The following is a 57671-nucleotide window of genomic DNA, read 5'->3' on the forward strand; positions in this document are numbered from 1 at the left end:
GGTATCCGTTTTTTTGTCGAATACTTCAAACGTATAGCGAACACGGCCCATTACCTTTTTTTGAGGTACGTCGAATGACAGGCTCGCATCCATGGTTTTGAAGTCGACTTTCTTCGTTTGTTGGGCAAAAGTGAAAGCAGATATAAATAGAAAAAAGAAATATCTCATATAATGAACAGGATTTCCACAAAACTAAACAATTAACGCCATTTTATTTTCAGAATATAACGTTAAATAGCATCCATTCCCCTTATGGATTTTTTAATTTTAATGCTGAAAAATCGTACATTATGGCTACCCATCGCTACAAAAATCTATACTTCATATTATTCCTGTTACTGGCAAATTTTACAGCCAGTGCACAACTTCTTAGCGGAACATCTCAAAAAGCGGCAGATGCGGTTACCGAAACACCTAATGACTCACTCGGGAGGCGCACTCCACGCGGGACTGTTGAAGGTTTTATCAGTGCCATTGGTAAAGCCGATTATGTAAAGGCCAGCCAGTATCTCGAACTCACAAAACGCACCTACCGTAAAGAGGCCGAGCGCATCCGTATTGTAAACATTTTCCAGAAGCTGCTTGACCAAAGTGGCGATATACAGCCTTATGGTTTTATCAGCAATAAAGAAACCGGGCGTACCGATGAAGAAAACATTGCCGAGGGCAGCGACCTCATCGGTACGATCACTGCTGCGGGTGAAACCATTAACCTTATGGTAAAAAACACTGCCGCACCCGACCAGCCGGCCCTGTGGCAATTTTCTGCAGAGACTGTTGACGATGTACTTAGTGTTAACGTAGACAATGACCTTATCATCGATAAAGTGTTACCCGATGTGCTGAAAGAACGACGTCTGGGAGGTGTTCCCGTTGGGCATTGGCTGGCTGTGGTGGTTCTTATTATGGTAGCCTATATGGCAGCATGGGCGATCATCGCATTTCTGAGCCTGATCATACACCTGCTTTGGAAAAAAGCAAAAGAAGAGAAAACAGCTCTTGTTATAAAAGCTTTTGAGCTGCCTTTCCGGTTGTATTTTACTATTTGGATATTTATTGTACTCTCTCAGGAGGTAGGCATTTCTATAATTGTGCGGCAGCGGTTCAGTGTAATAACCGTAACCATAGGCATTGTCTCAATACTTATGCTGTTGTGGCGCATTGCCGACCTGGTAAGCATTTACACTAAAAACAGGATGACCCTGAGCAAGCGTGTCTCTGCCATATCTGTAATAATGTTCCTGAGGCGTACATCAAAAGTTGCTATAGTGATTTTCGGTATTATAGCCGTATTGGGCGCATTAGGCGTAGACGTAACCGCCGGAATTGCCGCGCTGGGTATTGGCGGTATCGCACTGGCATTGGGTGCCCAAAAGACCATGGAAAATTTTGTGGGCAGTGTTACCCTCGTTACCGACCAGCCCATACGTGTAGGCGATTTCTGTAAGATCGGGGATATTTCGGGTACGGTAGAATCTATCGGGATGCGGAGTACACGGCTGCGCACTCCCTCACGTACTATTGTCACCATTCCAAATGGAGATTTTGCCTCCAGCAAAATAGAGAACTTTGCCCACCGCGACAGGTTCTTTTTTAATCCTTCGTTTTATTTCAGGATAGAAACAACACCCGACCAGATGCGGTTCTTATTGGTGGAACTGAGGGCAATATTGTATTCGCATCCTAAAGTACTCAACACACCTCCTATCGTGCGGTTTACAGGTATTCATTCAAGTTCACTAAAAGTAGATATCACTTCGTATGTGGAAGCGCCCAACTGGGATACCGCACAGGAAATACACGAAGACCTGTTGCTGCGCATGATGGATATTGTAATAAAAAGTGGTACGTTCTTCGCCATTCCTACGCAAATGGGCTACACCCCGAAAGATCTTTATGATTTTGATAAAGCTGCTGCTGCATCCGATACCGTGCAGGGATGGCAGGAAAATGGTGAAATGCAGCTGCCGAGGTTTGACCCTGCGCATGTCGAAAAAATAAAAGGCACTATTAAATACCCGCCGGAGGGAAGTGTGGTAAAGGAAAATCCGGACAGGTAAATTTCTAACCAAATTATTTTTATATTGGTCATACCAAAAAAACATCTGTTATGACCAATAGATTTAAACTGCTGCCATTGAGCGCAGCAATTTTCGCATTGTCGGTTTCCTGTGCTAAAAAGGAAGATCCGGTTAAGCATTCTTCCTCAAAAGAAAAAACATCGGATAAAAAAGAAAACGTCGTTTTCTTCGATGACTTTTCAGGTACCGCTATCGATACCGCCAACTGGACACCGCGCACCGATGTGTTTGTAAACAATGAGCAGCAGGCGTATGCAGATTCCTCTGCAACACTTTATCTGGACAAAAAAATTGAAGGCGCGGAGAATGGCGCACTTATGATAAAAGCGCTGTACAGCCCAGAGTATCTTGCGGAGAATGGGAAGAAGTTCGACTTTATATCGGGGCGGATGGATTCGCGCGGGAAAAAGCAATTTACTTACGGCACGATGGCCGCACGGATAAAAATGCCTCCCGGGAGCGGCTACTGGCCTGCCTTCTGGGCATTGGGCGCACAGGGTAACTGGCCCGATTGCGGCGAAATAGATATCATGGAATATGTTGGCGAGCCCGACTGGATAGGCTGCGCCATGCACGGGCCCGGTTATTTTGGTGACACCCACCTTGTGAATAAAGTTTACCTCGATGGTACTGACGTTTCCGACTGGCATATTTATTCGGTGGACTGGACAAAAGACCAGCTGCTTTTTAAAGTTGACGGCAAGCTGTTTTACCGTGTTACCAAACCGATTGTAAACAATTATGGCCCATGGGTTTTCGATAAGCCGCATTTCCTTATCCTGAATTTTGCACTTGGCGGTGCCTATCCTGCCAAGATCAACGGGGTGAAAACGCCATATAATGGTATCCCGCAGAGTACCGTGGATGATATTAAAAAGGGAAATGCAAAGGTATATGTGGATTGGGTGAAGGTGACTAAATAGACTTTAGATTTTAGATTGTTGGATTGTTAGACCGCACAAATTATTCGCAAAGAATCCTTACCGTCTCTTAATAAAAAAGCCTTCAACATTAGCTTTTAAGTCAAAAGGTACATTGACAAGCTGGCCTTTCGCATTGTGGACTGCGCCAAAAAGGTGAAACGTTTTTGAGACGAGATTATAATTTTTGGATAATGCCATTCGGTACAGGCGCATCTTAGCGGGATCACTGCTGCCAAAGAGGACATAGGACTTTGGATGGGCTTCTGTAAAGGCGTGCATTGAACGGAATACTGTAGCCAAAATCATCTGGAGGTCGGCATTGCCGTTTGTAGAAGTATCATCGATCTCAAGCTCGCCCGTTTCAGCGTTATTAGAAATGATAGTGCCAAAGCCAAGATTGTAGACATCCTTATTCAGGGTCGGCGTGTATTTGATGGCTTTAGGTATCCTGCCGTACGCACCGGTACTCACAAACCCAAAGACGGTAAAATCGGCATTGGAGGACAGTTCATATTTGGGACGCTTCATGGGCAATGATACGGCTTTATTACCAATGGGCAATGCCGTGGTGAATAGGGGGATTTTTATTACATCAGAGATACTTATCAATAATCTCAAAGTCCTCATATTTTACGGCAACCGCTTCCATCCGGATAACCTGGAAGTCGAAGCCTGCACTTTCAATAACGGGGAGGTAATTATCGGCCTGTACTTCAAAAGCAACACCCCAAGCATCGTCTTCATTGTATATCTGGTCGGTCTCTATTAATAAAACGGTTTTGTATTTTGCGATGGTATGCAGTTGTTTTTCGGGGATAAGCGGTTTATCGGCAAGCATCATGATCTTTGCAGTCCTTTCTGTGATCGACTCCACCATTGCACTCCTTAATTTTTCGGAATGCTCGGGCAATGCGAGTTCGCGTCCGCCGGGTATTAAAAAGAGTGTGGTTTTTGGGGTATTCTTTTGCATTATGCCTTTATTTAAAGCGAAATTAAGCGATGCGTGCCCAATTGCGAAGCAGATTAACATTCCGTAAGGAATGTTGGGAGTTCAGGGTTTTGAGCTCAGTGTTGCCGGTTGGCACTCACTATGGCTGTTTAGCTCTGATAGAGCCGATATCCTGCGAGGCACGAAGCAGATAAAGGCGATATCCCGCCAATACGGGACAGAACAGGAACGGCGCCTGCAAAAATGCACCTGCTCTTCCGCTCCTGCCAAAAAAATCCTTATTTTCGTGAAAACCAAACCACACTATGAAAAAAATACTCTTACTACTTATGTTGATGCCTTTTATGGCATTCGCCGAATTCTATCCCGGTACGATAACTTTCAACAACGGCGCTACTAAAACCGGCCTTATTGAAGAGCCAAGCGGGAAGCTGAGCAAATTAAAATTCAAAGCTGATGAAAAGGCGAAGGAAGAAAAATTCAAAACTGAGGAAATAAAAAGCTTTCAGATGGCCAATGCTGATGGCGTTACGGAAGACTATGTCACGATCATTCTGGGCAACAATAAGATCCTGAACCCAAAGTCGTTTAACCTTGATTCTAAAAAATCGGTGGCAAGGATCATAAAAAAAGGAAGGATCACGATTTATGGCGTGCGTTTCCTGAAAGGCTCCCTGAGCGGGAACAGCATGGCAGGGATGAACAATACACGCTATCAGTCGGAAGCTTATTATATGCAGCGCGGCGACGAGGATTTTGCCTTCGCGATAGGCATTTGGCAGTCGGACCTGAATTTTATGACCGGGTTTAACCTGTACCAGGTAGTGGATTTCAACTTTAAAGAAACCTGCCCGCAATTTGTGGAGGAGCTGAAAAAAGCCGACCTGAAAAATACGGAGTTTGCCAGGATAGTGGATATTTATGAAGCGACTTGTAAGTAGATTTTTGGATTGTTAGATTGGTAGATATTAGATTTTTAGACTGCAAGACCAAACCTTGTAACTTACAGAAGCTTTTGCTACTAATTACTAACAGACGAAAAGAATATTTTATGAAAAGCCTCTACATTATTGTAACATTATTGTTTATGACGATAACATCCGCTCAGGACACTTATACTACGATCTACCTGATTCGCCATGCGGAAAAGGCTGATACCACTGCCGATACCCACCTCTCGGAAGCCGGGAAGGAGCGCGCAACACGCTGGATTGAGTACCTTGTTGCCAACCGGATTGATGCCATATACGCAACACCCTACAACCGTACACGGGAAACGGCACAACCGCTGGCAGATGCCCTGAAGATGAAGGTTATCGAATATGGACCACGCGAAATGGACCTGGCTGCCATCATAAAAAAACATGAAAATGGCGCTGTAGTTATCGTTGGCCACAGTAACACCATTCCCGGTTACATAAACCGCCTGACAGGTAAAAACGAGTACAACGATATCCCCGAGGACGAATTTGGCCGGTTGTATATCGTGAATGTTGAGAACGGAAAGGTAGTTGATGTGAAAATTGAAGAATTGTAACTGCAAGTCCAATTATCATGTTGCGGCTTTAAACTATTATGTGTAATTTTGCACCCCTATGCAAAAAACGGTTAACATACTAAACAAAAGAGCCCGGTTCGATTATGAGATACTGGAACGCTATGACGCAGGCATTGTGCTGGCCGGCTCTGAGATAAAATCCATCCGTTTGGGCAAGGCCTCTATTGCCGAAAGCTTTTGCGAATTCCACGGCCATGAGCTGTTTGCCATCAATACCAACATCGAGGAATATGCCTTTAGCCGTAGCTTTAGCCATGCACCAAAAAGCGAGCGCAAATTGCTGCTCAACAAAAAGGAATTAAAAAGCCTTTTAAAAAGTGTGCAGAACCAGGGGCTTACTATAGTCCCACTAAGAATGTTCACCAACGAAAAAGGAATAGCCAAACTGGAGATAGGCCTTTGCCGCGGTAAGAAAAACTACGACAAGCGCGAAACAATGAAGGAGCGCGATAGTAAAAGGGATATTGACAGGATAAAAAAGATATATAAGTAATTACAACTAAAATTCTCCAAAACTCTTCAAAACGTTCCTACTCATATCCTCATTGTGCCAAAGCTCAATTTTATAATAGTCATTGTCTGTATCATTAGTAAAATCGTATTCTTCTACGCTGGAAAAATTAGAACCATACACACGCATCCTGTATTTACCTGGGGTCAACTTTATAAACAATTGCACCTGTCTATTAGGGCAATCTAAAATTTGTAATTCTCCTGATGCAATATTAATTCCTCCCTCTACGATATGATTTTAAAATATCAAAAGGGGCGTCCAAAATTTCTATTTCTCCTTTGACATTGCCATAGCAATACGTGCCAATGGCAATAATTCCATTATGCATAGCTAATCTGCTATTGAATGCTTCTCCAGACCATAAATCTTCTGAATCCAGAGACTTTATTTCTTTATCTTCAAGATAAAACTGATTATAAGAAGTGTTGAAATTAAAATAGTATTTACTCATCATATTTAATCTATATTACTCCTTATGCTCCTCCAGCCATTCCAGCCTCCTTTGATCCGGCAGGTGCTTTACAGAGAAATTCTCGAATTTTGCTTCAAAGCCATTGCCATCCGGGCATGCTGCCATCAGTCCTACCATAACCGGGGTATTATCCTGTAGCGGTGCATTGCGGGTCATGATATACGTCTTGTCGTCGTAGGAATAAAATACCTCAACCGCATCAAGCCTGCGTACTACTTTTATCCAGATGAACGGCGGGGCTTTATCAAGGGTCGTCACGCTCCAGTCGCTCTTATCGTGTGTCACCACCGTACTGATATTGAATTTGCCATCGACAAACTCAACGCCAGTTTTTATATAGTTCTTCTGGTCGATACGCAGCATCAGCCCCATTTGGTCGAAACGTGCTTTGTAGGCGCCGGTTATCTTTACTTTGGCCTCAAACTCGCCGCCGTAGGTTGTATAATAAAATGGCGCATCGTCAACGGTAAAGCCATAATGGGAGATCCTCCAGTAATCGCTCTTTGGGGTTACCTGCATGATGAGGCTTTTGTCTTTTATCTGCCATTGTGCCGGTTCATTGAACCACTGCATTTTTTCAAGGCTTTGTGCGGATGTGAATTGAGAAGCCAGCAAAATGGCAAATCCTGTAAATAGATGTTTCATTGGTAAAAGGTTGATATTTCAAAGATAGGAAGTATATGCAAATAATCTTACTAATTGGATATTTTAGATAATTATATCGTCAGACGTTGCAATGCAACGCCTCTACATCAGAAATGACAGTATTTTCAAGGAGAGAGAAATCAATAAAGATTTAAGTTACCATTTCTTTTTTAACCACATAGCCACATAGCCTTGCTAAAGTATGTAAAGTTCAATAGAGCAACTCATAGTTTGAAGCTTCGCTTCATCTATGTGCGTGTATGTTTTCTCCACTGGAATGAGGGCCTATAAAATCTATGTATCTATGTGGTAATAAATATCAATTCTTATTCTCCAACAGCGGCACAAACCGGAAGTTCCCTAACTCGTGCTTTTCAAATTGGGTTTCGGTTTTCCTCACCAGCAGCGTCATTATCTGTGCCTCATTTTCGCCTCCCACGGGTATCACAAGCCTGCCTCCAATTTTCAGCTGTGCCATAAGCGGTTTGGGGATCATTGGGGCTCCTGCTGTAACGATAATGCTGTCGAAGGGCGCGTAATTAGGCAGGCCCTTATAACCATCGCCAAAGGATAGGTGCTTAGGGCGAATGCCTAATTTCGGTAATAGCAGCGATGTGGATTTAAACAGCTCATTCTGCCTTTCGATGCTGTACACCTTCGCGCCCATGGTACACAATACGGCAGTCTGGTAACCCGACCCGGTGCCTATTTCCAATACTTTATGGTCTTTTTCCACCTCAAGTAATTGTGATTGAAAAGCCACAGTATAGGGCTGCGAAATGGTTTGCCCGGCGCCTATCGGGAAGGCCTTATCCTGATAGGCGTAATCCTCGAACGACGAATTGAGGAACAGGTGCCTCGGTATCTTGCTGATGGCAGCCAATACATTTTTATCGGTAATGCCTTTTTGTTCCAAAACGCTTACCAACTGATTGCGAAGTCCCTGATGTTTGCCTGTATCCTTCAATTCCTGCTTATATTAGTTGCCGTAAAAATAGAAAACATTTTTGGTATTTGCAGGGCAAAAAACACGATGCGGCACATTAATAATTCAATAAATTTAAAGCGGTTTTTTGGTGGCTGTTTTTGGATTATCAAACCAAATAATGCTATTTTTGTTAAAAATATATACTTATGCTTAAAGTTGGCGTATTAGGCGCGGGGCATCTCGGAAAGATCCACCTGCGTTTGCTCAACCAGTCTGAAAAATATGAGCTTGTGGGCTTTTTTGACCCTAACAGCGACAATGCCGATAAGGTTTCCAACGAATTCGGCTACAGGAAATTCGATACCATTGCCGAACTTATTGCCGCGGTAGATGTCGTAGACATTGTTACCCCCACCCTTTCGCACCACGATTGTGCTAAAGAAGCTATCATGGCGGGCAAGCACGTATTTGTTGAAAAACCCATTTCGAACACCGTTGAAGAGGCAGAAGAAATCATGCTGCTTGCCAAAACACATAACGTCAAAGGGCAGGTGGGCCATGTGGAGCGCTTCAATCCTGCTTTCATCGCGACAAAGCACATGATAGAGAACCCAATGTTCATAGAAACGCACCGCCTTGCGGAATTCAATCCAAGGGGAACTGATGTTCCTGTGGTTCTTGACCTAATGATACACGACATTGATGTGATATTGAGCGTGGTAAAATCGCCTGTGAAAAATATTAATGCCAGTGGGGTATCTGTTATCAGTGATACGCCGGATATTGCTAATGCCCGTATCGAGTTTGAGAACGGCTGTGTGGCAAACCTTACTTCTAGCCGTATTTCGATGAAGAACATGCGCAAATCGAGGTTCTTCCAGAAGGATGCGTATATCTCTGTTGACTTTCTTGATAAAATATGCGAAGTCGTGAAAATGAAAGATGCTCCTGAAGTACCCGGCGATTTCGATATGATACTACAGAATGCTGAAGGCGTTAAAAAACAAATCTATTTCGATAACCCTGATGTTCATGCCAATAACGCTATCCTCGATGAGTTGGAAACATTTGCCGATGCTATTAATAACGACACTACCCCTGTGGTAACGTTGGAAGATGGAACTGAGGCGTTACGGATTGCGTACAGAATCATTGAGGCTTCGAAGAATAATTTGAAATAAAAAACGTGCTTCAGGACAAAACCCTCATTGACGAAATAAAAAAACTAATCGCCTCAGCGAGGGAAACGACTATACGTTCTGTTGATTTCCAGCGTACTTTATTATATTGGCATATTGGTGAGCGTATGTTTAATGAGGAACAGAAAGGAAAAGAGCGCGCTGATTATGGGACATATCTTGTAAAACATCTTTCTGAAGCCTTACAGCCTGAATTTGGTAGTGGGTTTTCATATCGAAATTTAAATTGGTATCGACAGTTTTACAAAACTTTTCCAATTGTGTCTGCACTGCGGACACAATTGAGTTGGACTCATTATAAGACACTTATAGGCTTTGATGATAAAGATAAAATAGACTACTACATCGCTGAAACCGTTAAAAATAATTGGTCGGTAAGGCAGATGGAGCGCCAGGTAAACAGCCAGCTTTTTGAACGGTTGCTACTTAGTAATGATAAGGAAAGTGTTTTGGCTGTAGCCCGAAACGAGCAACTGCCCACAAGGCCTGAAGAGATTATTAAAGACCCAATGGTCTTGGAGTTTTTAGGGCTTCGCCGTGAAAGCGCCTATTATGAAAAAGACCTTGAACAGGCAATAATCACACATTTACAGGATTTTCTTTTAGAGTTGGGTAATGGATTTTCATTCGTAGCACGCCAAAAAAGGATACATCTCGAGGGCGATGATTTTTTTATAGACCTCGTCTTTTACAATAGGTTACTGCAATGCTTTGTACTTTTCGAAATCAAAACACATAAATTGACCCATGAGGACATCGGGCAGTTGCAGATGTATGTGAATTATTTTGATAGGGTTGAAAAAGTGGAACATGAAAAACCTACAATAGGCGTACTCCTCTGTGCCGATAAAAACAATGCTGTCGTGAGATTTTCATTGCCTGAAGACAATAAAACAATTTTGGCAAGCCAGTATAAGGTAATACTTCCAACAGAAGAGCAATTACTGAATGAAATAAAAAAAGAAATAGATCTTATAAACGAACAACAAACAAACTAAACTATATATCTAAAAATGAAAAACATAGCTGTAATAGGTGCGGGCACTATGGGCAACGGTATCGCCCATACTTTCGCGCAAAGCGGGTTCAACGTTAAGCTTATTGATGTATCTGAAAAATCACTGGATAAAGGGATGGCTACCATTGCGTCTAACCTTGACAGGATGGTTGCGAAAGGCTCGATTACCGAGGAAGACAAAGCGAAAACCATCGGCAATATCATTACCTATACCGACATTAAGGACGGTGTGGTAAACGTTGACCTTGTTGTCGAAGCCGCTACCGAAAACGTAGACCTTAAGCTAAAAATATTCAGGGACCTGAACGAGTTTTGCGAAGAGAAAACCATACTGGCTACAAATACCTCTTCTATCTCGATCACGCAGATCGCAGCAGTAACGACCAGGCAGGACAAGGTGATAGGGATGCACTTTATGAACCCGGTGCCTATCATGAAACTGGTAGAGATCATTCGTGGCTACAACACCTCGGACGAAGTGACCAAAACCATTATGGAGCTTTCTGAAAAATTAGGTAAAGTACCTGTGGAAGTGAATGACTACCCGGGATTTGTGGCCAACCGTATCCTGATGCCGATGATCAATGAGGCGATTGAGACATTGTATAATGGTGTTGCAGGTGTTTACGAGATCGATACGGTAATGAAGCTTGGTATGGCGCACCCTATGGGTCCGCTGCAGTTGGCCGACTTCATAGGCCTGGACGTATGCCTTTCAATCCTGAATGTAATGTACGACGGCTTTAAAAATCCGAAATATGCCCCATGCCCGTTATTGGTAAACATGGTACGCGCCGGTAAACTTGGCGTGAAGAGCGGCGAAGGGTTCTATGACTATTCGGAAAGCAAGAAGGCTGAGAAAGTAGCTTACAAGAAGTAGTTTTAAGTCACAGTTACAGTCACTATACCTATAACCTGCAAGGTTTCCAAAACCTTGTAGGTTTGATGCATTATCTCATCTCTAACTTAACAAGACCTACAAGGTTTTGGAAACCTTGCAGGTCGGCAGCATATGGCAAAAATAGTCCCTTTTAAAGCAGTACGCCCGGCACGCGATAAAGTGGGCCTGGTAACTTCGCGTTCATATGACGAATACAGCCCGGCCGAGCTCGCCTCGCAACTGGACTACAATCCGTTTTCATTCCTGCATGTGCTGAATCCGGCGTATGTAAACCAGCTGAAGATATCGAGTGCAACACGATTTAAGGCGGTGCGGACAAGGTATAAGGAATTTAAAGAAGAGCAGGTACTGCAAAAAGAAGCCCAGCCCGTTTTTTATCTTTACGAGATACATAGCAAAAACCGGGTTTACACTGGCATAATAGCGGGTACAGCCATAGATGATTATAAAAATAATGTCATCAAAAAGCACGAGGATACCCTGCCCTACCGGGTTGAATATTTTAAGGACTACCTGCACCAGACAGGATTTAATACTGAACCTGTGCTGGTTACTTATCCGGAAAATCCGGAAATTGAAACCTGGATTGCTACCAGAAAACACAAGCGCCCATTATACCTTTTCTCCTCCCTGAACCGCGATAAGCACACACTGTGGCGGATAAAGGATGAGGAAGAGATACAATGGCTTATTGAGAAATTCGGGGCGATGGAAAGCCTCTATATTGCTGACGGCCACCACCGGTCGGCTTCAGCGGAGATGCTGTATGAGGACGATAAGGCTTCAGGTAATGAGAACCTGAATTATTTTATGAGCTTCCTTATTTCGGAAACTGACCTTAAAATATACGAATACAACCGCATCATCCACGACCTGAACGGCTTATCGAAAAGCCAGTTCCTGAAAGCGCTTTCTACAGATTTTAACATTGAAAATAAAGGCCAGCAGCTGTGGAAGCCGGAATCAAAATTCCAGTTCGGAATGTATCTTGACGGGGATTTTTATGCACTTTACCTGAAAAACACTACCTTTAATTCGGTTGCCGAAGCACTGGACGCACAAATACTTTATGACAGGGTGCTACAGCCGCTTTTGGGCATCACCGATCTGCGCAACGATAGCCGCATTGAGTACATTCCCGGAAGCAAGCCCGTAACTGTAATAAAGCAAATGGTAGACGAAGGTGAATATGAGGTTGGGTTTACGCTCTTCCCCGCGAGTATTGAGGAGATTAAACACCTGGCCGACAATAACCTTATCATGCCGCCGAAGAGCACTTACATTGAACCAAAGTTCCGAAGCGGGCTAGTGGTTTATGAGATATAGAATTTTAGATTGTCAGATATTGGGTTGTTAGATTCCTAAACTTTATGAATTTCAATATGAAAACCTTATCCTTTTTAGTTATTTTATTTGCTTTAAAAAGTTTCGGTCAATCTAATCGCGACCAAACTCTTAAAGTTATTGACAGCTTATGTAATACCTATATTCCTAAAGCACCCTTATGCACTGCCTTTGCATACGGGAGATCATTAAGTGCAATAGAAACCAAATTGGCTTACATCCGAAAAGATAATACAGTAGATGTAAGTTGTACTGATGACAGAACGATTGATAGACAGGCTATTTTGAAGATCGCTTTTAATAGCGATGTTGTAGAAGGAAAGAAATTCCGGCATTCGAAATTGGAAATATATTATAATGATGGACAACCTTTTTATGTCAGAATAAAGACGAAATCGTCGAGCTGGTTCCGTAAAAACAGAGAATATGAATTTTCGTATGTGAATAATGAATTTCCTAAACATATTGATTCCTCTACAAGAAAATTACTTGCATCGCATTTTAAAGAATTACCCTAATTATGTCAGTACAAAATAATCTCAATACCATACAATCCTCCCTACCGCCCCACGTTACACTGGTAGCCGTAAGCAAAACCTGGCCAGTATCTGATCTCATGGAAGCCTACAATGCCGGGCAACGCATTTTTGGGGAGAATAAGATACAGGAAATGGCCGACAAGCATGACGAAATGCCGAAGGACATCCAGTGGCACATGATTGGCCACGTACAGACCAACAAAGTGAAGTACATGGCGCCATTCGTTTCCTTAATTCACGGGGTGGACAGCCTTAAATTACTGGTGGAAATCAACCGGCAGGCAAAACGTTACCGCAAGGTCATCGACTGCCTGCTGCAACTGCACATCGCCGAAGAAGATACTAAATTCGGGATGGATGAATCCGAACTCACAGTATTATTGGAGTCGGAAGAATTTAAGCAGATGCAGAACGTTCGTGTAAAAGGCCTTATGGGAATGGCAACATTTACGGATAATAAAGATCAGATAAGGAAGGAGTTCAATAAACTGAAAACTGTTTTTGATACCATAGCTAAAATTCCGGCAACTGACAACTATCAACCAACAACCCTTTCTATGGGCATGAGCGGCGATTACCAGATCGCTATTGAATGCGGCAGTACTATGGTACGCATAGGCAGCAGTATTTTTGGGAACAGATAATTGTTGATTTGGTTATGCGGTAATTCGTTTATTTGGATGAACGTGTGGTTTAATTCACGAACTTTGTATCTTTAAGCATTAAAATTTTATACCAGATTTTTTGTACGCAATACTTGACATAGAAACGACAGGGGGCCAGTTTAATGAAGAAGGGATTACCGAGATTGCCATTTATAAATATGACGGGCATGAGATCGTCGACCAGTTCATTAGCCTTTTAAACCCCGAAAAACCCATACAGCCCTTTGTGGTAAAGCTTACCGGCATCAACAACGCCATGCTGCGCAGCGCGCCTAAGTTTTTTGAGGTTGCCAAACGCATCATAGAAATAACGGAAGGCTGCATCCTCGTGGCGCATAACGCCCAGTTTGACTACCGCGTGCTCCAAACGGAGTTTAGGAACCTTGGCTACAACTTCGAAACGCAGACTCTTTGCACCGTTGAGCTTTCGCAGAAATTACTCCCCGAGCAGCCCTCGCACAGTCTTGGCAAACTCGTGCGCGCGCTCGGCATACCGATGACCGACAGGCACCGTGCTACCGGTGATGCTTTGGCAACCGTGCATCTCTTTAAGCTTTTACTTGAAAAAGACATAGAAAAAGAGATATTAAAAAGCCTTATAAAAACCGAAGTGAAGAAGGGTATCGCGCCAAAGTTAATGGACATGCTCGATAGTATACCCTCGGTAACAGGTGTTTATTATATCCATAAGGAAAATGGCGACATGATCTACCTTGGCAAAAGCAGGAACATCAAAAAACGTGTGAACCAGCATTTTACAGGGTCATCCTCAAAATCAAAAAAAATACAGAAGCAGGCCTTTACCGTAAACTACGAAGAGACCGGAAGCGAGCTGATAGCATTGTTAAAAGAATGCAGTGCTATAAAAATCAATAAGCCTGCCTACAACACCGCGCAGAAGAAAACCGTATTCCCGTGGGCTATTTATGCCGGGAAAGACAGCAATGGATATATGGCGCTCAAATTGCAAAAAACCGATTCCCGCAAAAAAGAGATCATTGCTTTTTCAGGGCCTGTGGAAGCAAGGAGCGCACTGTTTACCATTACCGAAAAATACAAACTGTGCCAAAAAGTGAACGGTATGGACCCGTCTGCCAAGGAACATTGCTTTCCGTATGAGCTGGGAGGCTGCAATGGTGCCTGCATGGGTGAAGAATCGCCCGAAGAGTACAACGTTCGTGTATCTGAATTCATAAGCAACAACAGTTTTAATAACCAGACGATGGCTATTATCGACAGGGGCCGTGCTTTGGATGAACGCAGCGTGGTTCTCATAGAAGACGGAACCTACAAAGGCTATGGTTTTTTTAACCTGAACTACCAGGTGCATAACCTGGATATCCTAAAGAATATCATTGTTCCCATGGAGGATAATAAGGATGTGAAAAAGATCATCCAAAATTATATCCACAAAAAGAAAGCCTTAAAAATAGTACGTTTCTAAGAGATTTATTATTTTTATATAAAACAACCTACATGGCCCTATCGGAAAATTTCAGGAAGAAGCTCCATACCATAATTTATGAGGCTGATACACCAGCAGGGAAATTTTTCGACCTGAGCCTTATCGTGATCATATTTATCAGCGTGGCAGCCGTAATGCTGGAAAGCGTGGCATCAATCAAGATAAAATATGGTTATGAACTGGGCATAGCAGAATGGATAATTACCGTATTCTTCACGCTCGAATATATTGCCCGCACTGTAGCTGTAAAACGGCCATGGCGGTATATTTTCAGCTTTTATGGCGTTGTGGACCTACTGGCCACATTGCCGAAATACATAGGGCTGCTTTTTCCGGGGACAGGCTTCTTCATTGCCATTCGCGCCATCCGACTACTGCGGATTTTCAGGATACTGAAGCCCACTCATTTCGTAGGAGCTTCTGACCAGTTGTTAGCCGCGTTGAAGAAAAGCAGGGTGAAGATAGCAGTATTCCTGTTCAGCGTTATTGTGCTTTGTGTTATACTCGGCACGCTGATGTACATGATCGAAGGGCCTGCAAGCGGTTTTACCAGCATACCTACCAGCATTTACTGGACCATTGTTACGCTTACTACCGTTGGATTTGGCGACATTACACCGGCAACGCCTTTCGGGCAGTTCGTTTCTATGCTGATAATGATACTGGGCTATGGTATCATCGCTGTACCTACAGGATTGGTTACGGCGCAATTCATCAACGAGAAAACGCCGGTCAATACACAGGTATGCCATAATTGCAACGCCCAAAACCACCGTGACGATGCGAAATTCTGTTACAATTGCGGCTACAAACTTAACTAATGGAGACCTCAAAAAAATACCTCATTACAGTTATCGGACCTACGGCTATCGGCAAAACATCTATGGCGATAAAGATCGCGCAGCATTTTAACTGTGATATCATATCGGCCGACAGCAGGCAGTTCTTTAAAGAGATGAGCATTGGCACTGCCGTACCCTCAAAAGAGGAACTGGAAGCCGCAAAGCATCATTTTATCCAAAACATAAGCATCTTTGACGATTACACTGTTGGTGACTTTGAACGACAAGCTATAGCGAAGCTCGACGAACTGTACCAAACCAATGATTTCGCCGTAATGGCAGGTGGTTCCGGACTATATATTGATGCCGTACTTAAAGGCTTTGACGACTTTCCTGATGTTGCCCCATCAGTACGTGAAGAGCTTATAAGTAATTATGAAATGCATGGCATTACGTATTTACAGCAGGAACTTGAACGGCTCGATCCTGTGCATTACGAAAATGTAGCAAAGGAAAACCCGCAACGGCTTATGAGGGCGCTCGAGGTGAGTATCGGTTCCGGAAAGCCCTACTCCTCTTTCCTGAATATAAAAAAGAATAGCCGTAACTTTATTCCGATCATCATAGGGCTTGAAGCCGACAGGGCCACGATGTATGCCCGCATTAACGAACGTGTGGACATCATGGCGGCAACAGGCCTTATTGAAGAAGCGAACGCACTCTATCCGCATAAAAGGCTAAATGCGCTGCAAACGGTAGGTTACCGTGAATTGTTTAGCTACTTTGACGGTGAGTTTACATTAGATTTTGCCCTTGAAGAAATAAAGAAAAATACGCGCCGGTTTGCCAAAAGGCAAATGACGTGGTTCAAACGCAACGAGGCCGAATGGTTTGACTTTACGACACCTCCTCCTGAAATTATTAATTACATAGAAAGCAAATTATAATGCCAATATCCCCTCAATTCACATCGGTTTACTCGCACGACTGGGAGATAAATTTCCTGCAATGCACACCTAACGGACTGCTGAAGCATACCGAACTTTGCAACCTGCTACAGTTAACCGCAGGCTACCATGCCGAAATGGGAGGCCTCAGTTTTACCGATATGCAGCTGCATGACCAGGCTTGGGTACTGAGCCGTATGCGTGTAGAGATCGATGAACTACCGAAGTGGCGCGATACCGTAACCGTGAAAACCTGGATATTCGATTTGCAGGGATCGCGGTCGGTAAGGGCGTTGGAAATGTATCTTGGTGATAAAAAGATTGCCGGGTCTGTAACCTACTGGGCGGTTTTCAATACAAAATTGCGAAAGCCCGAGGCGCTTGCCCTACCCCACGAGCATTTTGAAAAATATCCCGAAAGGCTGGCTACCGAAGAGTCTTTTAAAAAAGTAGATGTATCCCGGGATGCTACGGTACATTCTCAAAGGAAAGTAGTACTGTCCGACCTTGATATTGTTTTCCACGCCAATAATGTAAAATACCTGGAATGGTGCCTTGATGCCATCGACCACAAGCCTATCTTGAAACAACAGCTGAAAAGCTTTGATATGAATTATATGCGGGAGCTTATGCTTGGCGATGAAGTGCAGTTAGTAACCGGCACAGAAGATAAGGAGACCTATTTTACCGTTACAAAAGATGATAAGGCGTGTTTTGCGCTGGAGTTGAACTGGAAATAGTCTCTTAATATGATCATTATTTTTTTGTAACGCGGATTGTTGTGGATTATTCAATTTCATAGTACCTAATTTATTCAGATTTCTCCACTCCGCAAGCTCCGGTCGAAATGACACAACCATAAACTGAATTGAAAATAAAAAGCCCCAACGCAATGTGGGGCTTTTTAACTATTTCTCTTCAGTTACTTTGTTTTTTACAACCAGCCTGAAGCCTTCACCGTGAATGTTCAGTATCTCTACATCTTCATCCAGTTTCAGGTACTTTCTTAGTTTGGCAATGTAAACGTCCATACTTCTCGAGGTAAAGTAGTTGTCGTCCCTCCATATTTTGGTAAGGGCAAGCTCTCTCGGCATAAGGTCGTTTTCGTGCAATGCAAGCATTTTAAGCAGTTCATTCTCTTTTGGCGAAAGCTTGATAGGCTCATCGTCGTTAAAGGTAAGGAAACGCAGTTTTGAGTTCAGGTGGAACCTGCCTATCTGGAACTCAAATTTAGAGTTGTCCGTTTTTGTTTCCGACGCTTTTCTCTGGATGATAGCCTTGATCTTCATCAAAAGCACTTCAGAATCGAACGGTTTGTTCAGGTAATCGTCAGCACCCACTTTGTAACCTTTAAGCACATCCTCTTTCATGGATTTTGCTGTAAGGAAAATAATAGGCACTTCCTTATTTTTTTCCCTTATTTCGCGGGCAAGGGTATATCCGTCTTTGTAAGGCATCATCACATCAAGAATACACAAATCGAAATTGTCTTTCTTGAATTTTTCGAAACCTTCCATTCCGTTCTTAGCTAGTGTAACGTCAAAATCATTAATTAACAGATAGTCTTTCAGTACGGCTCCAAAGTTTGGATCATCTTCAACCAAAAGAATCTTTTTGTTTACTTCTTCCATTTCCATATGTTTAATTTATTAGTGGCATTTTTATTATAAAGGTGCTACCTTTTCCTTTTTCACTTTCTACGTATATGTGGCAATTATGATCCTCAATAATACGTTTTACGTAGGCAAGCCCTAGTCCGTGGCCTTTCACATTGTGAATATCGCCGGTGTGCTCCCTGTAAAATTTCTCAAAGATCCTTTTTTGCGTTACCTTGGACATACCCAGTCCATTGTCTTTAATTTTAATAAGGATAAAATCCTTTACATTCTCTGTTGATACATCTATAACGGGTTCGTCAGGAGAATATTTGATGGCATTATCCAAAATATTAACTAAAACATTGGTAAAATGCACATCATTTAATAATGTGGTAGTCCTCTGCGCCGTAAAATTGCGCGTGAGGGTTCCCTGCCTTGCTTCAATAATCAAATGAACGTGCTCTATCGCAGTTTCAATTACATCATGTATATCGGCCTGCTCTTTGGTTATCTCCAGCTCTTTTTTCTCGAGTTTCGAGATCTGGAGCACATTCTCCACCTGGGCGTGCATCCTTTTATTTTCATCCCGTATCATTTGCAGGTAGCGCTGTACCTTCTCTTTGTCATCAAATATTTTTGGGTTCTTTATAGAATCCAGTGCCAGGTTGATCGTGGCAATTGGCGTCTTGAACTCATGGGTCATATTGTTGATAAAGTCCGTCTTTATCTCCGATATCTGTTTTTGCTTGATCAGCTGGTTTATGGCGCTCAGATACGCTATTATAATGATCAGCGTAAATATCATTGATAGTGATGTAATGCCTACCAATGAAGAGAACAGGAAAGTTTTCTTTTGCGGAAAGCTTATCAGCAACATATAGCGCGACATCCCTTCGTTGTCCGGAAAAACATTATGGTACAGCGTAGTGGGATCCCATTTCAGATTATCTGATTTAATCTTGGTTGCCATCCCGTTCCTGTATATCCCGAATTCGAAAGGAGTATGCACGTCATTCTGCTCGAGTTCGGTGCGTATCGTTTTTTCGATCTTAGCCTTGGAAATCCATTTCTCCGGCGAATTAAACTCCCGGTAATCTTTAAGGAAACCTGCCAGCTGGAAATCAAGCCATCTTTCGGTATCAACATCTTTCGCAGGACTTTTCGGTGGATTGGCATTATGAACTACCGCCCCAATGTTTGACTTGCTTCGCACATAGTCATCAACTCTGTTTTTATCAAAGAACACATCGTTATAATCCTCGCGGGTAACGTTATCCGAATAAATTATCGGTTTTTTTCGGTCATCACCATTTTGTTCATAGTAAGCCAGGAGGTCGCTTCTTTTTGGGTTGCGCCCCAAACTATCTTTTACCCTAGTGTATATTTTGTAGAACTCGTCTCCCTCCTGTTCCTGTAATTTGTTGGCCACCTTATCCAAAATGCTCTGGATATGGTACCTGAACTGCTCATCGCTGTTCTTTAAAGATGAATTAACCCAATATAGCTGTACCAGTATTATCCCTATTAAGGACAGGCTCATAAAGAATACCAGTAAGCGAAATCTAGTTTTATTCATCATTACAAAATTAACATTTTAACATTTAAAGCCCGAAAATATTAACCAAACATTAACAGCCGGTTTTAATTTTCACATTTTTGTATAATTTCAAACACGTTTTGGGCATCTTTCTCAGCCTGGGCAGTATCTATATTATGAATAATATAAGTACTTAGCGGCATTTTTCGTTCATCGTCCCACTGGCTTTCCATCCGTTCAAGCACTTTTTCTTCGGTGGTATTATCACGCTGCATGACCCTTTTGAGCCTCAATTCCTTTGGAGCAGTTACTAATATCACCGCATCACAATCTTTATAACTCCCCGATTCAAACAAAATTGCGGTCTCCTTAATTACCACGGGCTCCTTTTCGCGGGCGGCTACCCAGTCTTTAAAATGCTGCCTCACTTTAGGATGAATGATCCCGTTAAGCACTTCCAGCTTTTTCGGATCATTAAATACGATACCGGCAATTTTTTGCCTGTCGGGCATGCCATCAGTAAAAGCTGACTCTCCAAATGCGTTGCCGACTTCCTTAATCGTATCCGGTGTATAAAGTATTTTTTTTGCTTCATCGTCGGCAAAGTAAACCGGTATGCCCCACGCAATAAAGTACTGCGCGATGGTAGTTTTACCACTCCCGATGCCGCCTGTTAAGCCGATGATCTTTGTTTTCATTACTTTTTAAAGAATAATCCGGGAAATGCTTCCTGCGGTCTTTGTTTGAGTATGTGGACTTTCATAAACGATTGCATGTACCCTATACCATAGCCATAAAACTGTATAAAAACCGCTATAAGCGATAAAAATCCAACCTTTACACTCCTGTTTTGCAGTGTTGCTGCGAAAAATAACATTATGAAGTACAATGTATAAAGATATAAGAAGAATTGGACATTAATTAACAGTATGATAAGAGAACCTGCGAGCCCCAGCATAAAAAGGGATGGAAACAGAAAGGTTATCTTTTTATATTGCGGGTGCCACAGGTCCAGGATAGGCCTGGCTTTGCCGAATTTATTCACCTGTTTGTAAAATTTCCCCCAGTCAATCCTTCGTTTGTGATAAACATAGCAATCGGGAAACAGGCGCGTAGTGAAACCCAGTTTCCATAGCCGTATAGAAAGATCGGGGTCTTCGCCGGGGTGTATGTCACCAAACCCTCCGGATGCCTCAAAACCTTTTTTAGAAAGTCCCATATTAAAGCTGCGGGGCTGGAATTTTTCTATCTTCTCAGATTTTCCCCTTATCCCTCCTGTCGTAAGGAAGGAGGTCATGGTAAAATTGATTGCCTTTTGCACATCGCTGAATGAATCGAGGGCTGCATCCGGCCCGCCAAAACAATCAACATATTGCTTATTAAGGCTGGCGGCAACATTCGAGAGGTAATCGGGAGGTAGTATACAATCGGAATCAAGTATGATAAAATAGTCCCCTTTTGCAATGCTCATTCCATAGTTCCTGGAATCTCCGGGGCCCGAATTTGTTTTAAAAAAGTAGGAAATGTTTAGTTTTTCGCTGTATGTAGACACTACATCATTACAAGCTATTGAGGAACCGTCTTCAATGATCACGATTTCATATTCCTGTTTGTAAGTCTGGGCAGTAAGGCTTGCCAAAAGCTCGTCTATCTCATCCGGCCTGTTGTAAACCGGTATTATCAGGGAAAAAAACATCTGTAAGAATTTTTAACAAAGTTACAGTTTTATATAAAACCCCTACTCTTTTTTTGATTGAAGTGAAGAAACGCATAAATCTAAACCCATTTAAAAACAAAAAAAAGCCGCTACACGAATGCAGCGGCTTTAAAACAAATCAGGTGCGGGAAATTATATCCCTTATTGATTATTGTTTTTTCATGACTTTGATTGTTTTTACAGCGTTTCCGGCTGTAACTTTCATGATATAAGCGCCATCGGCAAGCGAAGACATATCAACTTTGGCTTGTGCTGCGGCAGGTTTTTGGGAAATAACCTGTTGGCCAAGCATATTGAATACGCTTACAGATGTAATATCTGATGAGTATGAAATGTTCAACACATCTTTTACAGGGTTTGGATAGTACTGGAACGCTGCTGCATCAAAATGCTCACCGCCCAATAACACATCTACCGTTACAGCAAGTGCATTTTCACTTGTACAGTTACCTACAGTCTGCATAGCATAGTAAGTAGATCCGGATTCAAGTGTTGTGCCCTGCTCTATAGCATTTGTTCCTGCCAAAGCATCTTCTTCGGTTGGATACCATGTAATATTACCGTTGCCATTCACCACAATATCTTCAATCGTGGCATCGTTGGCATCGCCTACTGTTATGGTTTGCTGCGCATCACCTGTTACGTCTGCAACAGCATTTATTGAAACAGCAACAGTTGCCCTTTCAGCGCTTTCGCAGCCATTTACAGTCTGAGAAGCATAATACAGCATTCCGTCTACCAGCGCTCCCTGGGCATCCAAAGCTGTACCGCCTGTTGCAGAAGTGTACCATTGTACATCTGTTCCTTCGGCATCAAGATCAGCTACAGTAGCACTGTTACAGAATGACTGTAACGTAGCAGCAGCAACCGGCGCAGCAGTCATGTTTACTGTTGCAGTAACCATTGCCCTTGTTGCACTCTCACAACCGTCAACAGTCCTAGAAGCATAATACATAGCTCCGTTAGTAAGCGCTGTAGTACCTGCAAGAGCAGTTCCGCCAGTTTCGGCGCTATACCACTGTATACCCTCTCCTGTTGCAGTAAGGTCTGCCACAGTAGCTGAGTTACAGAAAGTCTGTGAAGCCTCTGCATCCGGAGCATCAGGTGTGCTGATCGATACAGTAACCATAGTCCTTGTTGTACTCTCACAGCCGTTTGCCGTTTGCGATGCGTAATAAACACCTCCGTCAGAAAGCGCTGTGGTTGAAGCCAGGGCAGTTCCGCCCGTAGCATCGCTGAACCATTGTACGCCCGATCCTGTCGCCATCAATCCTGCTACAGTACCTGCATTACAAAATGATTGTGTTGCGGCAGCCTGAGGAGCATCGGTAACGTTCAGTACAACTGCTACTGCAGTCCTTGCGCTACTTTCGCAGCCATCTATTGTTTGCGATGCATAATATACAGTAAGGCCTGGTGTTAATGCCATAGTACCTGCAACAGGATTTCCTCCCGAAGCTGTTGTATACCACTGAAGCCCTGTGCCTGTAGCTACTATTTGCGAAACAGTACCTGCGCCACAGAATGTCTGGGTATCATCGGCCACTGTTGGAGCCGGAGTTATAGTTAGGTCAACAGTAACTGCTGTCCTTGCCATGCTCTCGCAGTTGTTCACAGTCTGTGAAGCATAATATGTCAATCCGTCAACAAGAGTCGTATTTGCAGCAAGTGCATTTCCGCCTGTGGCAGCGGCATACCAATTAATCGTCGTTCCTGTCGCTTCAAGGCTGGCAACAGTAGCGCCGCCGCATACCGTTTGTACTGCCTCTGCTGTTGGTGCAGCTACAACATTCACCGTTACAACAACATCATCAGAAATCGAACATCCGGCTGCATTTGATGCAGTTGCAGTATAGGTAGCAGTTGCAGTTGGTTTTGCATATACAGTACCGGCAATTCCGCCTGTGTAAGGTGTTGTTGCGGCTGCATTAGTATAAAGGTTAGTAACCGGTGACCAAACAGTCTCTACAGGAGTAGCGAAGTTGAATGTTACATCGTTCCTCTGGCTGAATGTAGCGGTACCAACTCCTGTGTATGCCGACATATCAGCAGGGGCTGTAAAATCGGCCCTGTAGAATAGTGTGCTTACAAACGGCGTTGTACTGAATGTTGCCGAATTCGTTCCTGTGCTAGGAGAGTTGTTGTTACTATAGCTCATCTCTATAACAAGGTTGCTGGTGCCATCCCATACAAACGGAGCATCAAGCGCAAAGGTGTTCAGGCCTGCAACCGGTGTATAGTTAGATGACGCTTTAACAGTAACTGTACCTGTAACCCATGAAGATGTAGTAGCAAACGATGCCACTGTAGTATTCTTCATTTTAATAGTAAGGCCATTAAGTACAGGTGTACTGTTGGCAGTAGCAAGGTTCAGCGCTATCGAATTGATATTCGATCCCGAAGCAAGTCCCAAAGCGGTAAGTTCTGCAGCAGTATAGATCCATTGCTGTTTTGCTCCACCGTAGTAGTTCTGGAAAGGGTTAGGCCCAAGTGTTGTAGCTGTAGTCTGCGCTACCGATGCACCTGTTGCTGTACCTGAAGTAACGTTACCGGCGGCACCTTCATACGTAAGCATCTGGATTCCGCCTTCGCACACTGTTACATCGGTCATAGCTGCCACTACAGGCAATGGATTTACTGTAACTGTTACCGTACCCGTGGTTATACACCCTGAGCCGGTATCAGTAGCTGTAACTGTATACGTTGTAGTTTGCGCCGGAGTTACAGTCTGGGTTGCCCCGGTAAGGTTACCCGGCATCCAGCTGTAAGTATATCCTGCATTCGAACTAGTTACAGAAAGGCCTGTACTTTCGCCTGCACATAGTTCAGCATCAGTAGTTGTCGCACTGATAGCCGGAGCGGTTGTAACTGTGGCAGTTACCATTTGCCTTGGCGAGATACAGCCCTGCGTAACATTAAGGTTGTAGAAATACAGGTTATCTGTTGTAGAACCATACCAGTATCCGTTTGTGATGCTGAATGATCCGTCGGCAGTTGCAAACGGATACGTATTGCCTGAAGTATACCCAAGGTTGCCAACTGTTCCTGAAACAGCGTTCATGATCAAAAGGTAGCTGCCCGGAGTCGCTATGGTCAGGTTGACAGGTATCGTTAACGGAGTTGTTCCCAAACCGGTTAGTGTTCCTGTTACTACCGATGTTATAACTGCTGAATTTGCAGTATTTTTAAGAGCAATAGTCATTGTTCCTGTTCCGGTAAACGGAACGGCTAAAGAGTTGATGGTAACGTTAGGCACTGTTGTAGTGATCATGATACCATGAGAACCCGTATTTGCGCCATTGTTCGTTGTTCCGCTGTATGACGGTCCTACCACATAACTTGGCGATGAATTCGCCTCAACATAGTAGCTGGTCGTTTCTGTTATAACAGGTGTAGTCAGTGTTGTTCCTGTCCCTGCAATGCTGCCGCCGGTTGCAGCAGTATACCATGTTAGCAATCCGCCTGCAGATGCTGTTGCCTGAAGCTGGGCAGTACCCTGTCCGCAAATTGTTGCCGGTGTTGTACTTGTAATATCCGGAGCATCACAAAGTGTTGTAACAGCAAGAGGGCCCGTCCAGTCGCTGTATAAATTTGTGTCGCATTTGGCCCTTACCCATACATTATATGTTGTAGAAGGAGAAAGTGAAGCGATACTTGCTGTAACAACGCCTGCACCAACATTTCCTGAAGCGGTAGTAGTACCTGTAGGAGCAGTGTCTGAAGTGCTATAGTAGTACTCATAGCCCATTGCTGGCGCCACAGTAGAAGCCGTCCATGAGAAGCCTATGCTTGTCTCTGTTTTTGTACCAACAGTAAGCGCTGTAGGCGCTATACATGCAGGAGTTACGGTAACAGAAATATCGTCAAGGAACAGCTGATTCTGGTTAGCAGCAGAATAAGCGTGGAAACCTATGTAGTAAACACCAGTAGTCGAAGGTGTAAAATCAACGATATTCGTCATCGGTGTAACGTTGTTGTTGATGTTTGCATGATCTGCCAACGGGTTGGTCATCGCCGTAGCGACAGTGCCCATACCGTAAGCAACGTTCATTTTCTCTATATACGTAGTACCACCATTGTTACCATATTTATAGGTAAGCCTGTAAGATGTACCTGCTGTAAGGTTAAGCCCTTTTGTATAGAACCATACATTAGCTGCATTCGTTGAGTTGTAGCCATACTGCAATACTTTGGTAGTAAATCCATAGCCAGGATTTGCGGCAGTAACCCAGTTATTTCCTGTACCTGCATTCTGTACGATCGTACATTCCGGCAGTGCAGGCGCTGTTACCGACTCGAAATTCTGCGTATATGGAAGATCCTGCGGATCGCATAACGTAGTGAAGTTAACCACAGCACTCCAGCTGCTTGTATCGCCTGCACCACAATTACTTCTTACCCATACATAATAAGGAGTGTTCGGCGTAAGCGCACTAAGCGTTACCGAAGTTCCTGTAGCAACACTTCCCGTAGGGGTAGTCGATGCCGTAGGGGCAGTATTGGTGGTCGATTGATAATACTCATATCCTGAGGCAGGATTGCTTGAAGAAGCTGTCCAGGCCACTGTTGCACCATTGTTTGAAATGGCAGAAGATACAAGGGCCGTAGGTGCAACGCATGATGCCACTGCTCCTACAAACTGTAGCCTTGGCAGTGTAGACGTCCTGCCGGTCGCCGTTTGCGGAGCTGCAGGGTTGGGATTGGTACTATCATTATAATAATAGATCCCTGAATTGGCAGTCGAGGTATACGACCCAAAATAAGTGTCGTTAAAGCCACTGGTGTATAATGGTGCATTTTCATCTACGCCAATTACCAGGTTGCTCGTACCATTGTAGGCAAAAGGAGTTGTCAGGGTAATTTCCATCCAGCTGTTCGATACCTGCGTTACAGTACCCGAAAATACCTGCGTAAGGTTTGTCGTAGGCTCCCAATCTGTAGTGGAAGCAAAAGCCGTCTTATTGGTGTGCCCAATATAAATCGTCCAGTTATTCCAGGTGTTAAGCGGTAATTCTGCAGTAGAAATGTAATACCTTATTTTGGTTATGTTACCGGCAATACCGCCACCGCCTGCATATTCAGCGGCAGTAACAATTTGCTGGGTATACGAATAACCATAATAAGCCCTTACCGGTAGGTAAAAGGAGCTGTTCGCTGTCCCCGAACCTACGCTGATCGTTGCCTGGGCATACCCGCCCGTGACCGTTAGCAGCCCGAAAAAGAGAAGGCAAAAATGCCAAAACCTCAAATTTTTCCCATAATTTGAGGTTTTAAAGATAGTAGTGTTTTTCATTTAATAAAATTTATGATTTATTGTTAATAAAATTAAAAAATTATTACAAAAAACCCTAAAGACAAAATTTAAATATTTAATTTTTGAATAATTCGCATAGAAATAGCTTAATGATAAAAAAAATGATAATTAAACCTGATTTTAATATAACACACTAATATAATTCGCAACGAATTTGTTTTCATGCAACCTAATAAAAGCGACTATAATACTTTATTAACAAGATAAAGGCTAAAAAAATCCTGATTATTGCAATAAAAATAATTACTCTTTAAAGTGGCATCCATAAAAAAAGCCACCCTCACGGGTGGCTCAATTTTCAGGCATTAGCCTTTTTATTAATTACTGTCTTTTTACAACTTTAATTGTTTTCACAGTATTGCCAACAGTTATGTTTACAATGTAAGTAGCATCTGCAAGGCCTGACATGTCGAGTTTCACTTCGTTAGTTCCCGGCTGTTTTGCTATAACTTTTTGTCCAAGCAAATCATACACGATAACTGAGCTGATCTCTGATGAGTACGATATATTAAGTACATCTTTCACCGGGTTCGGGTGATATACCAGTGCACTCATATTAAAATCAGTTTTACCTAGCAATACATCTACAGTTACAGCGATAGGTGCGCTTTCACACTCTCCTATTGTCTGTGTTCCATAATATGTAGTCCCGTCTTCCACCTGTGTGCCTGCTGCCAAAGCATCAGTACCTGCAAGCGCATCTTCTTCGTTCGCATACCATTTAACAGTACCTGTTGCTGTAACAACGATATCTTCTATAGTTGCATCCGCAGCATTATCAACTGTAATTTCCTGTGTAGCATTTCCTGTAGGAGCGTCAGGGCCAGCCGGAGCTGCATTGATAGTTACCGAAGCCGTTGCAGTACACCCGGCTGAGTTTTTAACTGTCACGGTATAAGTACCCGGCGCAACATTTTCAAAAATTGAAGAAGGGCCAAAAGTAGTACCATCTATACTGTAGGTGTTAGCATCTGCTATAGGGGCCGTAACCTCGATAGTACCTGTAGCCACAGTACATGTAGGCTGCGTAAGCGTAACCGTTGGTGTAGCAGGCAAATCCGGGGCAGCGTTGATCGTTACCGATGATGTTGCTGTACAGTCGGCTGCATTTTTAGCAGTTACTGTATAAGTACCTGCAGCAAGGCCATTAAATGTAGCGGAAGCCTGGAAGTTTGTACCGTCTATACTATAAGTATATTCAGTGCCAACCGGTGCCGTAACCGTAACTGTACCCGTTGCTGTAGTACACGTTGGCTGTACAAGTGTAAATGTTGGTACGGCAACTACAGAAACAGTTGCAGTAACCATAGTCCTTACAGCGCTTTCGCATCCTGCAATTGTTGCTGATGCATAATATACACCACCATCGGTAAGCGCGGTAGTAAGCGGTAATGATGTTCCGCCTGTTGCATCAGCATACCATGAAATGGTTGCTCCTGCGCCACCTACAGCGTTTAAGCTTGCAAGTGTACCTGAACCACACACCGTTTGCGATGCCGCAGCTACCGGGGCAGCTACAGTATTTACAGTTGCGGTAACCATAGTCCTTGCAGTGCTTTCGCATCCTGCAATTGTTGCTGATGCATAATATACACCTCCATTGGTAAGTTCGGTTGTAAGCGGTAAAGCTGTTCCGCCGGTTGCGTTAGCGTACCATGAAATGGTTGCTCCTGCACCACCTACAGCGTTTAAGCTTGCAAGTGTACCTGAGTTACATACTGTTTGCGATGCCGCAGCTACCGGGGCAGCTACAGTATTTACAGTTGCGGTAACCATAGTCCTTGTAGTGCTTTCGCATCCTGCAATTGTTGCTGATGCATAATATACACCTCCATTGGTAAGTTCGGTTGTAAGCGGTAAAGCTGTTCCGCCGGTTGCGTTAGCATACCATGAAATGGTTGCTCCTGCACCACCTACAGCGTTAAGGCTGGCCAGTGTACCTGAGTTACATACTGTTTGCGATGCCGCAGCTACCGGGGCAGCCGGGGTATTAAGCGTAACAGTAACAAGTGTCCTTGCTGTACCTTCACATCCTCCAACAGTTTGTGAAGCATAATAAGTACCTCCGTTTGTAAGGGCTGTTGTGTTGTCCAAAGCAACGCCTCCGGTTGCAGCAGCATACCATTTAATAGTTGCTCCTGTTTCACCGGTAGCCTGCAAGTCATTAACAGTACCAGAATTACAAAGGGTAAGTGTAGCCGTTGCGGTTGGCGCAGCAACACCGTTAACAGTTAATACACCGCTAACATTGGTTGTGCCGTCCCACTGGCCTCCTGAGAATCCGCCATAATAGTTAGATCCTGTAAGGAACCTGAAGCGGCTTGCGTAGTAATATGTACCGGCAGGCAGGCCTGAAATGGTATACATATACTCGTCGTTATTACCTGACTGCAAATTGAAAGTTGCAAGATGCCAATCAGACTCAGCCCATGTTGATGGGTCGGTATTAGTAGCAGAGAAACCTATCCAGGCAGTAATGCTTGTATTTGCGCCCGGAGCTTCGGTAACACCTGCTTTATACACCTGTGCGTATGCTGTAAAATCGCCGCATGTAGTTGTCGTGCCACTGGCCGGCCACTGAAGGTTAGCCCAGTTGATACCACAATCGATAACGTCTACGTTTACCGTTGCGGTCGCCGTACAGCCTGAATTAGCTGTAGCAGTAGCAGTATAGGTTGTTGTACCAACAGCTGAAGATTTGGCATAAACTGTCCTTGCATCGCTACCTGCTACATAAGCTGTAGTAGCCGCTGCATTTGTGTACAGGTTGGTTGCCGGTGTCCATGTCATTGGGCCACCTACAAAACCTCCAAAGCCAAGGTTCAGCCTTTTAGTCGAAGTCGTACCTGTAGTTGCCGTAAGGTTGTCATAATTATACAATGTAGTATTGGCGCCAAGATCGGTATAATACGTCTGTGCGTTGTATAAACCGTCAACACCTGCCATCGAAACGCTAACTACGATATTAGAAACACCATCCCAAGGATATGGAGATGTAAAGGTAATTGCGTTCAAACCGGCTGTGTGCGTTTGCGTAACCGGGCCATATACCGTTGTAAATGATGCCTCACTGAGGTAAGTGGTATTCGGGAACGATGTAAGCGTAGTAGCTCCCATTTTCACGGTATAGTTTGTATTTGTAACAGAAGTAGCACTTACTGCAAAAACATTATATGTTACCGATAGTATATTACCGGCCTGAAGGCCTGCAGCGTGCAATTCGGCAGCTGTATAGATAGTCTGGCTTTTATAGTTTTGCCTTCTGTTATTGAAAGCTGTAAGCTCTTCAGTATTAGTTGTATTTGTAGTTGCAGTACCAATTGTTACCGATCCCGGTGTTGTACCGCCGGATGCAGTCAATGTAACCACTGAATCAGTACATACAGGACCTGCAGGAGGTGTTACCGTTACTGCGCCAGGCAGTTCGTTAACCGTTACAACAACAGTTTTAACCGCAGTACATGCCGCACCTGTAGTTTGCGAAGCTGTAAGCGTGTAGGTAGTCGTAGCTGTTGGGTTAAATGTCCATCCGCTGGTTGCGTTTCCTGAAACACCTGTTGCAGGCGACCAAACATAGCTGTCATAATCAGCTGCGCCGGTTGTTACTGTTATAGCCGATGATGTCTGGCCATTACAGATAGCAACAGCATTGCCGCTTATTACAAAATCCGGAGCTGTATTTACTGTAGCAACAACAGCCGTTTTTGGAGAGCTGCACCCTACCTGCCCACTAAAAGTGGTATTAAGCCTTTGTACCGAAGCAGTACCTGTGGTAGCAGTAAGGTCGCTGATGTTAGACAATACCATTGGGTTGGTTGTAGACGTATAATATGTTTGTGAATTATTAGACGAATCGATACCCTGGCTTGAGACCTCAACGATTATATTAGATTCACCATCCCAGCTATATGGCGTTGTAAATGTAATTGTCTGCCATCCTGATGCTGTGTGCGTGTAGGTAACAGGGCCAAAAACAGTACTGAAGCCTGTAGTAGCATATGTAGTATTAGCAAACGATGATAAAGATGTGTTGGCTATCCTAACCTTAAAGTTGGTATTGTTGGCAGAGCTTCCCAATGTAGCGATATTGAATGCCATTGAGGTTATGTTACCAGCAGTAAGGCCTGAAGCAAGCAACTCCTGTGCTGTATAAATAATCTGCTGCTTGTAACTTGCATAACGGTTGTTGAATGCCGTTGGCTGATCCCAGTCTCCTGTCAAGGTAGTAGCCGTGCCTATAACCCCGTTACCCGCAGTAGACTGTACAGCCCTTGCATAGTAAGTTGTAGTTGCGCTTATTGACGGCGTGGTAAATGGTGAACCTGTACCTAACGGCGCTCCCGCTGCGTCATACCATGTTATTACACCTCCGGTAGCAACAGCGTTTAATGCTACAGTACCTGTACCGCACCTGGCGGCAGGGGTTGTTGATGTAATTTCGTACGAATCACAAAGCGTTTTGAATGACACAGGGCCAATCCATTCGCTTTGTCCGTCGGTATTACAGTTTGCCCTTACCCATACATAATAATCTGTAGAAGGAGTAAGTGAAGGTATCGATGCATTTACAACACCCGCAGCAACACTGCCACTAGCTGTAGTAGCTCCTGTAGGTGCTGTAGCAGTTGTAGCTACATAATACTCATATCCGTTTACCGGAGCAGGCGAAGATGCTGTCCATGTAATGCCGGCAGTATTTTTAGTTATTGTAGTTGTTGCAAGGTTGGTTGGCGCAAAACACTGTGGTATTGCCCTCACCCTGAAATTATCTATGTAGAATCTTAGATCCTGAGTAGTTGTTGCACTGTTCGCGTAGAAAGCAATTTTAACAACACCTGTATAAGCCGCAAGCGAAATAACTTCATTAACTCCACCTATAGGGGCATTTGTATTATTATACGTTTTCAACGTATTGGCAGCAGCCCAGGTAAGACCTCCATCAGTAGAGATAAGAACTTTTACCGATTTTTCACCCATGTCAATCGCAGCTGATCCTGACCACTGGGTCACTGAAGCCGCATATTCTAACTGGTAATCAAGAGTAGTTCCTAAATCTATTCCAGGAGATATAAGCCATTCATTTCTCGTTCCGTAAAGTTCAACACGGGCAGCAGTTCCGTTGGCACCTGAAAAATTGTTATAATTTTCGTTTGTCCAGGCACTACCGGTAGTCAGGTTGTTTACTGCAACCGAAGTTCCTAAAACCCCTACAGCCTCTCTCCAGCATGCCGGAACTGGCGCTGCGCCGGTATAGCTTGTGAAGTCCTGTGTTATTGTAGGCGTTGTTGCCGCACAGTCGGGCATAAACGAACCACCATACACCCATCCGGATTTATCACTGTCACTACAAACACTCCTCATCCAGTAGTAGTATACGGTATCAGAGTTTAGTGTAGTAATAGTTGTAGTAGTTCCTGTAGGTACATTTACCGATGCAGCCGCTGCCGGAGCCGGAGCTGTATTGGTAGTTGCATAATAAATATCATAACCACCAGCCGGTGCTGTTGCAGGAGCTATCCATGACAAAGCCACACCCGACGGGCTTGCTGCAGCTACCAATGATGCCGGAGGCACACATGAAGGCAGCTTGAATACCACGTTATCAATAGAAGCGGCAGGCTGTGTCCTTGTTCCGCTATCATTTACCCATTCAAATATAATCCTTGCCGTTTGCCCTGCGAACGGGGTAACCGGAACATAAAATGTTTTTGATAAATAGGCACCATTGGTCAGGTTTTGATAATCTGCTATCATTACCGTTCCTGCACCACCCAAAGCAACAGTAGTCTGGGTACCTGCTACAGGGCCATAGGATGTTGGTACAACCCAAACCCTGAGATAGTCATAAGTGCTCTCGCCGCCGGATTTAATATCAAAATCCAACTGGGCTATTGTAGCGCCTGCCGGTATCGAAAAATCCCTGTACGCATGAACTACAGAGGTTGTATTGTCATAATTATTACTTGCGCCGGTAGCACTGTTCGAAACATACAATGCCTTAGTACCGCCATTATTTACAAAATTGCTAACAAACCATTTGTTAGCCTGTGTTCCGTTTGTAAGGGTCCAGTTATTTGCGTCTTCAAATCCATCTGTATACGGAAGAGGAGCCGGAATTTGCGCTGTCACGAAAGATACGGGTCCTGCCCAGCTACTTTTATCTGTACCTGAACATGCACTCCTTACCCATGCATAATAAATTGTAGAAGGATTCAGGGAACCTGCTGAAACGCTTGTTCCCGTAGCTTGTGTACCCGTTGGGGCAGTAGCTGCTACCGGAGCCGTATTCGTATCCGATATGTAGTATTCGTATCCTGAAGCAGGACTGCTTACCGATGCCGTCCAACCCAAAGTAATGCCGTTTTGCGTAGGCAAAGTAGCCGTTAATGCCGATGGGGCAGAACAAGTTGGCGCAGTAAAGTTGTAAGTAAGGCCACTAGTAAAGCCCTGCGCACCATTGAATGCAGCAATTGACGTACCTGTCATACCTGTCCTCACCTCTACCGGTGTATTCCACGACCCTGCTGTAGCAACAGTAAGTCCTAAATAATTTGTCGCAGAACTCTTAATACCTATCTGCGGCTGATAATCTGTAGTTGCAGCATATGGCGGCGTACCGTCATACACAAACTTAATAGTACCATTAACGGTATTTAAGCGAACCTGAATGTTGAATGTCTCCGCTTTATTATACCTGGCGAAGTTTTTCCATTGAATAACGATCTCGTTACCCACCTGCTCCCAGCGTATCTCACCGGGACCTGTAGGGCCAACAGACAAGTCACCCGAAAAAGGAGCCAGGAAAACATTGTTACCTGTACTGGTGCTTATAACACGGTACTCTGCAGTACTTGGTGCAGAAGCGCCACCCAATTGGATCTGGCCATTACTTGTTACATAAAAAGTGGTATAGGATATACCTGCAAAAGTAAATGGTGTTGGCATTGTCTGTACAGGGGACGAATAACTGTCCATTGCGGTACCGCCTGTTGCAGTATTAACTACAGTGCCACCTGTTATGGGCGTAAATGTTCCGCTGGTTTGTGTAAACGTGTAATCGCTTGCCTGGGCAAACGCACCTGTAACACAAAAGAGCATTAACACAGCCGCAAGCGCTGCAAAATAAGAAGGCCTCCTACGGTATACCCGTCCGGAGCTTTCTTCCCTAGTTTTCCCATTCAGAGTGAATACTCCCCATAAGGAATTGTAAAATTGATTCATAGAATTTTGATTTTTTTAACACACAAATATATTATTATTTAATAACTAATTTTATGTTATTATTACAATTATGTGTTATTTTTCAGTAAAATATCAATATTTAACTCAAATCGTCCTTATAATTAAAAATTATGTATAATTTTTTTGATAAATTATTACATATATTCAATTTTTTCACAAAAATGAGATCGCTATCGGGATAAAAGAATCGATTATTTTACTAAAATATCACAACAAGAGTCAATTTTAAAACTTTAACAAACAGATTTTTAACACCTTATGTTATAATTCGAAACATATTTAAAAACACTTGTGATATTTAACAAAAAAGCTCCCGTAAAGGGAGCTTCAAATATTCACGAACTAAATAGTTATTTTATACTATCAATGCCTACCAGCTCATTTGCCTCGGCTTTGTAATCCACATCTTTGTAATCGAAGCCAAAAAGATTATAAAAGTCTTTCCGGTATCCTTCAAGATCGCCTATTTCAGCAAGGTTTTCGGTAGTAGCTTTTTCCCAAAGGGCTGCCACTTTTTCCTGGATGTCGTCGCGCATTTCCCAGTCGTCTATACGTATCCTGCCTTTTTCATCAACTGGCACTTCGCCACCCGTGTAGAGCCTTTCGCTATACAGTCGCTGCATTTGCTCTATAGTCCCTTCGTGCACGCCTTCTTCTTTCATTATCTTATAAAGCAGCGAAATATACAATGGTATAACCGGTATTGCAGAGCTTGCCTGTGTTACCAATGCTTTGTTTACCGAAACGTAGGCTTTACCGCCTATATCCTTCAGGCTGTCGGTTATTTCAAACGCGGTCGCTTCAAGGTGGTCTTTTGCACGGCCAATAGTACCTTTCCTGTACACAGGCTCCGTCAATGATGGCCCGATGTAAGAATAAGCCACTGTAACAGCTCCCGGAGCAAGAAGGTTGGCCTCTTTTAGCGCATCCATCCACATCGCCCAGTCTTCGCCACCCATTACGGTAACTGTATTCTCTATATCATCACCTTCAGCAGGCTGTATCGTAACCTCCGATACTTTTCCGGTATGGAAATCTACCGTCTTGTTGCTGAACACATTTCCAATTGGCTTTAGCACCGAGCGGTGCAACACACCCGTTTCAGGATGCTGGCGCACGGGAGATGCAAGGCTGTATATTACCAGGTCTACCTGGCCAAGGTCGTTCTTTATAAGGTCCATCGTTTGCTGCTTCACCTCTTTCGAGAAAGCGTCACCATTGATGCTTTTGGCATACAGGCCTGCTTTGTGCGCTTCTTCTTCAAACGCAGCCGAATTGTACCAGCCCGGCGATGCGGTTTTACCTTCAACTGGAGGCTTTTCGAAAAATACGCCTATAGTGGCTGCATCGCTACCGAATGCGCTTGTAATCCTTGACGACATGCCAAAGCCTGTGGATGCCCCTATAACCAAAACCTTTTGGGCACCGTTTATCGGGCCTTTCGATTTTACATATTCTATCTGTTGTTTCACGTTTTGCGCTGCACCGCCCGGGTGGGCAGTAAGGCAAATAAATCCTCTCATTCTTGGTTCGATGATCATATCTTCAGAAATATAGTTTGTTGAATTAGTATAGCAAATATAATTTGATTTTTTAGTTCAGCAATGCCCTCGCGTGGTTTAAGGCCGAATCGGATATATCCTTACCGGAAAGCATTTCGGCAATTTCCCTTACCCGCTCTTCTTTGGTAAGCAGCTTCAGTTCCGATACCGTAGTTTCTCCCTGTGTGGTTTTAAATACTTTATAATGTTGTTCGCCTTTAGAAGCGATCTGCGGCAAATGGGTTATCGCAAATACCTGCATCCCTTTACTCATGCCCTTCATAATGTCACCCATTTTGTTGGCGATCTCTCCTGAAACACCGGTATCAATTTCGTCAAAAATAATAGTCGGCAGTTTTGAATATTCAGCTAGCACCGCTTTTACGGCAAGCATGATCCGCGACATCTCACCGCCCGACGCTACTTTTTTCAGCAACCCAAAATCAGTACCCTTATTGGCAGAGAACAGCAGGCTCATCACGTCCTTGCCATTGGTATAATAGGTATCCCCGACCTTAACCTCAAAATTGAAACGCGCATTAGGCATTCCAAGCTGGGAAAGTATTGCGGTAACTTTTTCGGTAAGCACCGGTATGGCACGCTGCCTCTGCTCGTGCAGCAATGCAGCCGTATCGTCAGCCTGCGCTTTATTCTTTTCAAGTTCAGCAGTAAGCTTCTCAATAGACGAATCGATATCACCCGCCATCAATGCTTTGCTGTCAAGGGCCTCCTGTATGGCGAGCAATTCTTCTACAGTAGCAGCACCGTGCTTTTTTTGAAGTGTATAAATAAGCTGTAATTTCTGGTTGATACGCTCCAGCTCTTCGGGATCGTCTGACAGTTTTTCAAAGTTTTGCGAAAGCTCCCCGGCAATGTCATCAAACTCGATCACAAGGCTTGAAACCCTTTCGTAAAAATCATTATATTCCGACGAGATACTGCTGATCTTTTGCAGCGATGCTTTTATTTCTTTTAAGTTCTGCACCACCCCTACCTGCTCTTCATTGGCTATAGCCAAAGCCTTTGCAAGCGACTCTTTTATGAACTCTACATTGCTGAGTTTTTCCAGCTTTTGTTCAAGCTCTTCCTGCTCGCCTGCTTTCAGGTTGGCCGAAAGCAATTCATTTAGAAGGAATAAATTATAATCCTGCTCTTTTGATAGCGTATTTTTCTGATCCTGTAACTTCTTAAGTTCTGATTGTACCGATTTATAAGCTGATAGCTGTTGCCTGTAACTTGCAAGTATGTCGCCGTTGCCTGCTATGGCATCGAGTATCTGCATCTGGTAGGCTTCATCGCTGAGCTCGCGGGTTTGCTGCTGGGAGTGGATGTCTATGAGATATTCCCCCAATTTCTGGAGTTCCTGGAGGTTTACCGGGCTGTCGTTCACAAAGGCGCGCGACTTGCCCGAAGGCAATATCTCCCGCCTGATGATGGTAACATCCTCATAGTCCATGTCGTTCTCCGAAAAGAATTCCTGCAGGTTGTAGTCGCCTATTTTGAAATAAGCTTCCACTACGCATTTCTGCTCTTTGTCTTTTAGCGAAGTCAGGTCGGCGCGGTTACCCAAAACAAGGCCCAGCGCTCCCAGGAGGATAGATTTTCCGGCACCGGTCTCCCCTGTTATGGTAGAGAGGCTGTTGGAAAAATCGATATGCAAGTGCTCTATAAGAGCAAAGTTTTTTATATGTAAAGTCTGCAGCATGTGTATAGCGATAGCAGTACAAATATAGTATTTTCGGTTGTGTATTCACAGACCTGACAGGTTTTAAATAAAGTATTCCAAAGGATAGTCAGTATCGCATTGAGGGCATCTGTGTAATTTCGATGAAGGAGAAATCTCAGATATTTACAGCTTTTTTTGAGATTTCTCACTCCACAAGCTGCGTTTGAAATGACAGAACGTGCTACTTTCGTTTGGTGGATAGTCTGCCATACACCTTCCCTTTAAACCTGTTAGGCAGAAGATAATTAAAAAACCCAAAGCTTTATACTTTGGGGTTTTATATGATATGAAAATGCGCTTATTTAATGTTACTCCATTTTGAGCCATTAAGCGGCGATATCCTGTTGAGTACATCTACCAGGCCGGTTATCGTTACCTGTGGGCCTGAAGAGAACATGCCTACCACTTCATCGGCTTTGGCATCAAAAAATACGCGCATCAGCAATGAATTTGGCCTTACGCTGTGAAGCTGGCTCAATTCTTTGAGGGCAACAACAGCTTTCTCTTTGGCTTCTTTCTGGTTGTCAGCCATTTTATCCAATGCTAAAAAGTGGTAGCTGTACAGCGCCTCCCTAAACGGGGTAAAAGTATTGGACATTAAATTATTTATAAGGAAATACCTGTTCTGGTTGCCGCTTTCCTGCTGGCTCCACCCTTTGTAATTACCACCCTGCGCAAGGCTGGCCATGTTTTGTGCAGCTTCATAATATTTTGTACCGCCGTTTTTCTGGAAAGTATCAGCATCGAGTCCTATGATCACGTTGGCATAGAATGACACCAACGCCATAAGATTGGAATCGGCGCTGTTGGGGTTATAAATAAGGTTTTCACCTTCGGTATACCTGAAGCTTATGTCTTTATCGTTGAAGTTAAATACAGGCGATGAGTAGGTCGAGTTGAAGACAGGCCTTGACGACTGTACCTGCAACGTAGCGCTGAACGCATTAGAATCATAAGCCGATATCGTAAATATCATGGTACAGTCTATACGCTCACTTCTCCCAAAATTGCGCGATGTCCAGCGGGTGTTATTCATAAGGTCATTCAGTGCATGCTCCAGCGTTTTGAATATCTGCGGGTTAGCATCAGTAATCATCTGGTAATTTACCTTAACATTGCAGTTCAGCTCCTGACCATTCACGGTAAAGGAGAAAAACATAAGCAACAGCCCTATCCATTTATACATTGTAATGCTCTTTTATTTTATTAATAATGTCTTTTGAAACTTCTTCTTTTGTTTTAAGGTCCATCGGTTCTTCATTGAAATCCTTATCAATAAAAGTCACTTTATTGGTTGGCTTTCCAAATCCCGCCCCTTCATCGTTCAGCGAGTTTAAAACAATCAAATCTAAGTTTTTTTTCTTAATCTTCGCTTTGGCATTCTCAATTTCATTTTCAGTCTCCAGGGCAAACCCTATAAGAAACTGTTTCGACTTCTTTGCACCCAGTGAAGACAGTATGTCTTTTGTCTTTTCCAATTCAAGCACCAGCGACCCCTCGTTCTTTTTTATCTTCTGCGGGGCTACGGTTTTGGGCCTGTAATCGGCTACAGCAGCAGCAGCTACAGCGGCATCCATAGTTTCAAAATACTCATGGCAGGCATGGTACATTTCTTCCGATGATGTTACATGCACCACATTTATGTTAGAATGTTCAAGCTTCAGATGTGTTGGCCCCGTAACCAAAATGACTTCCGCACCCTCGTCTGCGGCGGCTTTCGCAATATCAAACCCCATCTTGCCGGTAGAATGGTTCCCTATAAAACGCACAGGGTCTATCGGTTCGTATGTCGGGCCGGCAGTTACGAGTATTTTTTTTCCACGAAGGGGTAATTTACCTTCCAGGTCCTTCTCAATAAAGGCAATGATATTCTCAGGTTCGGCCATCCTTCCTTCACCCGAAAGGCCACTGGCCAGTTCGCCGGATTCGGCAGGGATCATGGTATTGCCAAAGCTTTTCAGGGCATCAAAACTCGAAATCGTAGAGGGGTGCTTATACATATCCAAATCCATTGCCGGGGCAAAATAGACAGGGCATTTAGCAGAAAGATAGGTTGCAAGCAGCAGATTGTCAGCATTGCCGGAAACCATTTTGGACATGGTGTTGGCCGTAGCCGGGGCAATGATAAAGAGGTCGGCCCAAAGGCCCAGGTCCACATGGTTGTTCCAAACCGCGTTCTCATCCTCTTCATTATAGAATGAGGAGTAGACAGGGTTTTTGGACAGTGTAGATAATGTGAGTGGGGTAATAAAATCTTTAGAGGCAGGTGTCATGACTACCTGTACATGCGAACCTGCCTTTATAAATAGCCTTACAAGTGAGGCTGTTTTGTATGCGGCTATCCCACCGGATATACCGAGTAGCACTTTTTTACCGCTTAAAACAGACATAACTGTTTATTATTTAGGTTCCCTGTAGGAAATTTTTTCATCAAGCCATTCCTGTACAGCCAATGCATGCGGCTTAGGAAGTTTTTCGTAAAATTTAGAAACTTCTATTTGTTCCTTGTTTTCAAAAATCTCCTCGAGGCTGTCGTTGTAAGTAGCAAATTCTTCAAGCTTCTCGATCAGTTCCTTTTTTATTTCGGTATTGATCTGGTTCGCCCTTTTTGCCATAATTGTAATTGCCTCGTAAATGTTACCTGTCGGTTCCTCAATCTTACTCTTGTTGTAGGTAATGGTGTTTACGGGAGCAGTTGTTTTCTTTAAATCCATGACTCTTTTATTTAGAAAATTTTTGTAATTCAGTATTTATCTTTGCAAGGCTTTCGTCTGCCTGCACTTTGTATTTGGTATCCGGCCTAAACTTTACAAGCGCATTATAATTGTCCCTGGCATCATTAAGGCGCTGTAGCATCTTGGAAGGTACGCTGTTTATTGCCAATAGGTACGACGCATCGAATTTATAATAAAGGGCATCTTCTTTTAAAGGTGTACCCGGAAAATCGATTATAAAATTATCAAATGCCTTGATCGCTGCATTGTAATCGCCGAAATATTCACCTGTCTGGTGGTACTGCTTCGCTATCTCATACGCTTTTTTCTCCAGCTTTTCCCTCAGTTCTTTTACCAGTAAGTTTGCTTCCGGCATAAGCTGTGAGTTCGGGAAATTGTTTATAAATGCCTGCAATTTATCAAGCGCCTTATACGTATCGGTCTGGTCCAGAGAATAACGCGGCGACAATTGGTAATAACTTTTAGCCCCTAAAAATGAAGCCTCTTCCAGCTTTTCGCTCCTTGGGTAACCGGCTGTAAAGCTCTCGAACTGGTAACCAGCAGAATAATACTGCTTTGTTTTATACAGCGATTGCGAATACATGTAAAACATCTTTTCGGCCTGCGGCTTACCCCTGTAGGATGGCGCTATCTGTTCGAAAAGGCGAATGGCTTTAGAATATTTCCCTTTATCATAAAGCTTTTCTGCCACTTCATATTTTAATTTGATATCATCTGATTTCAGCGCTTTCTGGAATTGGCTGCATGATGTAAGCACTAATGCAAAAAGGAGTATGTAAAAAAATCTTGCCATATATTTTGGTTAAGCTGCGAACAGCCGCTGTTTTAAAAGCAACTGCAAAATTAGTTAATAATTAGGGAATACAAAAATCTTTTTTCAAAGCCTCGAGATATAATTTTTTGCCACGAATTACACGAATTTTCACAAATTTTATCTTTGCATCCTTTCAAAGTGCCCGTTAATTACCCGGCCATAAAAAAAGATGCCCCGAAAGCACCTTCTTTAAACTGTATTTTTGTGGTTTTATTGCATCATGGTTTCAATTGTTGCTATAAAAAACCTCTTATTATAGCCAGTCATATCAAACCGGAGATTTTAAAAAACCCACTTCACTTATTAGACTTTTACCCAATCTTTTTTACAAAATCGCTCAGGCGCCCTGCTAAATCTTCGTTAACACTTACTAACGGAAGCCTTACCGTATCGCCACATATCCCCAATTCTTTAAACACATGCTTAATGCCTGCCGGGTTGCCCTGCTCGAATATCATATCTATAGCATCGGCCATCAGGTAATGCAGTTTGTAGGCTTCGTCAACTTTACGTTCAAGGCCAAGGCGTACCATTTGCGAAAACTCTTTAGGGAAGCCCTCCCCTATTACCGAGATCACTCCGGCACCACCGGCAAGCACCATCGGCAGCGTAATCATATCATCGCCCGAAATTACAAGGAAGCCTTCCGGCGCGCCCTGTATCAGCCTCATGGCCTGCACAATATCGCCTGCGGCTTCTTTTATGGCTACTACATTTTCAAAATCATTTGCCAGGCGTATCACGGTTGCAGGAAGCATATTGCTTGCCGTACGTCCCGGTACGTTATATAAAATTACAGGTATTGGCGATGCTTCGGCTACAGCCTTAAAGTGCTGGTAGATGCCTTCCTGTGTCGGTTTGTTATAGTATGGAGAAACCGATAGTATTGCTACGAAAGCAGAGAGATCGCGGGTTTTCAGTTCTTCTACCACTTTCGCCGTATTGTTACCGCCCACACCCAGGACAAGCGGGAGCCTGCCTGCGTTGGCTTCTATAACAGTTTTTATAACGAGTTCCTTTTCTTCCTTACTCAGGGTGGCGGCTTCGGCTGTTGTACCCAGTACCACGAGGTAGTCGATACCGCCGTCTATCTGGAAATTCACAACGCTTTTCAGCCCGTCCACATCTACCGAAAAGTCTTTTTTAAAGGGTGTTATAAGGGCAACGCCCGTGCCTGTTAACTGCTGCATGCTTATATTTTGTTTAGGATCTTTAAATATTTGAATAGTTCGGATACAAATTCGGTGTATTTCTCGGCCTGGCTGCTGATCATAAAGTGGTTCAGGCGGTTGTCGACACTCGAAAAACCAACTTTGAACTTCGCTTTTGATTTGAGAGTCGCCAATACAAGCGGCGGTTTTTCTAAATCATAATAGCTGATCAGCATATCAAAAGGCGTATCGATGAATTCGGCTACATCGGTTTTTTCAAAATTTCCGGTTACCGATATGTCTTTACGTGTGTAATGGCAACAGTCCACAATTTCCTTGGGCCTGACACGTTCCTTAAAACTTAACGTTTTGATAGCGTTGCGGGCAATACCGAAACTCACAAGCTCGCTTATAAGCAATTCTTTATCAAGAAAATAACTCTCATCAACAAGTATCCCCACTGTCATAACCCTATCCGGAGACGACACCGGTTTATAGCCGGATAACTTTTTCTTAATAATCTTTTTTAGGCCAAAATCTTTAATAAACTTTAAAAACATAGTACTTTTACTTGTCGAATACAAAAATAATTCAAATATCTGTCTCCTCAATGATAATCTTCAAAAAGTATAGCACATCCGTCAGGCGGTTTGTTTTGTTCGCCGCAATGGCCGGGATCATTGCCTGCGGGTCGACCGGCCTGCAGAATACAAAAATAGAAGGAAAAAAAATCCCTGTCACCAATGAGTATGCTGACACACAGGAAATTGATGCCTTTATAAAACCCTACCGCGAACATATTGATAAAGACCTTGACAGCGTGCTGGCCTATGCGCCGGAAACCCTTGATAAATCAAAATCGATAGACGGCTGGCAAACAGCAATCGGCAACCTCATGGCAGATGTAACGCTGGAAGCTGCCGATAAAGTATTGTTTGCCCGCCAAAAAAGGCATGCCGACATCTGCCTGCTCAACCACGGCGGAATAAGATCCATAATCCCAAAGGGAAACGTAACCACACGCACTGCCTTTAACATCATGCCTTTCGAGAACAGCCTGGTAGTTATAGCCCTGAAAGGTGAACAGGTACGGGAGATGGCCGATTACATTATAAAGGAGAAAAAGCCGCATCCTCTTGCCGGCATGGAAATACATTTAAATAAGGATGCCACGATGGTAAAAGACATTACTATACAAGGTAAGCCATTGGACATAAGTAAAATATACAATGTTGCCACATCCGATTACCTGTCGGGTGGCGGCGATAACATGGCGTTCTTCAAGAGAGGCGTTGCTACCTATGACCTTGATTACAAGCTACGCAATGTCTTTATCGATTATTTTAAGGCTACAGATACACTTTATGCATCGAAATCGCTGCGCATTATAACCGACAAGCAATGAAAAGAAGAGATTTTATACAAAAAACAGCTGCTGGAAGCGCGCTGGTATTGGGCGGATTATCGTTAAGCAGCTTTGATGAGCCTGAAGTAAAAAAGCTAACGATACTGCATACTAACGATGTGCACAGCCATATCGACCCGTTTGCTATCGATGATCCGAAATACCCAAATATGGGCGGCGCGGCGCGAAGGGCAACACTTATTGAGCAGATACGCCGCGAGAATGCCAATGTGCTACTGCTTGATGCCGGGGATATTTTCCAGGGTACGCCTTACTTTAATTATTATGGGGGCGAGCTGGAGTTCAAACTCATGAGCATGATGAAGTACGACCTTTCGACAATGGGCAACCACGATTTCGACAATGGGATCGACGGCTTTCATGCCATGCTGCCCCATGCTAAATTCGATTTTGTTTCGGCAAATTACGATTTTAAGAATACGGTGCTTAACGGTATCGTGAAGCCTTACAAGATCATTGTTAAGGACGGCATCAAAATAGGCATCTTCGGGCTTGGCGTTGAACTGAAAGGACTGGTGGACAAGAAACTATATAAGGAAACGGTGTACCTCAACCCTATTGAGATAGCGCAGGATATGACACGTATCCTTAAGCACAATGAGAAATGCGATTTGGTTATCTGCCTGTCGCATCTTGGGTTTGCATATCCTGACGAAAAAGAAAAGGCCAGCGACCTTGTACTCGCATGGAAAACAAAAGATATCGACCTTATCATCGGTGGGCACACACATACGTTCCTTACCAAACCACAGATAGAGAAAAACCTGGAAGGCAAGGAAGTTATGGTGAACCAGGTGGGCTGTTATGGCATCAACCTCGGACGCATTGATTTTACTTTCGAAAAAGGAAAAAAATCAGGTTCGGGGAGGACGATTATAGTTTAATTTTTTAGAACAAAGTCGCAAAGTGGCAAAGTGGCAAAGTTGCAGAGTTCCTATTAGGAAAGATAGTTTTTAGTGGCTCAAAAAAGTTTTGGTAGGTTTAAAATTACGGTAAAAGATGAGAAAGTTTTTTATACTATTGCTGTAATCAAAACCAACTTATGAAACCTTTCTTAAACTGCCTGCTGCTGTTCGCGGCGATGCTTTCAAACACCATTTCGTCTGCACAGGAAACCGCGTCCCTGATAACGGAAGACGACTACAACCGCATTATCCCGTTCCTGATAAAAGAGGACTGGAAAGAAACCGAAAAAATCTCCCGGGAGTTCCTGAACCGCTTTAAAGGCGCGGACGAAATGAGCGATGATGCAGGCATTATACGATACATGTACCTTACTTCCGTAAGCGGTCTTTTGGGCAATAAGGAAATCGATAAAGACCAGGCCCTTAAAAAACTGAAAGGATTTGAAGGGAAAAATATTATTACGCCATATAACCAGTTCAAAAAGGGAGGCATGTTCAATTACCTGTCCCTTGATGAAGAGGGCAAAAACTGGCTAAAATGCTCTGCCAATGACAAAGCAACGGTAATCTATGCGTTTGAGACGTTCGAGATGGCCGATCAGGATATGGTAACCAATTACCAGCAATTTGAGGGTAAGAATATCAGGGTTTCGGCTATTATAAAATCAATTGGAGCAAGCGGATACACCATGCCCAGACTGGATATCAGGTGTACAAATACTGATATATGGGATATGGAAGAGTAGGAAAGTTATTGAGAGACTGAGCGTCTTAGGAGCTGAGAATAAAAAGTTAGCACAAAAATATGAAGCATTATTTTAAATATGCTGCCGGGTATATTAACCTGGATTCCGAAAGCATTTACCTGACTAATAGTGGAAACTGGCAGGAAGCGCGAGGGCTCCAGGAAAAAGGAAAAGCGACTATAGCTGCCAACAACTATCGTATCCTCAAAATGAAGGGATTTATATTTACTTTATATATCATAATTGTTGAGACATTGTTTGACATGGTGAGCAATTTCCAGGTTTATATGGTACTGGTGATTGGATTAGGAATTTTGGCCTATTACATTTTACAATATTTCAAATCTGATTTTGGGGTATGTTATAAGATACCGCTAGCAAAGATCTCGACTATAGAAAAACATGAAAGAGGCTTGAAGATTAACTTTATGAATGCGTATGGCGAGCCGGATTTTGAAATTGTAGATAAGGTCGACGCAGCCGGGATCAAAACACTTACAAGCCTGAAAACTATTGGATGTAATTTAGAAACAGAATAACTTAAAAGTCAACTTATGAAATTCCGTTCGGCGCGCCATACCAATAACCTTGACTCTCTCATCACCTTTTACAGGAATGTATTGGGGTTTGAAGTGCTGGGCAGTTTTAAAGGGCATGACGGTTATGACGGTGTGTTCTTAGGCATACCGGGAGCCGACTGGCATCTTGAGTTTACCATTTCGGATGAAGCTGCGAAACATAAACCGGATGAAGATGACCTGCTGGTGTTTTATCCTGCTTCCATAGAAGAATATGAAAGGATCATTCAAAGATTTACAGAAAATAATAACCCTGCTTTGGAATCTAAAAATCCATATTGGAAAGCTAACGGCATTACCTATGCCGATCCGGATGGGTATCGTATTGTGATCGTGAAACCTGTCGCTCCGCAAAGTCTCTGACTTTGCGGAAGTGTTTAAAGGTCTCCCGACCTTTACAATACGTGTCAGAGACATGCCATCGCTACCACAAAGTCAGAGACTTTGCGGAGCAGTTACTCCTCTTTTATCTGAGAAAGATCCACGCCCAGCTTCTCAAATTCCTTTTCGCCTTTAGCAGTAATAAAATAGTGTTTAGCAGATTGTTCCTCTTTGGCTATCCAGCCTTTTTCGATAAACTGTTCCAAAAGCAATGCTCCAAGCTTGCCACCCAAATGGCTGTAGCAGGTTTTTGCGGGTTTGTGTTTTGAAGTTTCCATTCCGGTAGTTTTTGTATTGTAAATATACAAAGCCCCCTTTAACTATAAAAGTAACCCTAAACAAAAAGGGCATCACGAAAATCGCAATGCCCTCTTTAATATTGTACTCAACTGCTTATTGTTTCAGTTTCGACTTATAGTTCTTTTTCAGCTTATCCATTTTAGGCGTAATAACAGCCTGGCAATACGGCTGGTTGCCGTTTTGCGCGTAATAATCCTGGTGGTAATCTTCCGCAGGATAAAATGTTGGTGCGCTCGAAATTTTCGTTACGATCTTCTTGTCATAAATGTGTTGGTCGGTAAGCAGCTTTATGAAATTCTCTGCCGATGCTTTCTGTTCATCGGTAGTATAAAATATCTCGCTGCGGTATTGTGTACCCACATCGGCGCCCTGCCTGTTAAGCGTAGTTGGATCGTGCGTGGCAAAAAATATCTCCAGCAAATCTTCGTAGGCAACTTCACTTGGGTTGTAGGTTATTTTTATCGCCTCCGCATGGCCCGTCGCACCTGTGCATACTTCTTTATAGGTAGGATTTGCTGTAGTCCCGCCTATATACCCGGATACTACTTTCTCAACACCTTTCAGTTCGGTGAAAAAAGCCTCAGTACACCAAAAGCAGCCACCTGCAAATATGGCAGTCTCCGTCTTGTTATTATCCATTTTTGAATCTCCTTTTTTATCTGTTAATTGAACATCACTTCCTTCTCCTGAGCCGTTTTCTGCAACTTTCGAAGTTTTAGTACTGCCCTGGCATGACATTGAAATTGTTGCCAGCGCTATTGCTATTATTTTTTTCATTGGTATTGTTTTTCAAAATTAAATGATACAAAACAGTCCGTTGGGGCTGTTAACTAAACTTTACGATAGTATATACGAAATATTGTGCCAAAAAAGATTTCACTATGTTTTAAAATGTTTGTTTCTTTGTGAAAACTGCACAAATGATACAAGCCAGCAACATCCATAAATATTATGACCAGCTACACGTCCTTAAAGGGGTCGATCTCCACATCAAAAAAGGCGAGATCGTTTCCATCGTAGGGGCTTCGGGCGCGGGCAAAACCACGCTGCTGCAGATACTGGGAACGTTGGACCGGCCAAAGAAGGAAACGGGGGCTGCGCTTATCATTAATAACGAAGATGTACTGAAGCTTAAAGATAAGGCGCTTTCTAAATTCCGCAATATGCATTTGGGATTTATTTTCCAGTTCCACCAGCTGCTGCCGGAATTTACTGCACTTGAAAACGTATGCATACCGGGTTTTATAGCCGGAAAATCGAAAAGCGCTACCGAAGCCGAAGCCAAAAAATTACTGGACTACCTTGGCCTATCGCACAGGATAAGCCACAGGCCGGGCGAGATGTCGGGTGGGGAGCAGCAGCGCGTTGCCGTGGCACGGGCGCTGATAAATAAGCCTGCCGTGATCTTTGCCGATGAGCCATCGGGCAACCTTGATACCGCTTCTGCCGATAACCTGCACAAACTGTTCTTTAAGCTGCGCGACGAAATGGGCCAGACCTTTGTGATTGTTACCCATAACGAGGAACTTGCCAACATGGCCGACCGTAAGCTCGTGATGAGCGATGGAAGAATGATATAATTTTAGAATTGAGATTTGAGAATTGGGAATTGGGAATTGAGAATTGGGAATTGAGAATTGGGAATTGAGAATTGGGAATTGAGAATTGGGAATTGAGAATTGGGAATTGAGAATTGGGAATTGAGAATTGGGAATTGAGAATTGAGAGTTGAGAATTGAGAGTTGAGAATTGAGAGTTGAGAATTGGGAATTGGGAATTGAGGATTGAGAATTGAGATTGAGCTGCACTCCTGCCGGTTACTTTGCAACTTTGCTACGCAACTTTGAGACTTTGCTACTTTGTAACTTTGCTACTTTGCCACTTTGAGACTTTGCAACTCTCCTCCTCCTTCCGTACTTTTGCACAATGGAAAAGAAAATGGATGCAGGAGAACTGAAAGCTTTCCTGGATGAGAAAGTATTGCTCTACAACAAGCCCGACTTTATTGACAGCGACCCAATACAGATACCGCACCTCTTTACCCAAAAAGAAGATATAGAAATTGCAGGGTTCCTTGCGGCTACCATTGCCTGGGGCAACCGGACGATAATTATCAATAATGCAAAAAAGATGGTTGCGCTAATGGGAAACAGCCCTTATGATTTTGTCATGGGCCATAAAGAATACCACCTGGAAGCGTTGGAAAGTTTTGTACACCGCACTTTTAACGGAGCCGACTTTACGACTTTTATAAAAGCCCTGAAGCACATTTACCAAAACCACGGCGGACCTGAAGCCGTTTTTGCAAAGCACCAAAAAGACGAAAGCCTCCAGCATGCGATACATGAATTCAAAAAAGTGTTTTTTGAAATTGAACACCAAAACCGTACGCATAAACATGTAAGCGACCCATTGGCTGGCTCGGCGGCAAAGCGTATCAACATGTACCTGCGCTGGATGGTTCGTGACGATAATGCAGGTGTGGACCTGGGCATCTGGAAAAGTATACCACCTTCCCTCCTATCCTGCCCGCTCGATGTGCATAGCGGTAATGTAGCACGGAAGCTCGGCATTCTTTCGCGAAAGCAAAATGATGCCAAAGCATTGCTGGAACTGGACACCGCTCTACGGGAAATGGATAAAAGCGACCCTGTAAAATATGACTTTGCATTGTTTGGGTTGGGGGTGTTTGAGCGGTTTTAAAGCTATGTTCTATACATTATAAATATAGTATTGCACATTTACTGCTGAATCAGAAGCAATTACAAAATTGTAACATTTTTTTAAGTAAATGCAGAAAATTTATATATTGCGCTTCACATTAACCAACTATAACTATGCTGATAATTCTCGAAATTTTAGGTTTTTTGATCTGTATTAATAGCGGCATACGCCTGTTATTTGCAGTAAGTGTATATGCAGGGCTAAAGGGCGCCAACAAATGGACAGCGGAGGGCGACCAGGTAGCCGTAAACAATGCCAATCTTAAAAAGGCGGTAAACACGTTACGAACTAACAGTATCCTCCTTGTAGTAGGCGGTATCCTTATTTTTATCGGCGAAAATTACGCGCATTAAAATTGATGCAGCGGGCAACCCTAATGACGGCCAATACGGTTTTACTGTTTTGGCCTGAAGGTTTTTTGAGGGGTTTTAAGTATATTTGCTGAAATTAATCTACTATGAAATCTCTGAGATTCCTCTTGATTGCTTTTACAGCAATGCTATTCGCTAATACAGCATCGGCACAGCAAAAAACAGTTCAGACAGCAATTATCAAAACCGCTATTTACTGCGACCATTGCAAGCAATGTGAAAGCTGCGGTGACCGCCTGCAAACTACGCTGCTGAAAGAAAAAGGCGTTCAGATGATCGTTCTTGACGAAAAGGCAATGACCATAAAGGTAACCTACAACAGTAAAAAAACAGATCTCGGGAAAATAAAAACCGCGATAAGCAAACTGGGTTATGATGCAGATGATGTAAAAGCCGATATAGCCGCTTATGAAGGACTTGACGGATGCTGCAAAAAACAAGGTTAGCCTGAGTCCTCACTCCTATGACAAATACAGCGAATGTAGAAAAAGCAATTAAAGCAACGTATTTTAGCCTGGTGGGGAATTTCCTGCTTGCGCTTATAAAAGGGGCTGCCGGGATATTTGGCAACTCCTATGCCCTTATTGCCGATGCCATAGAATCTACTACCGACATCTTTTCGTCGTTCCTGGTGCTTATCGGGATAAAATATTCGAGCAAGCCTGCCGATGAGAACCATCCCTATGGCCATGGCCGTGCCGAAGCGCTCATTACCTTTATAGTTGTGGGTTTCCTCATCACCTCAGCTACAATCATTGCCTATGAGAGTATCGTCAACATTCAGACCCCGCACGGCCTGCCAAAAATGTGGACGTTGTTTGTATTGGGCGGTATCATTATATGGAAAGAGATCTCCTTTAGGATAGTAATTCAAAAAAGCAAGGAAACCAACAGTTCTGCCCTTAAAGCTGATGCCTGGCACCACCGCAGCGATGCTATAACATCGGTGGCGGCCTTTACGGGTATCTCTATAGCGCTGTTCTTTGGCAAGGGCTACGAGTCGGCAGACGATTGGGCAGCACTCTTTGCCTCCGGGTTTATACTCTACAACAGTTACCTCATTTTCAGGCCTGCGCTTGGCGAGATCATGGACGAGCACCTTTATGACGATATGGTAAATGATATCAGGGAAATAGCCGTTACTGTAAACGGTATATATGATACCGAAAAATGCTTCATCCGTAAGGCCGGCATGCGGTACCACCTGGAACTTCACGCCATTGTGGATGCCAACATCACCGTAAAAGAAGGCCACCGGCTAGCCCATGAACTCGAAGACACGCTTCGCCTGAAACTTCCCGAGCTCGGCCATGTACTGGTACATATAGAACCCAACGATTATTCTTAAGCGGTAACGAATATTCTATTATATTTGGGAATATTTCAATGTCTTTATTATCATTCTGCTAAAAAACCGGAAATGAAAAAAATAATCATTGCTGCAGGTGTAATCATGGTTGTAATTGCAGGAGGATGGACCTTCTGTAGTATCTCAGGCATGTACAAAATGTACAATATTCCCACTGCTGCGAACGAACCTGCTATCAAAGTAGGTTCTAAAATTTTTGCTTCAAATTTAAAGGAGGCTAAAAACGGAGACTTTATAATCTATAACTATAATGGACAATCGCGGATACACCGGCTTGTTGCTTCCGAAGGCGATGTGCTGGAGATAAAGAACGGCGCAGTATATATCAATAGTAAGGATATCGATAAAGGCCTGGTACTTCTGCATGTGTATACCGTTACACGGGCGGAAGCGGAAAAGCTTTCGGCTAAAGGAAGCATTGCCCCGGAGGACGCCCTACCAATGCCCGACGGACGGTATGGCTTATATTTAGATGATGCTGTTGCTAAAGAAAACGGGTTGGGCACAAACCGGCTCATAACCAGTGAAAAAGAACCCGACAAATATATATCTGAAACATTTATCCAACCATGGAACAAGGATAATTTTGGCCCGTATACTATTCCGGCAAATAAGGTGTTCGTAATGGGCGACAACCGCGATAATTCTGAGGATTCAAGGTATTTGGGATGTATTGATAAAAGTAATATTATCGCAACGGTTTTAAAATAGGATAAAATGAAAACGAAATTACTACTACTGTTTTTGGTTGCCACGCTAAATTCTTTTGCACAGGACAGGTATGAAACTATTAAAATCGCACTGCAATTGGTTAAGTCGAAAACTACAATTGACGGAAAGGATAAACGTGTACTTAATCTATTGGAAAACATGTATAATGAGACCCTACAGGCCAACGAGGGGCAATTGTCGGAAGCTACTATAAACATGTACAAAACGTTTGCAGAAGACCCTACCCTTCCTAACAGCCACCTGTTTTACCTTTTTAATCTTTATCAGGAGGAAATACAGAACCCGGAAGTATCAAGCGATTTCCAGATAGGCTGCATGAAATTATTGTCGGGGGAATTTGTAGAAACGTATAACACTATCCCTGCCATAGTGCTGATATACATGGGCGAAGCGCTTATGGCTGCCAACATGCAGGACAAAGCTAAAACCCATTTTGAAATGGCATCCGGATTTTACCCTGATTCTGTGCCGATAAAAGTTTATAATTATATACTGGCCGATGAAGGTTCTGCTAAGGAAAAAATGAAGAAAGGATTGCTTAAAAGATATCCCGACCACTGGATGGTAACACAAATGGTGAAATAACGCACCCCACCGAAAATACAGAAACAAAAAAAAGGCCTTCATATTTCAATGAAAGCCTTTTCTCGATTATAAATCAATAATTATTTAGCAGCTACCATTTCAGTTAAGCTTTTTGCTGCATTTGTAATATCCGACGGTATCATTACGATCGTTGTGGTATTGTTATCGATACCAATTTCAGACAGCATCTGCATACGCCTCAACTCAAGCGATATTGGGCATTTTGCCATTTCCATTGCGCCCTGTGTCAGTTTTATAGAGGCTTCCAGTTCGGCCTCAGCCTTAACCAGCCTTGCCCGTTTTTCTCTTATCGCCTCGGCTTCACGCGCCATTGCCCTCTGCATCGCTTCGGGTATTTCTACATCCTTCATTTCGACCATTTCAATTTTGATGCCCCACGACTGGGTGGCGGCATCTACGATCTTTTGCAGCGTGCCATTGATCTGTTCGCGCTCCCTCAGCACCTCATCCAGCGAATGCTGCCCTATGATGTTACGCAGTGCAGTAACAGAGAACTGGTAAACCGCCATGTTGTAATTGGCCACATTAATAATAGCATCCTGCGGCGATAGTATCTTGAACCACATTACCGCATTTACCTTGATGGTAACGCTGTCTTTGGTAATAGTTTCCTGCTGCTCAAGGTCGACTGTACGGGTACGCATATCGACTGTCTGCTGGCGCTCGATGAGCGGGATGATCCAGTACAGGCCAGGGCCTTTTACCGCCTGGAACCTCCCCAGGCGAAAAACAATTGCCCTTTGGTACTCCTGCGCGATGCGGAAACCGGATAAAAATAAAAGGATAATAATCCCGATAACTGGTAAGAATGTACTCATTTTATGAATGTTTTATTTGACATTGCAGGCATTTTTGCCTGCGTGAAAAGCAGTACTAATTTACGGCGCAACATGGCATCGTTGTCCTCCAAAATGCCTGTTTTTTAAGGACATGGCATACGATTTCCGTTTTATTTCGGGTTTTCATCCAAACACTTCAGCTTATGCAGGAAAATGAAAATAACCCCGAAAAAAATGAAGTTCCTCTGCAAAAACATTGCACTAACTGAGATGTTGCTTTTGCCGAACATTTGCAACTATTTAATAAAAAACAATTTAACCACATAGGACATAGCTTTGAGGTTAGGTTGCTAATTACAACGCAAATAATTTGAAGAAACGCTTCAACCATGCTGTATGGTATATATACCTGAATGACATGGTCAAAAGGCTATTGTCATGCGGTTAACAGTTATTGATAAATTTTCGTTATTGTTTCATAAACAATGTTGTTATAAAAAACCGTAGGCTGGATGTAAAATATCTGAATAGTACAAATTTTTGTTTCATTTTTGTTTCTGATTGACGACACATTTTGAAGGAAACAGTTACAAATTCCTAAATGTAACAATTACTATTTTTGAAATCCTTATTTTTACATTATAAACCGCCCAAATATGGCTGAAATACCACAGCTGCGCACGGTAAATGTGACGCGCTATGTAACACCGCTTCGCGAAGGAGGCTCGCTGCCTGCCATTGCCGAAGCCGATGACAATTTTAATTATGTACTCAAATTCAAGGGTGCCGGGCACGGAACCAAAGCCCTGATTGCAGAGCTTATAGGCGGCGAAGTAGCACGGGCGCTTGGGCTTCCGGTGCCGGAACTGGTGTATGCCAACCTTGATGAAGCCTTTGGCCGTACCGAAGCCGATGAGGAAATACAGGACCTCCTGCAGGCCAGCCAGGGGCTCAACCTTGCGCTGCATTATCTTTCGGGAGCTATTAATTTTGACCCGGTCGTTACAACCGTGGATGCCAAAATGGCCTCGCTGATCGTATGGCTGGATGCGTTCATTACCAATGTTGACAGGACGTTCCGTAATACCAATATGCTCATCTGGCACAAAGAACTATGGCTCATAGACCATGGGGCATGCCTCTATTTTCACCACTCGTTTGATGATCCGGAAGGCCATGCGAAAGTCCCATTTACGTTGATAAAAGACCATGTGCTGCTTCCGCAGGCTTCGATGCTCGAAGAGGTAGATGCAGAATATAAGGCACTGCTGACAGAAGCTAAAATTCGCGCTATTGTAGCACTTATCCCGGAGGCATGGCTGCATTGGGAAGGGCTCGAAAAAACGCCCGATGATATTCGCGAAGTGTATTCGCAATTTTTACTGACCCGCTTAAATCATTCAGAAATTTTTGTAAAACAGGCACAAAATGCAAGACAAGCACTTATATGAGTATGCCGTGATACGGATCGTTCCGCGTGTGGAGCGCGAGGAATTCGTTAATGTGGGCGTTATCGTGTTTTGCAAGAGGAAGCGATTTATAAAGGTTTTATATACTATAAACGAAATCAAACTTCACGCTCTTGACCCCGGCCTTGATATTGCACAGATAAGCCTCAATCTATTATCATTTGAGCGTATTGCAAGTGGTGCAAAAAATGGCGGCCCCATAGCACAGCTTGAAGTGCCCGAACGGTTCCGGTGGCTGACAGCGGTACGCAGTTCGGTCATACAAACATCACGTCCACACCCCGGGCTTTGCGACGACCCTGATTATAAAACAGTAAAGCTTTTTGAGGAAATGGTTTTATAATGTTTATTATTTAATTAAAATAATATAACATATATTAAATTTTTGTTAACTATTATATTTAATTAAATTTTGTTAAATTTACAATCAAACGAATACCTAACTAATGTTGGTCCGTTTTCCGATGCCACCCTGGAAAACGGATCTTTTTATTTAAATTGGCAGGCTAATCTGAGCCATTTTTGTTGACAAGGAAAATATATTGGAACATTGAGAATGCCGCCACAGCACCAAAGGTATGCCACAGGAAATGCGTGCCCGTTTTTATCCATCCCCAGCCATCGGACACACGAAAGGTTAGCGCAAAAACAAAAGCGATTAATGCAAAGCCCACCCACTTGCCGTGCCGGAACGACGTACTTATAAGATAAGCAAATACCGGCAGCAGCACAATGCCTGCCAAAACACCGTAATTGATATTGATAAACAGCTGCATATCGCCGGCCTGCGCCAACTGTTTCCTTGCATAAAACTGAAATGCAATATATGCCACTACCAAAGCAATGGCATAATACCACCTTGTGAGCTTACCTAAAAAGTATACACCCGCAAAGACACACAGCAGCATTATAGGAAGCCAGTCCATCATAATAAAAACACTCCATTGGCGAAACCCGTGGTAAATAGTGCCGCCTATACCTCCGATATAAAGCAACAGCAATGCAAAAGTCAAAAAAGTATGCTGTTTCCAATGAGGATATATTTTTATAGTCCAGTACACTGCTATTGCAAGGAAAAAGCACGATATTATCATGTTGAGCGGTTCCGGGAACAAATGATGCATATCGGTTTCTGTGTAACGCATCCCTCCATCAGGCGGATTTTGAAAAAAAGCCATAAGCGTAGATTATAATTATAAATTTAAAACATCGAAAGGTATCAGGATCGCTATTTAATGAATTTTTATACTTTCAACCACCCTTACACAGCCAAAAATGTTATTATATTATGTTACAAACCTTCATTTTTCCTACAATTTCATATTTTTTTCGCGTCGTACTACATGTTAAGGATATTTTTATAATTTTACTTTGAATATAAAACACCAACAATGGAGCTTTACATAAAGTATAACATTGACAAAATGTGTAAAGTACTCCTGCAGCAACAGCTTGATCAATTTAATATAGACTGCAGGGTCACGGAGCCAGGATATGTTAAATTCAAGGAAAATATTGCTATGGAAACTTATGATAAACTCATAGATTCCCTGAAAAAATTTGGTATTGAGATCGTCGATAACCAAAAAAGCATACTGGTACAAAAAATCAAAAATGCCATCATAGAAATGCTTTATGCCAATAAGGGCGTGCAATCTATGAAGATTTCATCTTACCTTTCGGAAAAGCTTGGCGAAAGCTACAGGACATTATCACAAGTATTTTCGGAAGTTACTTTCATTTCAATAGAAAATTTCATTATTTTGCACAAAATTGAGCGTGTGAAGCAACTGCTGCTAACTGAAAATTTATCGCTTACGGAGATATCTTTCATGATGAATTACAGCAGTGTCGCCTATCTTTCGCAACAATTCAAAAATATTACCGGGGTAACCCCCACCGCGTTTCAAAAAATAATAAAACAAAAACGTTACGCTGAATCAATTTAGAAGAAGGAGGAAATCAACAATGCGGCCAACATCCCTACACATTATGCTTGCTGATGACGATGAAGATGATCGATTATTTTTCAGGGAAGCTTTTGAAGAAGTCAAAATAAACTACCAGTTTTCCACCTTTAATGATGGAGAGCAACTTATGGATCATATCAATGACCCGGATAATCCGTTACCGGATATTATTTTTCTCGACCTTAACATGCCGCGGAAGTCGGGGCTTGAGTGTCTTAGGGAAATACGGGGTGACGAAAGGCTCAAAAAGATATCTGTAGCCATCTATTCTACATCGTCTTCAGAACAGGACATTGAAGACACCTTTGTATCCGGTGCCAATGTATACATCAAAAAGCCTAACGATTTCAACATGCTTAAGAAGATCCTGAGCGATGTTGTACATATCAACTGGCAATATATCACTGACGGCCTCAATAAAGACAGTTTTATCCTGAGCCTTTAACCAATGAAAAAACTATTATACATAGTAGCGGTATTGTTCCTTATCTTTTGGGTACTGGGCAAGTTTGTGTGGTATATCACAAATGCGATGATCAACCTGCTCCTTGTAGCGGCATTAGTATTTGCATTGATCACGCTGATAAAGAAGAAGCCTTCGGGTAAATAAGATAGCACAGCATTAAAAAACTCCGGAACTGCATTTGCAATTTCCGGAGTTTTCATTTGTATAAACTACTATTATTTTACAGCGTCTACCTTTTCCTTGGTCATTTTAGCATGCTCTAAATGCGTCCTTAATGTTGGCAGCATATTTGCAGCCCACATCCTTATATCCGCATCGGTTGCTTTTTCAGACGCTTTCTCCATTTTTTCAATCATTTTTTCGTGGCCTTCTACCATTTTATCGGCATAGGCTTTATCGAAATCATGTCCGGTTTTATCATTCAGGTCTTTGTAGGCATCCTGTCCTTTTTCAGTCAATGCAGCAGGAAGCGTAATATTTTTCTTAGCAGCAAGTGCTTTCGTTTCCGCTGAAGCTTTTTCATGCTGGGCTACCATCATTTTCC

The 57671-nt window shown here is 43.1% G+C and carries 57 protein-coding genes (2 of these 57 cut by a window edge); 32 read left to right on the forward strand and 25 right to left on the reverse strand.

The window, feature by feature from the left end:
* Nucleotides 1–168, reverse strand: the beginning of a protein-coding gene (locus AAEO56_RS01250) for a M1 family metallopeptidase (RefSeq protein ID WP_341695197.1). It extends 1905 nt beyond the left edge of the window; only the first 168 of its 2073 coding nucleotides appear in the window; the start codon lies at nucleotides 166–168; its stop codon lies beyond the left edge, outside the window.
* 122 nt (nucleotides 169–290) lie between these two features.
* Here AAEO56_RS01250 and AAEO56_RS01255 point away from each other — a divergent pair, with 122 nt between their 5' ends.
* Nucleotides 291–2060 (forward strand): mechanosensitive ion channel family protein, encoded by a 1770-nt coding sequence (locus AAEO56_RS01255; protein WP_341695198.1) that lies wholly within the window; start codon nucleotides 291–293, stop codon nucleotides 2058–2060.
* A 50-nt stretch (nucleotides 2061–2110) separates the two neighbouring features.
* Nucleotides 2111–3004 (forward strand): glycoside hydrolase family 16 protein, encoded by an 894-nt coding sequence (locus tag AAEO56_RS01260; RefSeq protein WP_341695199.1) that lies wholly within the window; start codon nucleotides 2111–2113, stop codon nucleotides 3002–3004.
* Nucleotides 3005–3061: 57 nt separating this feature from the next.
* Here AAEO56_RS01260 and AAEO56_RS01265 read toward each other — a convergent pair whose 3' ends face one another.
* Nucleotides 3062–3622, reverse strand: coding sequence for a DUF6934 family protein (locus AAEO56_RS01265; protein ID WP_341695200.1), 561 nt, complete (start codon nucleotides 3620–3622; stop codon nucleotides 3062–3064).
* Nucleotides 3597–3974 (reverse strand): hypothetical protein, encoded by a 378-nt coding sequence (locus AAEO56_RS01270; protein WP_341695201.1) that lies wholly within the window; start codon nucleotides 3972–3974, stop codon nucleotides 3597–3599. The genes AAEO56_RS01265 and AAEO56_RS01270 overlap by 26 nt, the downstream gene beginning before the upstream one ends.
* 284 nt (nucleotides 3975–4258) lie before the next feature.
* Between AAEO56_RS01270 and AAEO56_RS01275 the strand changes: the two genes are divergently transcribed.
* The 3 genes from AAEO56_RS01275 to smpB all read left to right on the forward strand — a co-directional run bounded on the left by AAEO56_RS01275 (nucleotide 4259) and on the right by smpB (nucleotide 6004).
* Nucleotides 4259–4894: a hypothetical protein gene (locus AAEO56_RS01275; RefSeq protein ID WP_341695202.1), complete on the forward strand. Its 636-nt coding sequence runs from the start codon at nucleotides 4259–4261 to the stop codon at nucleotides 4892–4894.
* A 110-nt stretch (nucleotides 4895–5004) separates the two neighbouring features.
* Nucleotides 5005–5490 carry a SixA phosphatase family protein gene (locus AAEO56_RS01280; protein WP_341695203.1) on the forward strand — a complete coding sequence of 162 codons (486 nt, stop codon included), beginning with the start codon at nucleotides 5005–5007 and terminating at the stop codon, nucleotides 5488–5490.
* 58 nt (nucleotides 5491–5548) lie between these two features.
* A complete protein-coding gene (smpB, locus tag AAEO56_RS01285; RefSeq protein WP_341695204.1) occupies nucleotides 5549–6004 on the forward strand; it encodes an SsrA-binding protein SmpB in 456 nt (151 codons plus the stop codon).
* A 232-nt stretch (nucleotides 6005–6236) separates the two neighbouring features.
* On the opposite strand, the gene AAEO56_RS01290 is transcribed toward smpB, so the two are convergent.
* From AAEO56_RS01290 to AAEO56_RS01300, 3 genes are all read right to left on the reverse strand, one after another.
* Nucleotides 6237–6479, reverse strand: a complete 243-nt coding sequence (locus tag AAEO56_RS01290) for a hypothetical protein (protein ID WP_341695205.1) — start codon at nucleotides 6477–6479, stop codon at nucleotides 6237–6239.
* Nucleotides 6480–6491: 12 nt separating this feature from the next.
* The gene (locus AAEO56_RS01295; protein ID WP_341695206.1) at nucleotides 6492–7142 is read right to left on the reverse strand and encodes a DUF1349 domain-containing protein; all 651 of its coding nucleotides are present in this window, start codon (nucleotides 7140–7142) and stop codon (nucleotides 6492–6494) included.
* Nucleotides 7143–7461: 319 nt separating this feature from the next.
* Complete coding sequence (locus tag AAEO56_RS01300; RefSeq protein WP_341695207.1) at nucleotides 7462–8109, reverse strand: protein-L-isoaspartate(D-aspartate) O-methyltransferase; 648 nt, start codon at nucleotides 8107–8109, stop codon at nucleotides 7462–7464.
* Nucleotides 8110–8276: 167 nt separating this feature from the next.
* Here AAEO56_RS01300 and AAEO56_RS01305 point away from each other — a divergent pair, with 167 nt between their 5' ends.
* The 10 genes from AAEO56_RS01305 (at nucleotide 8277) to AAEO56_RS01350 (ending at nucleotide 17670) form a co-directional block, all read left to right on the forward strand.
* Nucleotides 8277–9251, forward strand: a complete 975-nt coding sequence (locus AAEO56_RS01305; protein WP_341695208.1) for a Gfo/Idh/MocA family protein — start codon at nucleotides 8277–8279, stop codon at nucleotides 9249–9251.
* A 5-nt stretch (nucleotides 9252–9256) separates the two neighbouring features.
* Nucleotides 9257–10267 (forward strand): PDDEXK nuclease domain-containing protein, encoded by a 1011-nt coding sequence (locus AAEO56_RS01310; protein WP_341695209.1) that lies wholly within the window; start codon nucleotides 9257–9259, stop codon nucleotides 10265–10267.
* Between the two features lie 15 nt (nucleotides 10268–10282).
* Complete coding sequence (locus tag AAEO56_RS01315; protein ID WP_341695210.1) at nucleotides 10283–11167, forward strand: 3-hydroxyacyl-CoA dehydrogenase family protein; 885 nt, start codon at nucleotides 10283–10285, stop codon at nucleotides 11165–11167.
* A 132-nt stretch (nucleotides 11168–11299) separates the two neighbouring features.
* Nucleotides 11300–12514, forward strand: coding sequence for a DUF1015 domain-containing protein (locus AAEO56_RS01320; RefSeq protein ID WP_341695211.1), 1215 nt, complete (start codon nucleotides 11300–11302; stop codon nucleotides 12512–12514).
* A gap of 56 nt (nucleotides 12515–12570) precedes the next feature.
* The gene (locus AAEO56_RS01325; protein ID WP_341695212.1) at nucleotides 12571–13050 is read left to right on the forward strand and encodes a hypothetical protein; all 480 of its coding nucleotides are present in this window, start codon (nucleotides 12571–12573) and stop codon (nucleotides 13048–13050) included.
* A gap of 2 nt (nucleotides 13051–13052) precedes the next feature.
* Complete coding sequence (locus AAEO56_RS01330; protein WP_341695213.1) at nucleotides 13053–13715, forward strand: YggS family pyridoxal phosphate-dependent enzyme; 663 nt, start codon at nucleotides 13053–13055, stop codon at nucleotides 13713–13715.
* A 100-nt stretch (nucleotides 13716–13815) separates the two neighbouring features.
* Nucleotides 13816–15180 carry an exonuclease domain-containing protein gene (locus AAEO56_RS01335; RefSeq protein WP_341695214.1) on the forward strand — a complete coding sequence of 455 codons (1365 nt, stop codon included), beginning with the start codon at nucleotides 13816–13818 and terminating at the stop codon, nucleotides 15178–15180.
* A 32-nt stretch (nucleotides 15181–15212) separates the two neighbouring features.
* Nucleotides 15213–16022 carry an ion transporter gene (locus AAEO56_RS01340; RefSeq protein ID WP_341695215.1) on the forward strand — a complete coding sequence of 270 codons (810 nt, stop codon included), beginning with the start codon at nucleotides 15213–15215 and terminating at the stop codon, nucleotides 16020–16022.
* On the forward strand, nucleotides 16022–16930 hold the full coding sequence (gene miaA, locus AAEO56_RS01345; protein WP_341695216.1) for a tRNA (adenosine(37)-N6)-dimethylallyltransferase MiaA: 909 nt from the start codon (nucleotides 16022–16024) through the stop codon (nucleotides 16928–16930). Before AAEO56_RS01340 ends, miaA begins: the two co-directional genes overlap by 1 nt.
* A complete protein-coding gene (locus AAEO56_RS01350; protein WP_341695217.1) occupies nucleotides 16930–17670 on the forward strand; it encodes an acyl-[acyl-carrier-protein] thioesterase in 741 nt (246 codons plus the stop codon). Before miaA ends, AAEO56_RS01350 begins: the two co-directional genes overlap by 1 nt.
* Before the next feature lie 168 nt (nucleotides 17671–17838).
* Here the strand turns inward: AAEO56_RS01350 and AAEO56_RS01355 are convergent, their stop codons facing one another.
* From AAEO56_RS01355 to AAEO56_RS01420, 14 genes are all read right to left on the reverse strand, one after another.
* Nucleotides 17839–18561: a response regulator transcription factor gene (locus AAEO56_RS01355; RefSeq protein WP_341695218.1), complete on the reverse strand. Its 723-nt coding sequence runs from the start codon at nucleotides 18559–18561 to the stop codon at nucleotides 17839–17841.
* Between the two features lie 10 nt (nucleotides 18562–18571).
* Nucleotides 18572–20104 (reverse strand): sensor histidine kinase, encoded by a 1533-nt coding sequence (locus AAEO56_RS01360; protein WP_341695557.1) that lies wholly within the window; start codon nucleotides 20102–20104, stop codon nucleotides 18572–18574.
* Nucleotides 20105–20169: 65 nt separating this feature from the next.
* Nucleotides 20170–20763: a dephospho-CoA kinase gene (coaE, locus tag AAEO56_RS01365; RefSeq protein ID WP_341695219.1), complete on the reverse strand. Its 594-nt coding sequence runs from the start codon at nucleotides 20761–20763 to the stop codon at nucleotides 20170–20172.
* Complete coding sequence (locus AAEO56_RS01370) at nucleotides 20763–21761, reverse strand: glycosyltransferase (protein WP_341695220.1); 999 nt, start codon at nucleotides 21759–21761, stop codon at nucleotides 20763–20765. Before AAEO56_RS01370 ends, coaE begins: the two co-directional genes overlap by 1 nt.
* 169 nt (nucleotides 21762–21930) lie before the next feature.
* Entirely contained in the window at nucleotides 21931–27075 is a 5145-nt protein-coding gene (locus AAEO56_RS01375) for a beta strand repeat-containing protein (protein ID WP_341695221.1), read from the reverse strand.
* 342 nt (nucleotides 27076–27417) lie between these two features.
* Nucleotides 27418–34317 carry an Ig-like domain-containing protein gene (locus AAEO56_RS01380; RefSeq protein WP_341695222.1) on the reverse strand — a complete coding sequence of 2300 codons (6900 nt, stop codon included), beginning with the start codon at nucleotides 34315–34317 and terminating at the stop codon, nucleotides 27418–27420.
* Between the two features lie 371 nt (nucleotides 34318–34688).
* Nucleotides 34689–35879, reverse strand: coding sequence for an enoyl-ACP reductase FabV (fabV, locus tag AAEO56_RS01385; protein ID WP_341695223.1), 1191 nt, complete (start codon nucleotides 35877–35879; stop codon nucleotides 34689–34691).
* A gap of 52 nt (nucleotides 35880–35931) precedes the next feature.
* Entirely contained in the window at nucleotides 35932–37584 is a 1653-nt protein-coding gene (recN, locus tag AAEO56_RS01390; protein ID WP_341695224.1) for a DNA repair protein RecN, read from the reverse strand.
* 319 nt (nucleotides 37585–37903) lie between these two features.
* On the reverse strand, nucleotides 37904–38791 hold the full coding sequence (gene porD / locus AAEO56_RS01395; protein ID WP_341695225.1) for a type IX secretion system protein PorD: 888 nt from the start codon (nucleotides 38789–38791) through the stop codon (nucleotides 37904–37906).
* Nucleotides 38784–39995, reverse strand: coding sequence for a bifunctional phosphopantothenoylcysteine decarboxylase/phosphopantothenate--cysteine ligase CoaBC (gene coaBC / locus AAEO56_RS01400; RefSeq protein ID WP_341695226.1), 1212 nt, complete (start codon nucleotides 39993–39995; stop codon nucleotides 38784–38786). Before coaBC ends, porD begins: the two co-directional genes overlap by 8 nt.
* Nucleotides 39996–40004: 9 nt before the next feature.
* A complete protein-coding gene (locus AAEO56_RS01405) occupies nucleotides 40005–40319 on the reverse strand; it encodes a DNA-directed RNA polymerase subunit omega (protein ID WP_108778330.1) in 315 nt (104 codons plus the stop codon).
* Between the two features lie 7 nt (nucleotides 40320–40326).
* Nucleotides 40327–41133: an outer membrane protein assembly factor BamD gene (locus tag AAEO56_RS01410; protein WP_341695227.1), complete on the reverse strand. Its 807-nt coding sequence runs from the start codon at nucleotides 41131–41133 to the stop codon at nucleotides 40327–40329.
* Nucleotides 41134–41465: 332 nt separating this feature from the next.
* Nucleotides 41466–42344 carry a 4-hydroxy-tetrahydrodipicolinate synthase gene (gene dapA / locus AAEO56_RS01415; RefSeq protein WP_341695228.1) on the reverse strand — a complete coding sequence of 293 codons (879 nt, stop codon included), beginning with the start codon at nucleotides 42342–42344 and terminating at the stop codon, nucleotides 41466–41468.
* Between the two features lie 2 nt (nucleotides 42345–42346).
* Nucleotides 42347–42865 carry a DUF6913 domain-containing protein gene (locus tag AAEO56_RS01420; protein WP_341695229.1) on the reverse strand — a complete coding sequence of 173 codons (519 nt, stop codon included), beginning with the start codon at nucleotides 42863–42865 and terminating at the stop codon, nucleotides 42347–42349.
* Nucleotides 42866–42915: 50 nt separating this feature from the next.
* Between AAEO56_RS01420 and AAEO56_RS01425 the strand changes: the two genes are divergently transcribed.
* From AAEO56_RS01425 to AAEO56_RS01445, 5 genes are all read left to right on the forward strand, one after another.
* Entirely contained in the window at nucleotides 42916–43710 is a 795-nt protein-coding gene (locus AAEO56_RS01425) for a 5'-nucleotidase (RefSeq protein ID WP_341695230.1), read from the forward strand.
* Nucleotides 43707–44615, forward strand: a complete 909-nt coding sequence (locus AAEO56_RS01430; RefSeq protein WP_341695231.1) for a bifunctional metallophosphatase/5'-nucleotidase — start codon at nucleotides 43707–43709, stop codon at nucleotides 44613–44615. Before AAEO56_RS01425 ends, AAEO56_RS01430 begins: the two co-directional genes overlap by 4 nt.
* Before the next feature lie 158 nt (nucleotides 44616–44773).
* Nucleotides 44774–45382, forward strand: a complete 609-nt coding sequence (locus AAEO56_RS01435) for a hypothetical protein (protein ID WP_341695232.1) — start codon at nucleotides 44774–44776, stop codon at nucleotides 45380–45382.
* A gap of 59 nt (nucleotides 45383–45441) precedes the next feature.
* On the forward strand, nucleotides 45442–45921 hold the full coding sequence (locus AAEO56_RS01440; RefSeq protein ID WP_341695233.1) for a hypothetical protein: 480 nt from the start codon (nucleotides 45442–45444) through the stop codon (nucleotides 45919–45921).
* A gap of 15 nt (nucleotides 45922–45936) precedes the next feature.
* Nucleotides 45937–46323 carry a VOC family protein gene (locus AAEO56_RS01445; RefSeq protein ID WP_341695234.1) on the forward strand — a complete coding sequence of 129 codons (387 nt, stop codon included), beginning with the start codon at nucleotides 45937–45939 and terminating at the stop codon, nucleotides 46321–46323.
* A 92-nt stretch (nucleotides 46324–46415) separates the two neighbouring features.
* On the opposite strand, the gene AAEO56_RS01450 is transcribed toward AAEO56_RS01445, so the two are convergent.
* Entirely contained in the window at nucleotides 46416–46619 is a 204-nt protein-coding gene (locus tag AAEO56_RS01450; RefSeq protein ID WP_341695235.1) for an ArsR family transcriptional regulator, read from the reverse strand.
* A gap of 115 nt (nucleotides 46620–46734) precedes the next feature.
* Nucleotides 46735–47280, reverse strand: a complete 546-nt coding sequence (gene msrA / locus AAEO56_RS01455; protein ID WP_341695558.1) for a peptide-methionine (S)-S-oxide reductase MsrA — start codon at nucleotides 47278–47280, stop codon at nucleotides 46735–46737.
* 281 nt (nucleotides 47281–47561) lie between these two features.
* Between msrA and AAEO56_RS01460 the strand changes: the two genes are divergently transcribed.
* The 7 genes from AAEO56_RS01460 (at nucleotide 47562) to AAEO56_RS01490 (ending at nucleotide 52422) form a co-directional block, all read left to right on the forward strand.
* Nucleotides 47562–48221: an ABC transporter ATP-binding protein gene (locus AAEO56_RS01460; RefSeq protein ID WP_341695236.1), complete on the forward strand. Its 660-nt coding sequence runs from the start codon at nucleotides 47562–47564 to the stop codon at nucleotides 48219–48221.
* 358 nt (nucleotides 48222–48579) lie between these two features.
* Nucleotides 48580–49344: a TIGR02757 family protein gene (locus tag AAEO56_RS01465; RefSeq protein WP_341695559.1), complete on the forward strand. Its 765-nt coding sequence runs from the start codon at nucleotides 48580–48582 to the stop codon at nucleotides 49342–49344.
* Between the two features lie 134 nt (nucleotides 49345–49478).
* Nucleotides 49479–49718, forward strand: a complete 240-nt coding sequence (locus AAEO56_RS01470) for a hypothetical protein (protein WP_341695237.1) — start codon at nucleotides 49479–49481, stop codon at nucleotides 49716–49718.
* Between the two features lie 104 nt (nucleotides 49719–49822).
* A complete protein-coding gene (locus AAEO56_RS01475; RefSeq protein ID WP_341695238.1) occupies nucleotides 49823–50182 on the forward strand; it encodes a heavy-metal-associated domain-containing protein in 360 nt (119 codons plus the stop codon).
* A 17-nt stretch (nucleotides 50183–50199) separates the two neighbouring features.
* Nucleotides 50200–51084 (forward strand): cation diffusion facilitator family transporter, encoded by an 885-nt coding sequence (locus AAEO56_RS01480; protein ID WP_341695239.1) that lies wholly within the window; start codon nucleotides 50200–50202, stop codon nucleotides 51082–51084.
* 72 nt (nucleotides 51085–51156) lie between these two features.
* On the forward strand, nucleotides 51157–51816 hold the full coding sequence (gene lepB / locus AAEO56_RS01485; protein WP_341695240.1) for a signal peptidase I: 660 nt from the start codon (nucleotides 51157–51159) through the stop codon (nucleotides 51814–51816).
* A 6-nt stretch (nucleotides 51817–51822) separates the two neighbouring features.
* A complete protein-coding gene (locus AAEO56_RS01490) occupies nucleotides 51823–52422 on the forward strand; it encodes a hypothetical protein (protein ID WP_341695241.1) in 600 nt (199 codons plus the stop codon).
* 80 nt (nucleotides 52423–52502) lie between these two features.
* Here AAEO56_RS01490 and AAEO56_RS01495 read toward each other — a convergent pair whose 3' ends face one another.
* Nucleotides 52503–53261 (reverse strand): slipin family protein, encoded by a 759-nt coding sequence (locus tag AAEO56_RS01495; RefSeq protein ID WP_341695242.1) that lies wholly within the window; start codon nucleotides 53259–53261, stop codon nucleotides 52503–52505.
* Between the two features lie 617 nt (nucleotides 53262–53878).
* On the opposite strand from AAEO56_RS01495, the gene AAEO56_RS01500 reads away from it, so the two are divergent.
* A complete protein-coding gene (locus AAEO56_RS01500) occupies nucleotides 53879–54673 on the forward strand; it encodes a HipA family kinase (protein WP_341695243.1) in 795 nt (264 codons plus the stop codon).
* Nucleotides 54651–55034 (forward strand): DUF3037 domain-containing protein, encoded by a 384-nt coding sequence (locus tag AAEO56_RS01505; RefSeq protein WP_341695244.1) that lies wholly within the window; start codon nucleotides 54651–54653, stop codon nucleotides 55032–55034. The genes AAEO56_RS01500 and AAEO56_RS01505 overlap by 23 nt, the downstream gene beginning before the upstream one ends.
* A gap of 163 nt (nucleotides 55035–55197) precedes the next feature.
* Here the strand turns inward: AAEO56_RS01505 and AAEO56_RS01510 are convergent, their stop codons facing one another.
* Entirely contained in the window at nucleotides 55198–55869 is a 672-nt protein-coding gene (locus tag AAEO56_RS01510) for a hypothetical protein (protein WP_341695245.1), read from the reverse strand.
* 342 nt (nucleotides 55870–56211) lie between these two features.
* Between AAEO56_RS01510 and AAEO56_RS01515 the strand changes: the two genes are divergently transcribed.
* The 3 genes from AAEO56_RS01515 to AAEO56_RS01525 are packed head-to-tail and all read left to right on the forward strand — an operon-like array spanning nucleotide 56212 to nucleotide 57271.
* Nucleotides 56212–56640 (forward strand): helix-turn-helix domain-containing protein, encoded by a 429-nt coding sequence (locus AAEO56_RS01515; RefSeq protein ID WP_341695246.1) that lies wholly within the window; start codon nucleotides 56212–56214, stop codon nucleotides 56638–56640.
* Nucleotides 56641–56659: 19 nt separating this feature from the next.
* Nucleotides 56660–57106, forward strand: coding sequence for a response regulator (locus tag AAEO56_RS01520; RefSeq protein ID WP_341695247.1), 447 nt, complete (start codon nucleotides 56660–56662; stop codon nucleotides 57104–57106).
* A 3-nt stretch (nucleotides 57107–57109) separates the two neighbouring features.
* Nucleotides 57110–57271 carry a lmo0937 family membrane protein gene (locus AAEO56_RS01525; RefSeq protein WP_341695248.1) on the forward strand — a complete coding sequence of 54 codons (162 nt, stop codon included), beginning with the start codon at nucleotides 57110–57112 and terminating at the stop codon, nucleotides 57269–57271.
* A 71-nt stretch (nucleotides 57272–57342) separates the two neighbouring features.
* On the opposite strand, the gene AAEO56_RS01530 is transcribed toward AAEO56_RS01525, so the two are convergent.
* Nucleotides 57343–57671, reverse strand: the 3' portion of a protein-coding gene (locus AAEO56_RS01530) for a DUF4142 domain-containing protein (RefSeq protein WP_341695249.1). The gene runs 271 nt beyond the window's last position; the window shows 329 of its 600 coding nt (coding positions 272–600); the start codon falls outside the window, past its right edge; its stop codon occupies nucleotides 57343–57345.

It is taken from the genome of Flavobacterium arundinis, from assembly GCF_038289855.1.
In the GTDB taxonomy this organism is placed as follows: Bacteria; Bacteroidota; Bacteroidia; order Flavobacteriales; family Flavobacteriaceae; genus Flavobacterium; species Flavobacterium arundinis.

What these genes read in the sequence shown, in the direction of transcription:
- AAEO56_RS01490 (WP_341695241.1), top strand. Translation starts at nt 51,823, where the DNA reads ATGAAAACGAAATTACTACTACTGTTTTTGGTTGCCACGCTAAATTCT.
- AAEO56_RS01495 (WP_341695242.1), bottom strand. Translation starts at nt 53,261, where the DNA reads ATGAGTACATTCTTACCAGTTATCGGGATTATTATCCTTTTATTTTTA.
- AAEO56_RS01510 (WP_341695245.1), bottom strand. Translation starts at nt 55,869, where the DNA reads ATGGCTTTTTTTCAAAATCCGCCTGATGGAGGGATGCGTTACACAGAA.
- AAEO56_RS01280 (WP_341695203.1), top strand. Translation starts at nt 5,005, where the DNA reads ATGAAAAGCCTCTACATTATTGTAACATTATTGTTTATGACGATAACA.
- AAEO56_RS01270 (WP_341695201.1), bottom strand. Translation starts at nt 3,974, where the DNA reads ATGCAAAAGAATACCCCAAAAACCACACTCTTTTTAATACCCGGCGGA.
- AAEO56_RS01515 (WP_341695246.1), top strand. Translation starts at nt 56,212, where the DNA reads ATGGAAACTTATGATAAACTCATAGATTCCCTGAAAAAATTTGGTATT.
- AAEO56_RS01465 (WP_341695559.1), top strand. Translation starts at nt 48,580, where the DNA reads ATGGATGCAGGAGAACTGAAAGCTTTCCTGGATGAGAAAGTATTGCTC.
- AAEO56_RS01425 (WP_341695230.1), top strand. Translation starts at nt 42,916, where the DNA reads ATGATAATCTTCAAAAAGTATAGCACATCCGTCAGGCGGTTTGTTTTG.
- AAEO56_RS01305 (WP_341695208.1), top strand. Translation starts at nt 8,277, where the DNA reads ATGCTTAAAGTTGGCGTATTAGGCGCGGGGCATCTCGGAAAGATCCAC.
- AAEO56_RS01445 (WP_341695234.1), top strand. Translation starts at nt 45,937, where the DNA reads ATGAAATTCCGTTCGGCGCGCCATACCAATAACCTTGACTCTCTCATC.
- smpB (WP_341695204.1), top strand. Translation starts at nt 5,549, where the DNA reads ATGCAAAAAACGGTTAACATACTAAACAAAAGAGCCCGGTTCGATTAT.
- AAEO56_RS01340 (WP_341695215.1), top strand. Translation starts at nt 15,213, where the DNA reads ATGGCCCTATCGGAAAATTTCAGGAAGAAGCTCCATACCATAATTTAT.
- recN (WP_341695224.1), bottom strand. Translation starts at nt 37,584, where the DNA reads ATGCTGCAGACTTTACATATAAAAAACTTTGCTCTTATAGAGCACTTG.
- porD (WP_341695225.1), bottom strand. Translation starts at nt 38,791, where the DNA reads ATGTATAAATGGATAGGGCTGTTGCTTATGTTTTTCTCCTTTACCGTG.
- AAEO56_RS01355 (WP_341695218.1), bottom strand. Translation starts at nt 18,561, where the DNA reads ATGGAAGAAGTAAACAAAAAGATTCTTTTGGTTGAAGATGATCCAAAC.
- AAEO56_RS01295 (WP_341695206.1), bottom strand. Translation starts at nt 7,142, where the DNA reads ATGAAACATCTATTTACAGGATTTGCCATTTTGCTGGCTTCTCAATTC.
- AAEO56_RS01410 (WP_341695227.1), bottom strand. Translation starts at nt 41,133, where the DNA reads ATGGCAAGATTTTTTTACATACTCCTTTTTGCATTAGTGCTTACATCA.
- AAEO56_RS01525 (WP_341695248.1), top strand. Translation starts at nt 57,110, where the DNA reads ATGAAAAAACTATTATACATAGTAGCGGTATTGTTCCTTATCTTTTGG.
- msrA (WP_341695558.1), bottom strand. Translation starts at nt 47,280, where the DNA reads ATGGATAATAACAAGACGGAGACTGCCATATTTGCAGGTGGCTGCTTT.
- AAEO56_RS01460 (WP_341695236.1), top strand. Translation starts at nt 47,562, where the DNA reads ATGATACAAGCCAGCAACATCCATAAATATTATGACCAGCTACACGTC.
- AAEO56_RS01330 (WP_341695213.1), top strand. Translation starts at nt 13,053, where the DNA reads ATGTCAGTACAAAATAATCTCAATACCATACAATCCTCCCTACCGCCC.
- AAEO56_RS01260 (WP_341695199.1), top strand. Translation starts at nt 2,111, where the DNA reads ATGACCAATAGATTTAAACTGCTGCCATTGAGCGCAGCAATTTTCGCA.
- AAEO56_RS01475 (WP_341695238.1), top strand. Translation starts at nt 49,823, where the DNA reads ATGAAATCTCTGAGATTCCTCTTGATTGCTTTTACAGCAATGCTATTC.
- AAEO56_RS01360 (WP_341695557.1), bottom strand. Translation starts at nt 20,104, where the DNA reads ATGAATAAAACTAGATTTCGCTTACTGGTATTCTTTATGAGCCTGTCC.
- AAEO56_RS01325 (WP_341695212.1), top strand. Translation starts at nt 12,571, where the DNA reads ATGAAAACCTTATCCTTTTTAGTTATTTTATTTGCTTTAAAAAGTTTC.
- coaBC (WP_341695226.1), bottom strand. Translation starts at nt 39,995, where the DNA reads ATGTCTGTTTTAAGCGGTAAAAAAGTGCTACTCGGTATATCCGGTGGG.
- AAEO56_RS01480 (WP_341695239.1), top strand. Translation starts at nt 50,200, where the DNA reads ATGACAAATACAGCGAATGTAGAAAAAGCAATTAAAGCAACGTATTTT.
- AAEO56_RS01440 (WP_341695233.1), top strand. Translation starts at nt 45,442, where the DNA reads ATGAAGCATTATTTTAAATATGCTGCCGGGTATATTAACCTGGATTCC.
- lepB (WP_341695240.1), top strand. Translation starts at nt 51,157, where the DNA reads ATGAAAAAAATAATCATTGCTGCAGGTGTAATCATGGTTGTAATTGCA.
- miaA (WP_341695216.1), top strand. Translation starts at nt 16,022, where the DNA reads ATGGAGACCTCAAAAAAATACCTCATTACAGTTATCGGACCTACGGCT.
- AAEO56_RS01380 (WP_341695222.1), bottom strand. Translation starts at nt 34,317, where the DNA reads ATGAATCAATTTTACAATTCCTTATGGGGAGTATTCACTCTGAATGGG.
- AAEO56_RS01470 (WP_341695237.1), top strand. Translation starts at nt 49,479, where the DNA reads ATGCTGATAATTCTCGAAATTTTAGGTTTTTTGATCTGTATTAATAGC.
- AAEO56_RS01505 (WP_341695244.1), top strand. Translation starts at nt 54,651, where the DNA reads ATGCAAGACAAGCACTTATATGAGTATGCCGTGATACGGATCGTTCCG.
- AAEO56_RS01350 (WP_341695217.1), top strand. Translation starts at nt 16,930, where the DNA reads ATGCCAATATCCCCTCAATTCACATCGGTTTACTCGCACGACTGGGAG.
- AAEO56_RS01450 (WP_341695235.1), bottom strand. Translation starts at nt 46,619, where the DNA reads ATGGAAACTTCAAAACACAAACCCGCAAAAACCTGCTACAGCCATTTG.
- AAEO56_RS01275 (WP_341695202.1), top strand. Translation starts at nt 4,259, where the DNA reads ATGAAAAAAATACTCTTACTACTTATGTTGATGCCTTTTATGGCATTC.
- AAEO56_RS01255 (WP_341695198.1), top strand. Translation starts at nt 291, where the DNA reads ATGGCTACCCATCGCTACAAAAATCTATACTTCATATTATTCCTGTTA.
- AAEO56_RS01405 (WP_108778330.1), bottom strand. Translation starts at nt 40,319, where the DNA reads ATGGATTTAAAGAAAACAACTGCTCCCGTAAACACCATTACCTACAAC.
- AAEO56_RS01435 (WP_341695232.1), top strand. Translation starts at nt 44,774, where the DNA reads ATGAAACCTTTCTTAAACTGCCTGCTGCTGTTCGCGGCGATGCTTTCA.
- AAEO56_RS01315 (WP_341695210.1), top strand. Translation starts at nt 10,283, where the DNA reads ATGAAAAACATAGCTGTAATAGGTGCGGGCACTATGGGCAACGGTATC.
- AAEO56_RS01520 (WP_341695247.1), top strand. Translation starts at nt 56,660, where the DNA reads ATGCGGCCAACATCCCTACACATTATGCTTGCTGATGACGATGAAGAT.
- AAEO56_RS01430 (WP_341695231.1), top strand. Translation starts at nt 43,707, where the DNA reads ATGAAAAGAAGAGATTTTATACAAAAAACAGCTGCTGGAAGCGCGCTG.
- coaE (WP_341695219.1), bottom strand. Translation starts at nt 20,763, where the DNA reads ATGAAAACAAAGATCATCGGCTTAACAGGCGGCATCGGGAGTGGTAAA.
- fabV (WP_341695223.1), bottom strand. Translation starts at nt 35,879, where the DNA reads ATGATCATCGAACCAAGAATGAGAGGATTTATTTGCCTTACTGCCCAC.
- AAEO56_RS01375 (WP_341695221.1), bottom strand. Translation starts at nt 27,075, where the DNA reads ATGAAAAACACTACTATCTTTAAAACCTCAAATTATGGGAAAAATTTG.
- AAEO56_RS01500 (WP_341695243.1), top strand. Translation starts at nt 53,879, where the DNA reads ATGGCTGAAATACCACAGCTGCGCACGGTAAATGTGACGCGCTATGTA.
- AAEO56_RS01290 (WP_341695205.1), bottom strand. Translation starts at nt 6,479, where the DNA reads ATGATGAGTAAATACTATTTTAATTTCAACACTTCTTATAATCAGTTT.
- dapA (WP_341695228.1), bottom strand. Translation starts at nt 42,344, where the DNA reads ATGCAGCAGTTAACAGGCACGGGCGTTGCCCTTATAACACCCTTTAAA.
- AAEO56_RS01370 (WP_341695220.1), bottom strand. Translation starts at nt 21,761, where the DNA reads ATGTTTTTTTCCCTGATAATACCGGTTTACAACAGGCCGGATGAGATA.
- AAEO56_RS01320 (WP_341695211.1), top strand. Translation starts at nt 11,300, where the DNA reads ATGGCAAAAATAGTCCCTTTTAAAGCAGTACGCCCGGCACGCGATAAA.
- AAEO56_RS01420 (WP_341695229.1), bottom strand. Translation starts at nt 42,865, where the DNA reads ATGTTTTTAAAGTTTATTAAAGATTTTGGCCTAAAAAAGATTATTAAG.